General features: G+C 67.8%; 49 protein-coding genes, 2 tRNA genes, 3 rRNA genes and 1 pseudogene (2 of these 55 running past the window's edge). 43 read left to right on the forward strand and 12 right to left on the reverse strand.

Features of this window, described 5'->3' with window-relative positions; translation table 11 throughout:
- The 5 genes from IE066_RS09805 to rrf all read left to right on the forward strand — a co-directional run.
- Positions 1–918 (forward strand): 16S ribosomal RNA (locus IE066_RS09805) (it extends 621 nt beyond the left edge of the window).
- A 96-nt stretch (positions 919–1,014) separates the two neighbouring features.
- Positions 1,015–1,090: transfer RNA gene (locus tag IE066_RS09810), tRNA-Ala, on the forward strand.
- Positions 1,091–1,122: 32 nt separating this feature from the next.
- Positions 1,123–1,199, forward strand: a tRNA-Ile gene (locus tag IE066_RS09815).
- A 240-nt stretch (positions 1,200–1,439) separates the two neighbouring features.
- Positions 1,440–4,304, forward strand: a 23S ribosomal RNA gene (locus tag IE066_RS09820).
- A gap of 156 nt (positions 4,305–4,460) precedes the next feature.
- Positions 4,461–4,574 (forward strand): 5S ribosomal RNA (gene rrf, locus IE066_RS09825).
- Together the 16S, 23S and 5S rRNA genes with 2 tRNA genes alongside form the textbook arrangement of a ribosomal RNA operon.
- 1,002 nt (positions 4,575–5,576) lie before the next feature.
- Here the strand turns inward: rrf and IE066_RS09830 are convergent.
- Together IE066_RS09830 and IE066_RS09835 are read right to left on the reverse strand one after the other, a co-directional pair.
- Positions 5,577–5,834, reverse strand: coding sequence for a hypothetical protein (locus IE066_RS09830; protein ID WP_189449356.1), 258 nt, complete (start codon positions 5,832–5,834; stop codon positions 5,577–5,579).
- A 182-nt stretch (positions 5,835–6,016) separates the two neighbouring features.
- On the reverse strand, positions 6,017–6,412 hold the full coding sequence (locus IE066_RS09835; protein WP_189449358.1) for an MAPEG family protein: 396 nt from the start codon (positions 6,410–6,412) through the stop codon (positions 6,017–6,019).
- A gap of 126 nt (positions 6,413–6,538) precedes the next feature.
- Here IE066_RS09835 and IE066_RS09840 point away from each other — a divergent pair, with 126 nt between their 5' ends.
- Positions 6,539–7,921 carry a M16 family metallopeptidase gene (locus IE066_RS09840; protein WP_189449360.1) on the forward strand — a complete coding sequence of 461 codons (1,383 nt, stop codon included), beginning with the start codon at positions 6,539–6,541 and terminating at the stop codon, positions 7,919–7,921.
- Positions 7,922–7,933: 12 nt separating this feature from the next.
- Positions 7,934–9,349, forward strand: a complete 1,416-nt coding sequence (locus tag IE066_RS09845) for a M16 family metallopeptidase (protein WP_189449362.1) — start codon at positions 7,934–7,936, stop codon at positions 9,347–9,349.
- 128 nt (positions 9,350–9,477) lie between these two features.
- Here IE066_RS09845 and IE066_RS09850 read toward each other — a convergent pair whose 3' ends face one another.
- On the reverse strand, positions 9,478–10,149 hold the full coding sequence (locus tag IE066_RS09850; protein ID WP_189449364.1) for a DUF4097 family beta strand repeat-containing protein: 672 nt from the start codon (positions 10,147–10,149) through the stop codon (positions 9,478–9,480).
- Positions 10,150–10,293: 144 nt separating this feature from the next.
- On the opposite strand from IE066_RS09850, the gene gpmI reads away from it, so the two are divergent.
- From gpmI to IE066_RS09865, 3 genes and pseudogenes are all read left to right on the forward strand, one after another.
- Entirely contained in the window at positions 10,294–11,829 is a 1,536-nt protein-coding gene (gene gpmI, locus IE066_RS09855) for a 2,3-bisphosphoglycerate-independent phosphoglycerate mutase (RefSeq protein WP_189449366.1), read from the forward strand.
- Between the two features lie 3 nt (positions 11,830–11,832).
- Complete coding sequence (locus IE066_RS09860; RefSeq protein ID WP_229790772.1) at positions 11,833–13,098, forward strand: murein hydrolase activator EnvC family protein; 1,266 nt, start codon at positions 11,833–11,835, stop codon at positions 13,096–13,098.
- 89 nt (positions 13,099–13,187) lie between these two features.
- Positions 13,188–14,591: pseudogene (locus IE066_RS09865) on the forward strand (S41 family peptidase); the annotation flags it as partial.
- A gap of 6 nt (positions 14,592–14,597) precedes the next feature.
- On the opposite strand, the gene IE066_RS09870 reads toward IE066_RS09865, so the two are convergent.
- Together IE066_RS09870 and IE066_RS09875 are read right to left on the reverse strand one after the other, a co-directional pair.
- Positions 14,598–14,918: a DUF1820 family protein gene (locus tag IE066_RS09870; protein WP_189449370.1), complete on the reverse strand. Its 321-nt coding sequence runs from the start codon at positions 14,916–14,918 to the stop codon at positions 14,598–14,600.
- 66 nt (positions 14,919–14,984) lie between these two features.
- Positions 14,985–15,677, reverse strand: a complete 693-nt coding sequence (locus IE066_RS09875; protein WP_189449371.1) for a rhomboid family intramembrane serine protease — start codon at positions 15,675–15,677, stop codon at positions 14,985–14,987.
- A gap of 183 nt (positions 15,678–15,860) precedes the next feature.
- On the opposite strand from IE066_RS09875, the gene IE066_RS09880 reads away from it, so the two are divergent.
- Positions 15,861–17,243: an OmpP1/FadL family transporter gene (locus IE066_RS09880; protein ID WP_189449372.1), complete on the forward strand. Its 1,383-nt coding sequence runs from the start codon at positions 15,861–15,863 to the stop codon at positions 17,241–17,243.
- Between the two features lie 138 nt (positions 17,244–17,381).
- On the opposite strand, the gene putA is transcribed toward IE066_RS09880, so the two are convergent.
- A complete protein-coding gene (gene putA, locus IE066_RS09885; protein ID WP_189449373.1) occupies positions 17,382–20,609 on the reverse strand; it encodes a bifunctional proline dehydrogenase/L-glutamate gamma-semialdehyde dehydrogenase PutA in 3,228 nt (1,075 codons plus the stop codon).
- Positions 20,610–20,907: 298 nt separating this feature from the next.
- On the opposite strand from putA, the gene coxB reads away from it, so the two are divergent.
- From coxB to IE066_RS09905, 5 genes are read left to right on the forward strand one after another with little or no spacing between them, the layout of a single operon-like run.
- Complete coding sequence (gene coxB / locus IE066_RS09890) at positions 20,908–21,861, forward strand: cytochrome c oxidase subunit II (protein ID WP_189449374.1); 954 nt, start codon at positions 20,908–20,910, stop codon at positions 21,859–21,861.
- A gap of 27 nt (positions 21,862–21,888) precedes the next feature.
- Complete coding sequence (gene ctaD, locus IE066_RS09895; protein ID WP_189449375.1) at positions 21,889–23,508, forward strand: cytochrome c oxidase subunit I; 1,620 nt, start codon at positions 21,889–21,891, stop codon at positions 23,506–23,508.
- Between the two features lie 19 nt (positions 23,509–23,527).
- Positions 23,528–23,662: a hypothetical protein gene (locus tag IE066_RS14880; RefSeq protein ID WP_268244882.1), complete on the forward strand. Its 135-nt coding sequence runs from the start codon at positions 23,528–23,530 to the stop codon at positions 23,660–23,662.
- Positions 23,659–24,225: a cytochrome c oxidase assembly protein gene (locus IE066_RS09900; protein ID WP_189449376.1), complete on the forward strand. Its 567-nt coding sequence runs from the start codon at positions 23,659–23,661 to the stop codon at positions 24,223–24,225. The genes IE066_RS14880 and IE066_RS09900 overlap by 4 nt, the downstream gene beginning before the upstream one ends.
- 37 nt (positions 24,226–24,262) lie before the next feature.
- Entirely contained in the window at positions 24,263–25,141 is an 879-nt protein-coding gene (locus IE066_RS09905) for a cytochrome c oxidase subunit 3 (protein WP_189449378.1), read from the forward strand.
- Between the two features lie 59 nt (positions 25,142–25,200).
- Here IE066_RS09905 and IE066_RS09910 read toward each other — a convergent pair whose 3' ends face one another.
- Positions 25,201–25,431 carry a twin transmembrane helix small protein gene (locus IE066_RS09910; protein ID WP_189449380.1) on the reverse strand — a complete coding sequence of 77 codons (231 nt, stop codon included), beginning with the start codon at positions 25,429–25,431 and terminating at the stop codon, positions 25,201–25,203.
- Between the two features lie 66 nt (positions 25,432–25,497).
- Here IE066_RS09910 and IE066_RS09915 point away from each other — a divergent pair, with 66 nt between their 5' ends.
- The 5 genes from IE066_RS09915 (at position 25,498) to IE066_RS09935 (ending at position 30,204) form a co-directional block, all read left to right on the forward strand.
- Positions 25,498–26,214, forward strand: coding sequence for an SURF1 family protein (locus tag IE066_RS09915; RefSeq protein ID WP_189449381.1), 717 nt, complete (start codon positions 25,498–25,500; stop codon positions 26,212–26,214).
- The gene (locus tag IE066_RS09920; protein ID WP_189449382.1) at positions 26,211–26,792 is read left to right on the forward strand and encodes a hypothetical protein; all 582 of its coding nucleotides are present in this window, start codon (positions 26,211–26,213) and stop codon (positions 26,790–26,792) included. Before IE066_RS09915 ends, IE066_RS09920 begins: the two co-directional genes overlap by 4 nt.
- A 5-nt stretch (positions 26,793–26,797) precedes the next feature.
- Positions 26,798–27,961, forward strand: coding sequence for a COX15/CtaA family protein (locus IE066_RS09925; RefSeq protein WP_189449383.1), 1,164 nt, complete (start codon positions 26,798–26,800; stop codon positions 27,959–27,961).
- A 4-nt stretch (positions 27,962–27,965) separates the two neighbouring features.
- Entirely contained in the window at positions 27,966–28,898 is a 933-nt protein-coding gene (locus IE066_RS09930) for a heme o synthase (protein ID WP_189449384.1), read from the forward strand.
- Between the two features lie 172 nt (positions 28,899–29,070).
- Positions 29,071–30,204 carry a GGDEF domain-containing protein gene (locus IE066_RS09935; protein WP_189449385.1) on the forward strand — a complete coding sequence of 378 codons (1,134 nt, stop codon included), beginning with the start codon at positions 29,071–29,073 and terminating at the stop codon, positions 30,202–30,204.
- 9 nt (positions 30,205–30,213) lie between these two features.
- Here the strand turns inward: IE066_RS09935 and dnaG are convergent, their stop codons facing one another.
- From dnaG to IE066_RS09955, 4 genes are all read right to left on the reverse strand, one after another.
- Positions 30,214–31,959: a DNA primase gene (gene dnaG / locus IE066_RS09940; protein WP_189449387.1), complete on the reverse strand. Its 1,746-nt coding sequence runs from the start codon at positions 31,957–31,959 to the stop codon at positions 30,214–30,216.
- Between the two features lie 210 nt (positions 31,960–32,169).
- Positions 32,170–33,132 carry a YihY/virulence factor BrkB family protein gene (locus IE066_RS09945; protein ID WP_189449389.1) on the reverse strand — a complete coding sequence of 321 codons (963 nt, stop codon included), beginning with the start codon at positions 33,130–33,132 and terminating at the stop codon, positions 32,170–32,172.
- A 63-nt stretch (positions 33,133–33,195) separates the two neighbouring features.
- The gene (locus tag IE066_RS09950) at positions 33,196–33,639 is read right to left on the reverse strand and encodes a GatB/YqeY domain-containing protein (protein ID WP_189449391.1); all 444 of its coding nucleotides are present in this window, start codon (positions 33,637–33,639) and stop codon (positions 33,196–33,198) included.
- A 30-nt stretch (positions 33,640–33,669) separates the two neighbouring features.
- Entirely contained in the window at positions 33,670–35,817 is a 2,148-nt protein-coding gene (locus IE066_RS09955; protein WP_189449392.1) for a hybrid sensor histidine kinase/response regulator, read from the reverse strand.
- Positions 35,818–35,966: 149 nt separating this feature from the next.
- Between IE066_RS09955 and IE066_RS09960 the strand changes: the two genes are divergently transcribed.
- The 22 genes from IE066_RS09960 (at position 35,967) to IE066_RS10065 (ending at position 57,180) form a co-directional block, all read left to right on the forward strand.
- Complete coding sequence (locus IE066_RS09960) at positions 35,967–36,176, forward strand: hypothetical protein (protein WP_189449394.1); 210 nt, start codon at positions 35,967–35,969, stop codon at positions 36,174–36,176.
- 7 nt (positions 36,177–36,183) lie between these two features.
- Positions 36,184–37,896 (forward strand): type IV secretory system conjugative DNA transfer family protein, encoded by a 1,713-nt coding sequence (locus IE066_RS09965; protein ID WP_189449396.1) that lies wholly within the window; start codon positions 36,184–36,186, stop codon positions 37,894–37,896.
- A gap of 223 nt (positions 37,897–38,119) precedes the next feature.
- The gene (locus IE066_RS09970; RefSeq protein ID WP_189449397.1) at positions 38,120–38,548 is read left to right on the forward strand and encodes a hypothetical protein; all 429 of its coding nucleotides are present in this window, start codon (positions 38,120–38,122) and stop codon (positions 38,546–38,548) included.
- A gap of 11 nt (positions 38,549–38,559) precedes the next feature.
- Positions 38,560–39,474 (forward strand): VirB8 family type IV secretion system protein, encoded by a 915-nt coding sequence (locus IE066_RS09975; protein ID WP_189449399.1) that lies wholly within the window; start codon positions 38,560–38,562, stop codon positions 39,472–39,474.
- On the forward strand, positions 39,471–40,238 hold the full coding sequence (locus tag IE066_RS09980) for a TrbG/VirB9 family P-type conjugative transfer protein (protein WP_189449400.1): 768 nt from the start codon (positions 39,471–39,473) through the stop codon (positions 40,236–40,238). Before IE066_RS09975 ends, IE066_RS09980 begins: the two co-directional genes overlap by 4 nt.
- On the forward strand, positions 40,235–41,476 hold the full coding sequence (locus tag IE066_RS09985; protein WP_229790773.1) for a TrbI/VirB10 family protein: 1,242 nt from the start codon (positions 40,235–40,237) through the stop codon (positions 41,474–41,476). Before IE066_RS09980 ends, IE066_RS09985 begins: the two co-directional genes overlap by 4 nt.
- 9 nt (positions 41,477–41,485) lie before the next feature.
- Positions 41,486–42,520: a P-type DNA transfer ATPase VirB11 gene (gene virB11, locus IE066_RS09990; protein WP_189449402.1), complete on the forward strand. Its 1,035-nt coding sequence runs from the start codon at positions 41,486–41,488 to the stop codon at positions 42,518–42,520.
- 179 nt (positions 42,521–42,699) lie between these two features.
- Positions 42,700–43,467, forward strand: coding sequence for a lytic transglycosylase domain-containing protein (locus IE066_RS14945; protein WP_189449714.1), 768 nt, complete (start codon positions 42,700–42,702; stop codon positions 43,465–43,467).
- 56 nt (positions 43,468–43,523) lie between these two features.
- Positions 43,524–43,847 (forward strand): TrbC/VirB2 family protein, encoded by a 324-nt coding sequence (locus IE066_RS10000; RefSeq protein WP_189449404.1) that lies wholly within the window; start codon positions 43,524–43,526, stop codon positions 43,845–43,847.
- A gap of 18 nt (positions 43,848–43,865) precedes the next feature.
- Entirely contained in the window at positions 43,866–44,180 is a 315-nt protein-coding gene (locus tag IE066_RS10005; RefSeq protein WP_189449406.1) for a VirB3 family type IV secretion system protein, read from the forward strand.
- Positions 44,181–44,263: 83 nt separating this feature from the next.
- Positions 44,264–46,750, forward strand: coding sequence for a VirB4 family type IV secretion/conjugal transfer ATPase (locus IE066_RS10010; protein ID WP_189449409.1), 2,487 nt, complete (start codon positions 44,264–44,266; stop codon positions 46,748–46,750).
- A gap of 14 nt (positions 46,751–46,764) precedes the next feature.
- Positions 46,765–47,550: a hypothetical protein gene (locus tag IE066_RS10015; protein ID WP_189449410.1), complete on the forward strand. Its 786-nt coding sequence runs from the start codon at positions 46,765–46,767 to the stop codon at positions 47,548–47,550.
- 51 nt (positions 47,551–47,601) lie between these two features.
- Entirely contained in the window at positions 47,602–48,720 is a 1,119-nt protein-coding gene (locus IE066_RS10020) for a TrbL/VirB6 family protein (RefSeq protein WP_189449411.1), read from the forward strand.
- Positions 48,717–49,241 carry a DUF4189 domain-containing protein gene (locus tag IE066_RS10025; protein WP_189449412.1) on the forward strand — a complete coding sequence of 175 codons (525 nt, stop codon included), beginning with the start codon at positions 48,717–48,719 and terminating at the stop codon, positions 49,239–49,241. The genes IE066_RS10020 and IE066_RS10025 overlap by 4 nt, the downstream gene beginning before the upstream one ends.
- 127 nt (positions 49,242–49,368) lie before the next feature.
- Positions 49,369–50,394 carry a tRNA dihydrouridine(20/20a) synthase DusA gene (gene dusA, locus IE066_RS10030; protein WP_268244883.1) on the forward strand — a complete coding sequence of 342 codons (1,026 nt, stop codon included), beginning with the start codon at positions 49,369–49,371 and terminating at the stop codon, positions 50,392–50,394.
- A complete protein-coding gene (locus IE066_RS10035; RefSeq protein ID WP_189449414.1) occupies positions 50,391–51,314 on the forward strand; it encodes an arginine deiminase-related protein in 924 nt (307 codons plus the stop codon). The genes dusA and IE066_RS10035 overlap by 4 nt, the downstream gene beginning before the upstream one ends.
- Before the next feature lie 112 nt (positions 51,315–51,426).
- Positions 51,427–51,738: a hypothetical protein gene (locus IE066_RS10040; protein WP_229790774.1), complete on the forward strand. Its 312-nt coding sequence runs from the start codon at positions 51,427–51,429 to the stop codon at positions 51,736–51,738.
- Positions 51,739–51,856: 118 nt separating this feature from the next.
- Positions 51,857–52,540, forward strand: coding sequence for a response regulator transcription factor (locus IE066_RS10045; RefSeq protein ID WP_189449415.1), 684 nt, complete (start codon positions 51,857–51,859; stop codon positions 52,538–52,540).
- Between the two features lie 150 nt (positions 52,541–52,690).
- Positions 52,691–54,094 (forward strand): ATP-binding protein, encoded by a 1,404-nt coding sequence (locus IE066_RS10050; protein WP_189449416.1) that lies wholly within the window; start codon positions 52,691–52,693, stop codon positions 54,092–54,094.
- 34 nt (positions 54,095–54,128) lie between these two features.
- A complete protein-coding gene (locus IE066_RS10055) occupies positions 54,129–54,839 on the forward strand; it encodes an HAD family hydrolase (RefSeq protein ID WP_189449417.1) in 711 nt (236 codons plus the stop codon).
- Entirely contained in the window at positions 54,836–56,215 is a 1,380-nt protein-coding gene (locus tag IE066_RS10060) for a leucyl aminopeptidase family protein (protein ID WP_189449418.1), read from the forward strand. The genes IE066_RS10055 and IE066_RS10060 overlap by 4 nt, the downstream gene beginning before the upstream one ends.
- 29 nt (positions 56,216–56,244) lie before the next feature.
- Positions 56,245–57,180: a DUF1570 domain-containing protein gene (locus IE066_RS10065; RefSeq protein ID WP_189449420.1), complete on the forward strand. Its 936-nt coding sequence runs from the start codon at positions 56,245–56,247 to the stop codon at positions 57,178–57,180.
- A gap of 4 nt (positions 57,181–57,184) precedes the next feature.
- On the opposite strand, the gene IE066_RS10070 is transcribed toward IE066_RS10065, so the two are convergent.
- Positions 57,185–57,671 carry the 3' portion of a response regulator transcription factor gene (locus tag IE066_RS10070; protein ID WP_189449423.1) on the reverse strand. 116 nt of this gene lie beyond the right edge of the window, so 487 of the gene's 603 nt are visible here — the last part of the coding sequence; its start codon lies beyond the right edge, outside the window; it ends in the stop codon at positions 57,185–57,187.

Below are 57,671 nucleotides of genomic sequence, written 5' to 3' on the forward strand. Positions count from 1 at the left end.
GAACTGCATTGGATACTGGCGATCTGGAGTGCGGTAGAGGGTGGCGGAATTCCCGGTGTAGCAGTGAAATGCGTAGATATCGGGAGGAACATCCGTGGCGAAGGCGGCCACCTGGACCAGCACTGACACTGAGGCACGAAAGCGTGGGGAGCAAACAGGATTAGATACCCTGGTAGTCCACGCCCTAAACGATGCGAACTGGATGTTGGGTGCAACTTGGCACTCAGTATCGAAGCTAACGCGTTAAGTTCGCCGCCTGGGAAGTACGGTCGCAAGACTGAAACTCAAAGGAATTGACGGGGGCCCGCACAAGCGGTGGAGTATGTGGTTTAATTCGATGCAACGCGAAGAACCTTACCTGGCCTTGACATGTCTGGAATCCTGCAGAGATGCGGGAGTGCCTTCGGGAACCAGAACACAGGTGCTGCATGGCTGTCGTCAGCTCGTGTCGTGAGATGTTGGGTTAAGTCCCGCAACGAGCGCAACCCTTGTCCTTAGTTGCCAGCACGTAATGGTGGGAACTCTAAGGAGACCGCCGGTGACAAACCGGAGGAAGGTGGGGATGACGTCAAGTCATCATGGCCCTTACGGCCAGGGCTACACACGTACTACAATGGTGGGGACAGAGGGCTGCAAGCCGGCGACGGTGAGCCAATCCCAGAAACCCCATCCCAGTCCGGATTGGAGTCTGCAACTCGACTCCATGAAGTCGGAATCGCTAGTAATCGCAGATCAGCATTGCTGCGGTGAATACGTTCCCGGGCCTTGTACACACCGCCCGTCACACCATGGGAGTCTGTTGCACCAGAAGCAGGTAGCTTAACCTTCGGGAGGGCGCTTGCCACGGTGTGGCCGATGACTGGGGTGAAGTCGTAACAAGGTAGCCGTATCGGAAGGTGCGGCTGGATCACCTCCTTTAGAGACCGGCAGCACTGCTGCCAGGCGCCCGCACAAGACACCTGCATTCGAAGTTCCAGAATCCCACGGGGGATTCTGGGGAGCGTCCCGCATCACGGGGCTTTAGCTCAGCTGGGAGAGCACCTGCTTTGCAAGCAGGGGGTCGTCGGTTCGATCCCGACAAGCTCCACCATCTCGCTGGCCTGCGCTGCGGACAGCAACATCGGGTCTGTAGCTCAGGTGGTTAGAGCGCACCCCTGATAAGGGTGAGGTCGGTGGTTCGAGTCCTCCCAGACCCACCATTTGCTCCGAATACTTCGAATGTTTGCACACACAAGATTAGAACCGCACGGGCGCTGAGGCCGGTGAGGTGTTCTTTGAAAATCAGGATGTAGCGAGCGTTTTAGACGTGAATGTCTACAGACGTGTCGTGAGGCTAAGGCGGGGATCCTCGAGATCCCTAAAAATTGAGTCGTTGAATTCGCGTCCGGGCTTTGTACCCCTGGACACAAATACGACCCCGAGGCGACTTGGGGTTATATGGTCAAGCGAATAAGCGCACACGGTGGATGCCTTGGCGGTCAGAGGCGATGAAGGACGTGACAGCCTGCGAAAAGCGCGGGGGAGCTGGCAATAAGCATTGATCCCGCGATGTCCGAATGGGGAAACCCACTGCGCAAGCAGTATCCTGCAGTGAATACATAGCTGCTGGAAGCGAACCCGGAGAACTGAAATATCTAAGTACCCGGAGGAAAAGAAATCAACCGAGATTCCCTGAGTAGTGACGAGCGAACGGGGACCAGCCCTTAAGCTGGATTAGTTTTAGCGGAACAACCTGGAAAGGTTGGCCATAGACGGTGATAGCCCGGTACGCGAAAAGGCTTTTCCAGTGAAATCGAGTAAGGCGGGGCACGTGAAACCCTGTCTGAACATGGGGGGACCATCCTCCAAGGCTAAATACTACTGACCGACCGATAGTGAACCAGTACCGTGAGGGAAAGGCGAAAAGAACCCCGGAGAGGGGAGTGAAATAGACCCTGAAACCGTGTGCGTACAAGCAGTCGGAGCCCGCAAGGGTGACGGCGTACCTTTTGTATAATGGGTCAGCGACTTACTGTTCGTGGCGAGCTTAACCGTATAGGGGAGGCGAAGGGAAACCGAGTCTGAAAAGGGCGCATAGTCGCGGGCAGTAGACCCGAAACCGGGTGATCTAGTCATGCCCAGGGTGAAGGTCCGGTAACACGGACTGGAGGCCCGAACCCACTCCCGTTGCAAAGGTAGGGGATGAGGTGTGATTAGGAGTGAAAAGCTAATCGAACCCGGAGATAGCTGGTTCTCCTCGAAAGCTATTTAGGTAGCGCCTCATATGTATCCTCTCGGGGGTAGAGCACTGTTATGGCTAGGGGGTCATTGCGACTTACCAAACCATTGCAAACTCCGAATACCGAGACGGACTGTATGGGAGACACACGGCGGGTGCTAACGTCCGTCGTGAAAAGGGAAACAACCCAGACCCACAGCTAAGGTCCCAAATTCATCGCTAAGTGGAAAACGATGTGGAAAGGCACAGACAGCCAGGAGGTTGGCTTAGAAGCAGCCACCCTTTAAAGAAAGCGTAATAGCTCACTGGTCGAGTCGGTCTGCGCGGAAGATTTAACGGGGCTAAGCGATGAACCGAAGCTTGGGGTGCACAACTTGTTGTGCGCGGTAGAGGAGCGTTCCGTAAGCCGTTGAAGGTGACTTGAGAAGGTTGCTGGAGGTATCGGAAGTGCGAATGCTGACATGAGTAACGATAATGCGGGTGAAAACCCCGCACGCCGAAAGCCCAAGGTTTCCTTGCGCAACGTCAATCGGCGCAGGGTGAGTCGGCCCCTAAGGCGAGGCTGAAAAGCGTAGTCGATGGGAAGCTGGTTAATATTCCAGCACCTCGCGTAAGTGCGATGGAGGGACGGAGAAGGTTAGGCAGGCCCGGCGTTGGTTGTCCGGGTGAGAGAGTTGAGGCGGTCCCCTTAGGCAAATCCGGGGGGGCAACGTTGAGACTAAGGACGAGTCCTTTAGGACGAAGCTGCTGATATCACGCTTCCAGGAAAAGCTCCTAAGCTTCAGCTTACGCAGACCGTACCGTAAACCGACACAGGTGGGCAGGATGAGAATTCTAAGGCGCTTGAGAGAACTCGGGTGAAGGAACTAGGCAAAATAGCACCGTAACTTCGGGAGAAGGTGCGCCCTTTTTGGTTCATAGCTGAGAAGGGCCGCAGTGACCAGGCCGCTGCGACTGTTTATCAAAAACACAGCACTCTGCAAACACGAAAGTGGACGTATAGGGTGTGACGCCTGCCCGGTGCTGGAAGGTTAAGTGATGGGGTTAGCCGCAAGGCGAAGCTCTTGATCGAAGCCCCAGTAAACGGCGGCCGTAACTATAACGGTCCTAAGGTAGCGAAATTCCTTGTCGGGTAAGTTCCGACCTGCACGAATGGCGTAACGACAGCGGCGCTGTCTCCACCCGAGACTCAGTGAAATTGAAATCGCTGTGAAGATGCAGCGTTCCCGCGGCAAGACGGAAAGACCCCGTGAACCTTTACTATAGCTTTACACTGAACGTTGAGTTCGTCTGTGTAGGATAGGTGGGAGGCTGTGAAACCGAGGCGCCAGCTTCGGTGGAGCCATCCTTGAAATACCACCCTGATGTGCTTGACGTTCTAACCTGGCGCCGTTATCCGGCGCGGGGACCGTGTATGGTGGGTAGTTTGACTGGGGCGGTCTCCTCCCAAAGAGTAACGGAGGAGCACGAAGGTACGCTCAGCGCGGTCGGACATCGCGCACTGTGTGCAAAGGCATAAGCGTGCTTGACTGCAAGATCGACGGATCAAGCAGGTACGAAAGTAGGTCTTAGTGATCCGGTGGTTCTGTATGGAAGGGCCATCGCTCAACGGATAAAAGGTACTCCGGGGATAACAGGCTGATACCGCCCAAGAGTTCATATCGACGGCGGTGTTTGGCACCTCGATGTCGGCTCATCACATCCTGGGGCTGTAGTCGGTCCCAAGGGTATGGCTGTTCGCCATTTAAAGTGGTACGCGAGCTGGGTTCAGAACGTCGTGAGACAGTTCGGTCCCTATCTGTCGTGGGCGTTGGAGATTTGAGAGGGGCTGCTCCTAGTACGAGAGGACCGGAGTGGACGAACCTCTGGTGTTCCGGTTGTCACGCCAGTGGCACTGCCGGGTAGCTATGTTCGGAAGCGATAACCGCTGAAAGCATCTAAGCGGGAAGCGCGCCTCAAGATGAGATCTCCCGGGAGCTTGACTCCCCTGAAGGAACCATCAAGACCAGGTGGTTGATAGGCTGGGTGTGTAAGTGCAGCAATGCATTGAGCTAACCAGTACTAATGATCCGTGCGGCTTGACCATATAACCTCAAGACGCTTTGGGCAGCCAAAGCACCTTACCCTCGCGATACGTCGCGACATTCACTGCTCGCTACATCCCCCCCTTTTCCGCTCGAACCCACGGGTTCGTCGGTAACCAACGAGAGCGCGGCGCCGTGAGGCGACCCTCCACCCTCTCCCTGGTGACCATAGCGGTGTGGAACCACCCGATCCCATTCCGAACTCGGACGTGAAACGCACCCGCGCCGATGGTAGTGTGGCTTTGCCATGCGAGAGTAGGTCATCGCCAGGGTCTTTATCCCGCAACCCCCCAGCCGTCCCAACGGCTGGGGGGTTGTCTTTTGGGCGGTGGGAAATTGCGGCGGAGAGTCACGCGGTGGAGGTAAACCATCGCTGCTGCAATCCGCGCGCTCTGCTGCCGTGCGCTCTCTATCCCGAGCGTCCGACGTGTCTTCGCGTGAGCGCAGCGCTGGAAGCGTCGCGCCTGAGGTCGGAATAGCCGCTATGAGGGACGGGGCGAGGCTCGCCCTCGAGTAATTAGTCCGTGAACTCGACGAAGCTCAAGGTCGCGATAAGCCCGGCCCCGGGCTCCGCATCCGAGGCAATGACACCGGCACGCAGCGCCTACGAGGCGCATCGGCGGCGGCCATCAGGCGCGACTGGGAGATGCACGATGGCGTTATGGCGATTGCGTCGGGACGGGCAGTAACTCGCTGCGGCTGGACACATCGCTTTTCACGGCCATCGCTCTTGTCCGCTCAAGTCAAAGCTTGAGCGCGTGCAGCCAGGCCGCAGCGTCCGCGAAGGATCAGCGACAGGACAGTGGCCTTACCGCAGCGCGGGCTGCGGCAGTCACGGCATCGGGTTTGGCGAACTGCAGGGCATCCCGTCGTTGCCGACGCCCGATACCGCTGTCCTTGGAGAACAGCCGGCACCGAAGTAGATGTCTCAACAACCTGAGGCCAGTGGTTCGAGGTCAGCCGGTACCGGTTCGTGACCGTCGCAGGGAGATGGGCGTTCGAACGCGTCGCGAACCGGAAGCTCGTCGTCGCCACATAGCCGGCTATGAAGGCAGGTATGACCATCGCAGTCCGGGCGACTCGAGGCGCCGGCGGGGCCGACTCGTCCATCTCGCGCGACGTATCTTCTTATCCATCTCCGCCACGTCTCTCCGAGCGGCGCTTCTAAAGCGGCCCAGGCAGGCTAGGCCGTTGCTGCGAGGCGGCGTCGACTCGGTGGTCGCACCACGGTCAACCTGCGGCGGCGGCGGATACGACGCTCCGCGGGAAAGTGGCTAGAGCCAGACCCGGACCAGACAGCGCGCACTCGCCATCCGGGCAAGGACGGCGCGCTTCGCGCCAACTGCCGGCCGCGGGCGCACGATCGGCCCGGCGCTTGCCACCGCCACCAGCCAAAGGCTCGGGTCGTAGCCAAGCACCGCTCGGTCGAGCACCTTCGGATCGGCACTGATGCCCTGAAGCACTTCGCAGAACTGCTCGACGACAGGCCGGCGAATGAAAGCCGGCAGTGCCGACGGCAAGACACCGAACACGACGAGCCATGTGAATGCAGGCGATCGCCGGCGTTCGCGAGCCGCGCGACAGGCGGCTGGTAAACGCGTTCATGCGCTTATCTCGCTGGGGCGGCGTCGACAGCTAGCGGCAAATGCTCAGCTGTCGCGATGCCGAGGTTCGATAACCGCGCTGTCGCCGCGACGCGCGAAGCGCGCGGCCCTCAGCGGATCGCCATCGCCGCCTGCGCGAGCAATGCCGCCGCACAGATAAACCCGACCAGCCAGCTGAGGCTGCGCGCCACGGGCACGCCGCCGACGTAGAACACGCCATGCAGCATCCGCGCGACGACGAACACGACCGCGAGCAGCGCGATGCGCGCTTCGTGCACGCCGGCGATGTCCGCCAGCACCACGCCGGCCGCGAACGCGGGGAACGCTTCGAAGGCGTTGAGCTGCGCGGCGTTCGCGCGCGACACGCGCGGATCGCTCTGTCGGGCCAGCCAGCCGCGCGGGTCGCGGTTGTCGTAGCGCTCGCCGCGGGCCTTGGCCAGCACGGTCCAGACGTAGGGCAGGACGGCGGCAACGAACACGCACCAGTACGCGACGGCGATGGTCATGGCAGGGCTCCCGGAGACTCGTCGCAGCCTAGCGCAGACAAGCGGCGGGCGGCCATGACTTCCGGCCGCGTGACGGCCGTCGCGAACGCGCTAGGCTCGGGGCTTCCGAACGGAAGGGGAAATCCGATGCGACGTCGTCTACTGCCCGCGCTGCTCGGCGGGCTGCTCATCACCGCCTCCGCGCATGGCGCGACGCCCGACCGCTGGCAGGTGCCGGTGTCGGTCAAGAAGCTCGACAACGGCCTGACGGTCGTGGTGTCCGAGGACCACAGCTCGCCGACGGTGGGCGTGTCGATGGTCTATCACGTGGGCATGCGGCTGGAGCCGCAGGACCGCACCGGCTTCGCGCACCTGTTCGAGCACCTGATGTTCGAGGGCACGCCGAACGCGAAGGAAGGCGTGTTCGACAAGGTGATCACCGGCGGCGGCGGCCGCAACAACGGCTCCACGCGCCCGGACTTCACCAACTACATCGAGATGGCGCCGGTATCGGCGCTCGAGCCGATCCTGTGGCTCGAGGCCGATCGCATGAAGACGCTCGACTTCAATCCGACCACTCTCAAGAACCAGCAGGACGTGGTGAAGGAGGAGATCCGCGTCAACGTGAAGAACCAGCCGTACGGCGGCTTCATGTGGATCGACATCGGCCAGCAGGCCTTCCAGAAGTGGGAGAACAACCACGACGGCTACGGCAGCTTCGAGGATCTCGAAGGCGCGAGCCTGGAGGATGTGGCCGGCTTCCATCGCGACTACTACGGCCCGAACAACGCGGTGCTCGGCATCGCCGGCGACGTGACGCCCGAACAGGCGTTCGCGCTGGCCGAGAAGTACTTCGGCACGATCCCCGCACGCGCGACGCCGAAGGCGCCCGATTTCCGCGAAGGCCTCAACACGCAAGAAAAGCGCATCCAGCAGACCGATGCGCTGGCGCAGGTGCCGGCGATCGCGGCGGCCTGGAAGATGCCGGACCGCGGCAGCAAGGATCAGGCGGCGATGGCGGTGCTGGGCGACGTGCTCGCCGGCGGCGATGCCTCGCGCTTCTACCAGGGCATCGTCAAGGGCCGCGAGCTCGCGCTCAACGTCGAATCGCTGTACGGCCTGACCAGCCCGTGGGAATACGACGGCCCGACGCTGTTCACCGTGTTCGCGCTGTACAAGCCCAACACCAGTGCCGACGCGGTGCTCGCGGCGATGGACGAGGAGATCGCGAAGGTCGCCAAGAACGGGATCACCGATACCGAGTTGCAGCGGGTCAAGACCAAGATGCTGGCCGACTGGTACAACGGCCTCGAGGCCTTCATCAGCCGCGCCGACACGGTCGCCAAGCTGCAGACGCTGTGGGGCGACGCCAACGTGGTCAACAAGATCCCCGGCTGGATCGAGGGCGTGACCAGCGCCGACATCCAGCGCGCGGCCAAGACCTATCTCGTGCGCAGCAACCGCACCGTCATCGACCGCGTGCCGACCGCGATGGCCAAGCCCGCGGCGCCCGCCGCCGGCGCGAAGTAAGGAGACGACGTCATGAAGAACCTCAACCTGCTCGCCGCCGCGCTGACGATCGCGCTGGCCGGCAATGCCGTCGCCGGCCCGAAGGCCGAGCTGCCGAAGGAGCTGCCGCCGTACGCGCCGGAGCGTCCGCTGCCGGTGCCGCAGATCGACAAGGCGACGCTCGCCAACGGCCTGGAAGTCTGGATCGTGCCGCGCTCGGGCCTGCCGCGCGTCGATGCCGTGCTGGCCGTGCGCAACGCCGGCCTCGCCGCCGACGATGCGCAGCATCCTGGCTTCGCCACGCTGCTCGCCGGGCTGCTGGCCGAAGGCACCGCCAAGCGCGATTCGCGCGCCATTGCCGAAACCGCGCAGGGCCTCGGCGGCGGCATCGGCGCGATGGCGAATGCCGACGGCATCCTGCTGTCGGGCAATGCGCTGGTCTCGCATGCGCCGGACATGATCGCGCTGCTCGGCGAGGTCGCGCGCACGCCGTCCTTCCCCGAGAACGAGGTGCGCCTCGCGCAGGCCAACGCACTGCAGGGCCTGAAGGCCGCCGAGGCGCAGCCGGGCTTCAAGGCCGAGCGCGCGCTCGGACAGGTCATCTACGGCGACCATCCCTACGCACGCACGCAGCCGACCGAAGCCGCGATCACGTCGGTGACGCCGCAGATGCTGCGTGCCGCGCATGCGCAGCGCTTCCGCCCGGACCGCGCCCTGCTGGTGCTGACCGGCCCGATCTCCCGCGCCGACGCGATGCGCGCGGTCGAGGCCGCGTTCGGCAGCTGGAGCGCAATCGGCGAGCCGCTGCCCGACACGCCGCCCGCCGTGCGCAACGCCAAGCCCCAGCGCGTGCTGGTGCAGCGCGACGGCAGCGTGCAGTCGGCGATCCGCATCGGCCGTCCCGGGATCGCGGCGACCGATGCCGACTGGGCGCCGCTGCAGCTGGCGGGCACGGTGCTGGGCGGCGGCTTCAGCTCGCGCCTGATGCAGAACCTGCGCGAGGAGAAGGGCTATACCTACGGCGCGCGCGGCGGTATCGGCCCGCTGCGGCAGGGCGGTCGGATCAGCGCGTCGGCCGACGTGCGCAACGAGGTGACGGGCGCGGCGATCAAGGAGTTCATGGCCGAGTACGCGCGCCTGGGCAGCGAGCCGGTGCCCGCGCAGGAGCTCGAGGACACCAAGCGCTACGTCGCCGGCGGCTACCTGCTCAACAACCAGATGCAGGCGGCCGTGGCCAGCACGCTCGCCGGCAACTGGCTGGTCGGCGTGCCCGCGGAGTTCCTCGGCGAGTACGTGCCGAAGGTGCGCGCGGTGGATGCGGCGCAAGTGCAGGCGATGGCGCGCAAGTACCTCGATCCGAAGGACCAGTCGATCGTCGTGGTCGGCGATTCCAAGGCCATCGCCGAGCAGCTCGCACCGTACGGCACGTTCGACGTACGCGCGAAGTAAGGTCGAATCGCGTGGATCGCGGGGCCGCCTTCGGGCGGCCCCGTTTCGTTTGACGGCCGGATATCGCAATACGCATGAAAAAGGCCGCCCGGAGGCGGCCTTTTCCGCGTTCCCGACAGCGGAGCTGCTTACGGCGCCGCAGGCGGCGTCGGCGTGCTGAAGCGCTGCGCCGTGGCGCCCGTAATCGAGCCGACCTTCGCGGTGTCGTGCACGTACAGCACCACCGGGCGCTTGAACACCAGCGGACCGTCGACCTGCGCGTTCGGGCCGATGACGATGCGCGGGTCGCGCTTGCGCATGTTGAGGAACTGCACGTTCGGCTTCTCGACGAGGATGCCGCCGCGCACGTGGCTGCCGACGCCGACGGTCACGTCGCCGTTGACCGTCTCGATGCCGCGGCCGACGTCGGTGTCGACCAGGCCGATCGCGCCGTTGACCGTCTCCACGCCGCCGCTCACCGCGCCGCCGCGGTCGACGAAGATGCCGCCGTTGACGGTCTCGATGTCGCCATCGATGCGCACGCGCTGGCCGGTATGGATGCTGCCGTTGACGGTCTCGAGGTCGCCGACCTGCGCGCCGTCGCCGACGCGGATGCTGCCGTTGACCGTCTCCGCCGAGCGGGCCTGCACGTCGGCATCGATGCGGATGCTGCCGTTGACGGTTTCGAGGCTGCCGTAGGTCTTGCCGGCCTCGGCGTGGATGCTGCCGTTGACCTTGTCGATGCTGACCCGGTCCTGCGCGAAGGCGGGCGTGGCCGCGAGGGCAAGGGCGAGGGGCAGGAGCATCAGGGCGTTTCGCATGGTCGGTTCCTCGACGGTTGATACGGCTTGGATGCGGCTGCCGGCCGTAGGGTTTAAGTAGCGGCACGGGACGTTACGGCACCGCCGCTACAATCGCGCTTCCCGTCCCCGCTGGGCAACTGCCCGAAGTCACAGGTCCGCATCGTGTCCCACACCGCCGCCGTGAAGCCCGTCGTCCTGCTCATCCTCGATGGCTGGGGCCATCGCGAGGATCCCACCGACAACGCGCTGGCGCAGGCGAACCTGCCGAACTGGAACGCGCTGGTGGCGGGCTGCCCGAACACGCTGATCCACACCGAAGGCCGCCACGTCGGCCTGCCGGAGGGGCAGATGGGCAACTCCGAGGTCGGCCACATGAACCTCGGCGCGGGGCGCATCGTCTATCAGGACCTCACCCGCATCGACGCGGCGATCGAGGACGGCACGTTCTTCGACAACGCCGAACTGCGCGCGGCCTGCGAGGGTGCCAAGGCATCAGGCGGCGTGCTGCACGTGATGGGGCTGCTGTCGCCGGGTGGCGTGCACAGCCATGAGCGCCATGTGCTGGCGATGCTGGAGATGGCGCATCGCCTCGACGTGCCGCGCGTGGCGGTGCATGCCTTCCTCGACGGCCGCGACACGCCGCCGCGCTCGGCCGATCCGAGCCTGCAGTTGCTGATGCAGGAATGCGCGCGGCTGGGCAATGCGCACGTCGCTACCGTGAGCGGCCGCTATTTCGCCATGGATCGCGACAAGCGCTGGGATCGCGTGCGGCGCGCATGGGATGCGATGGTCGACGGCCGCGCCGAACACGTCGCCACCGACGCGCTGGCCGCGCTCGAGGCCGCGTACGCGCGCGGCGAGAACGACGAGTTCGTGGTGCCCACGGTGATCGAGGGCTACGCGGGCATGCACGACGGCGATGCGGTCGTCTTCATGAACTTCCGCGCCGACCGCGCGCGCCAGCTCACCGCGGCGTTCGTATCGCCGACGTTCGACGGCTTCGACGCGCGCCGCCCGCAGCTGTCGCGCTTCGTCTGCCTCACCGAATACGACGCCAAGCTGCCGGCGCCGGTCGCATTCGGGCCCGACGACCTGCGCAACACGCTGGGCGAGGTGCTGGCCGACAACGGCCTGCGTCAGCTGCGCATCGCCGAGACCGAGAAGTACGCGCACGTCACCTTCTTCTTCAGCGGCGGGCGCGAGGACGAATACCCGGGCGAGACGCGCATCCTGGTGCCGAGCCCGCAGGTCGCCACCTACGACCTGCAGCCGGAGATGAGCTGTCCCGAGGTCACCGAGAAGCTGTGCGCGGCGATCCGTTCGGGCATGGTCGACGTCGCGATCTGCAACATCGCCAATCCCGACATGGTCGGCCACACCGGCGTGATCAGCGCGGCGATCAAGGCCGCCGAGGCCGTGGACACCGCGCTCGGCGCGATCCGCGCCGCAGTGGCCGACGTCGGCGGCGCGCTGCTGATCACCGCCGACCACGGCAACCTCGAGATGATGCGCGACGCCAGCACCGGCCAGCCGCATACCGCGCATACCGTCGGCCCGGTGCCGTTCGTGTACTGCGGGCCGCGCGCGGCCACGCTGCGATCGGGCGGCGCGCTGCGCGACGTCGCGCCGACCGTCCTCGACCTGCTGCAGGTCGCCAAGCCCGTCGAGATGACCGGCACGAGCCTGCTCGTCGGCTGACCGATGCGTCTTCGCGCCGCGCTGCTCGCGCTGATGCTGTCGCTGCCCGTGCTCGCGGGCGCGGCGCAGGACACGCGCACCACCGAGCGCAAGCTGCAGGCGCTCAAGCGCGAGCTGCAGGGCGTCGCCGCCGAGCGTCGCAAGCTGGAGACGCAGCGCGGCAGCGCGAGCCAGCAGTTGCGCCAGGCCGACGAGCAGGTCGGCCAGACCGACCGCGAACTGCGCAGCGTGCAGGAACGCATCGCCAGCGAGCGCGCCGGCCTCGTGCAGCTGCGCGCGCGGCAGGCGCGCATGCGCGAGACGCTCAAGGGCGCGCGCGAGGAACTGGCCACGCTGCTGCGCGCGGCCGATCGCCAGGGCCGCGCCGGTGCGCTGAAGACGCTGCTCTCGCGCGACCAGGTCGAGGACGCGCAGCGCCTGCTCACCTACCACGGCTACCTGCAGCAGGCGCGCGCCAGGCGCATCCGCGAGCTCACCGCGCAGCTGGCCGAGCTCGATCGCGTGGAAGCGGAGATCGCGCGCCGCACCGGCGAGCTCACCGCCGCGCAGAAGGCGCAGGCCGAGCAGTTGCAGAAGCTGCAACGCGAACGCGAGCAGCGCGCGGTGCTCGTCGCGCAGCTCGACGCGAAGTACAAGGACCGCGCCGACCGCGAGAAGGCTCTGGGCCGCGACGCCAAGGCGCTCGAACAACTGCTTGCCAAGCTGCGCGCCGCCGCGGCGAAGGCGCGCGCCGAGCAGAAACGCCTCGCCGAGCAGCGCGCGCGCGAGGCCGCTGCCGCGGCGAAGGCCGATGCGGCAGCCGCCAAGGCCGCGCGCGAAAAGGGCCTGCCGCCGCCGCCCAAGCGCGCGACGCGCCCGCCGGTGCAGGTCGCGAGCGCGCCGCCGCCGCAGGTCGGCGGCCTGGGCTGGCCGCTGTCGGGCGCGCTGCTCGCTGGCTACGGCGGCCGGATGCCCGACGGCCGCCGCAGCGACGGCCTGCTGATCGCCGCCGGCGCGGGCACGCCGGTGCGCGCGGTCGCCGACGGCACCGTGGTCTATTCGGAATGGATGACCGGCTACGGCCTGCTGCTGATCGTCGACCACGGCAACGGCTACATGAGCCTCTACGCGCACAACGACGCGCTGCTCAAGAGTGCCGGCGCGACGGTCAAGCGCGGCGATCCGCTGGCCACCGTCGGCAGTTCGGGCGGGCAGGGGCGGCCGTCGCTGTATTTCGAGCTGCGCCGCGGCGGCACGCCGGTCGATCCGGGCGTGTGGCTGCGACGCTAGCGTCCACACGTCTTTCCGCAGCGGCGGCTAACGTGCTGAACTCGCCGTCATCGCGACGGTCCGACCGTCGTACCGCTTCCGGAGTCGCCATGCGCCGTCGTCTGCTCGCCCTCGCCCTGCTCACCGCCGCGCTTCCACTCGCGGCGCAACAGGCGCCCGCGCCGACGCCGCCGAAGGATGCGCCGTCCACGCCCGCGCCTGCCGCCGATCCTCAGGCGCCCGCCAGCGGCACGCCCACCGAGGGCGCGCCGGCCGACGGCGCGCGCACCGCGGCAGCAGCGAAGGCCGGTGCCGCGGACGATCTCGACAAGGTGCCGCTCGACGAGATCCGACGCTTCGTGATGGTCTACAACGCGGTCAAGCAGGCCTACGTCGAGCCCGTCAGCGACCGCAAGCTGATGAACGCCGCGGTGCACGGCCTGCTGCTCGACCTCGACCCGCACAGCACCTATTTCGACCGCGAGGACGCCGCGAGCTTCGACGAGAACGCCCGCGGCGCCTACGAGGGCATCGGCGTCGAACTGCAGCGCCAGGAGGACGGCACGCTCAAGGTGATCGCCGCGATCGACGACACCCCGGCGGCGAAGGCGGGCCTCAAGGCCGGCGACATCATCATCGCGATGGACGGCAAGCCGTTCCGTCCCGACGAAGGCGACACCTCGGCGCCGTTGCGCGGCCCGGCCGGCAGCAAGATCGTGCTGACCGTCGCGCGCAAGGGCGCCACCAAGCCGATCGACATCACCGTGGTGCGCGAAACCATCCGCATCGCCTCGGTGCGCTCGCGCATGCTCGAGCCGGGCTTCGGCTACGTGCGCGTCGCCGCGTTCCAGGCCGACACCGCGGCCGACTTCGAGAAGGCGCTGGACAAGCTCAAGGCCGCCGGCACGCTGCGCGGCCTCGTCATCGACCTGCGCAGCAACCCCGGCGGCCTGCTCACCAGTGCCGTGCAGATGGCCGACGACCTGCTCGAGAAGGGCGGCATCGTCAGCACGCGCGGACGCCTTGCGATCACCGACGCGCAATTCTCGGCGACGCCCGGCGACCGCCTCGACGGCGCACCGGTGGTGGTGTTGGTGGACGGCGGCTCGGCGAGCGCGTCCGAAGTGCTCGCCGGTGCGCTCAAGGACAACGGCCGCGCGCGCATCGTCGGCAGCCGCACGTTCGGCAAGGGCTCGGTGCAGACCGTGCTTCCGCTCGACAACGGCGACTCGGTCAAGCTGACCACTGCCCGCTACTTCACTCCGAGCGGCAAGTCGATCCAGGCGCTGGGCATCGTGCCCGACGTCGCCTTCGAGGCCCCGAAGAGCGACGAAGCGCGCCGCGCGCTGTCGGAAGCCAGCCTTCCGGGCCATCTGCGCGGCGATGCCGACGACGCCACCGCCGCGGGCGACATCCTCGAGGGCGAGGGCTACATCACCCAGGCGCTGGCCGAGCTCAAGCGCCTCGCCGGCGTGCCGGCCGCAGCGCCGGCGAAGGCAACGGCGGCGAAGAAGTAGGCCTCAGCGCGGCTTGCCGGGCATCGGGAAGGGCGTCACCACGCGCTCGCCGGTGGCGGCGTCGCGGATCGCCGACTGCGCCTTGCGCTCGACTTCCTCGATGCGCACGATCGAATGCATCGGCAGGTGCAGCACGCGCGTGTTGCCGAACTCGTCGCGCAGGCGCTCCTCGGTCGGATCGACGACGAGGCCCTCGTTGACGTCGAACACCAGTTCCCCGACCTCCGTGAAGCCCCAGAGCGCGCCGGAGGCGACGTGTCGGGCGTACAGCTCGTACACCTTGCCGGCGTTGAGGAAGGTCACCTTGTAGAGCGGCTTGGGCATGGCGGTCGGTCGGCGTGGTGTCCCGCGAACATGGGGCGCGATCGCCGCCGTTCAATGGCGATCGACTCAGAAGCCGTGCACGCGCTTCATGCGTCGATGGATCGCCGCCCGCGACACCAGCCCGAACGCGCCCCCAACGGCGAACCCGGCCAGATGCGCCGACCAGGCCACCGCGCCGAACGCCGGCCCCACGAAGGTGTAGACCAGCTGCAGGCCCGCCCACACGCCGATCAGTACCGCGGCCGGCATGCGCACGAACTGCAGGAACAGCCCCAGCGGCAGCACCAGGCCGAGGCGGGCGGTCGGGAACAGCGCGAGATAGGCGCCGATCAGCGCCGATACCGCGCCGCTGGCGCCGATGATCAACCGGTCCGGCGTGCCGATGGCCAGCACCGCGGCGAGGTTGGCCGCCGCGCCGCCCAGCAGGAACAGCGCGAGGAAGCGCCACGGCCCCATGGCCCGCTCCGCCGGCGCGCCGAAGATCAGCAGGAACAGCAGGTTGCCGACCAGGTGCGCCCAGTCGGCATGCAGGAACAGCGCGGCGACAAGCCGCGCCAGGTGGCCGTCGCGCAGCGAGGCCAGGAGCTCGGGCAGCGAGCGCAGGTCGCCCGACAGCGCGCCCCATTCCAGCAGCAGCCGGCGCTGCTCGCCCGGCGGCAGCAGGCTCGCGGCCACGAAGCAGCCCCACAGCAGCAGGAACAGCACCGGGGTGGCCCAGCGCCGGATCGGCCTTTCGCGAGGGGGGATGGGGATGAACACGCGGGGCTTCCCGTTCAGCCCCCGCATGATGCGCGAGCCGTCCGCGCCTGCCCAGCCGCATGCCGGCCGCCCCTGTTGTTAGCTTGCGGTTAAAGGCTATATTCGGTGCCGCATGGTCGCGGATACCGGCCAGCCCAGAAAGCCGGTTCGACCGGCGGTGCAATCCCCTTTTCGGAGAGAGACATGCAGAACGGCTTCATGCGCGTCACCGCGCTCGCGCTCGGTATCGCCGGCGCGCTCACGCTGGGCAATGCCCACGCGTCCGGCTTCCAGATCCGCGAGAACAGCGTCAAGAACCTCGGCCGCGCCAACTCCGGCACCGCCGTCGCGCGCGGCGACGCTTCGGTCGTTTCCAACAACCCGGCGGCCATGGTCAACATCGACCGCGCCACGGTGCAGACCGACGTCAGCCTGATCGACCTCGATGCGGAGTTCACCGGCGGCGGCAACACCGCGCTGCCGACCCCGCCGGCCGCACCGCTCAACGGCAACAACGGCGGCGACCCGGGCGACCTGACGGCGGTGCCGGCGCTGGCAGCCGTGTTCCCGCTGTCGGGCGGTCTCGACAAGGTCACCGTCGGCGTCAGCGTCGACGCGCCGTTCGGCCTCGCCACCGAATACGACCCGAACTGGGTCGGCCGCTACCACGCGATCGAATCCGACGTGAAGGCCGTCAACCTGAACCTGTCGGCCGCCATCGCGATCACCGACCGCTTCTCGGTCGGCCTCGGCGCGATCATCCAGCGCACCGAGGTCACGCTCTCCAACGCGATCGACTTCGGCACCGCGGTCTGCACGCGCTCGGCGGCCACGCCGGCGGCGAGCGTCGCCAACTGCCTCAACCCGGCCTATCCGTTCCGCCCGCAGGCCAACGACGGCAGCGTCTCGGTGACCGGCGACGACACCTCGTTCGGCTGGCGCGTGGGCATGCAGTGGCGCCCGACCGACCGCCTGACCATCGGTGCCGCGCACCGCTCCGAGATCGACCACGAGCTCAGCGGCGAAGCCGACTTCACCGTCCCGGGCAACGTCGCCGCGATCCCGACCATCGCCGCCGGTTACGGCGACACGCCGGTCAACGCGCCGTTCACCACGCCCAGCGTCACCACGGTGAGCGTGCAGTACGACTTCAGCGACAGCTTCCGCATGATGGCCGACTGGCAGGGCACCGACTGGCATTCGCTGCAGGCCGTGCAGATCTTCCGCGACGCCGGCGGCATCCTCGGCAACGAGCCCTTCCAGTGGAAGGACACCAACTACTACGCCGTCGGCGCCGAGTGGGACTTCAGCCCGGCCTTCACGCTGCGTGCCGGTGTTGCCCGCGACGAGTCGCCGACCAACGACACGTACCGCACGCCGCGCCTGCCGGACAACGAGCGCATGCTCTACTCGATCGGCGCGACGTGGAACGTGTCGGAGGCGCTCACCGTCGATGCCGCCTACACGCGCATCAGCATCGATTCGCCGACGATCAACAACATCCACTCGTCCAGCAACTCGACGCTGTCGGGCCGCTTCGAGGGCCACGCGGACCTGATCGGTATCGCGGCGCAGTACCGCTTCTGATCCACGCCTGACGCAGCACGGAAAAGCCCCGCTCCGGCGGGGCTTTTTCTTTGCCGGGTCGCCGTGAAGCGACGGGATTCGCGCATGAAAAAAGCCCCGCTGGAGCGGGGCTTTTCTCGTTTCCGTGATGCGCGGTGATCAGTCGCCGAGCGTCAGCAGAGAGGCGTTGCCGCCCGCGGCCGTGGTGTTGACGGTGATCGTCTTCTCGGTGGCGAAGCGCGGCAGGTAGTGCGGGCCGCCGGCCTTCGGGCCGGTGCCCGACAGGCCTTGGCCGCCGAAGGGCTGCACGCCGACCACCGCGCCGATCTGGTTGCGGTTGACGTAGCAGTTGCCGACCTTGATGCGCGAGGCGATCTTCTCGATCGTCGCATCGATGCGCGAATGGACGCCGAGCGTGAGGCCGTAGCCGGTCGCATTGATCGCATCGATCACCGCATCGAGCTGGTCGGCCTTCCAGCGGATCACGTGCAGCACCGGGCCGAACACCTCGCGGTGCAGCTGGTCGAGCGAGTGCAGCTCGTAGGCGCGCGGCGCGAAGAAGCTGCCGTTCGCGGCGGCCTCGCCGAGCGCGACTTCGGCGATCTTCGCCTTCGCCTCGCGGTCCATCCGCGCGGCATGGTCCTGCAGCACGCGCAACGCGTCGGCGTCGATCACCGGGCCGACGTCGGTCGACAGCACGCCCGGGTCGCCCACGACGAGCTCGGCCATCGCGCCGGCGAGCATCGTGGTCACCTTGTCGGCGATGTCGTCCTGCACGAACAGCACGCGCGCGGCCGAGCAACGCTGGCCGGCCGAGGTGAACGCCGAGCCGATCGCATCCTTCACCACCTGCTCGGGCAGCGAGGACGAATCGGCGATGAGCGCGTTCTGTCCGCCGGTCTCGGCGATCAGCACGCCGATCGGCGCGTGCTCGCGCGCGGCCAGCGCACGGTTGATCGCACGCGCGGTCTCGGTCGAGCCGGTGAAGGCGACACCCGCGATGCGCTCGTCGCGCGTGAGGGCGGCGCCCACGGTGGCGCCGTCGCCCGGCAGGAACTGCAGCACGGCCTCGGGGACGCCGGCCTCGTGCAGAAGCTTCACCGCGGCGTAGCCGACCAGGTTCGTCTGCTCGGCGGGCTTGGCGATCACGCAGTTGCCGGCGGCCAGCGCGGCGCAGACCTGGCCCATGAAGATGGCCAGCGGGAAGTTCCACGGACTGATGCAGACGAACGTGCCGCGCCCCGAAAGCTGCAGCGTGTTCGACTCGCCGGTCGGGCCGGGCAGCGCCTCGGGCTTGAACATCGAGCGCGCCTGCTCGGCGTAGTAGCGCAGGAAGTCCACCGCCTCGCGCACTTCGGCGACGCCGTCGGGAATCGTCTTGCCGGCTTCCTTCGCGCACATCGCGATGAACAGCGGCATGCGCTGCTCGAGCAGGTTGGCGGCGTGCTCGAGGATGGCGGCGCGGCTCGCGGCCGGCGTGGTGTTCCAGCCGTCGTGCGCGGCGGTCGCATTGGCGAGCGCGCGCTCGACGAGCTGTGCATCGGCGGCGATCCAGTGGCCCACCACCTCGCGGCGATCGGCCGGGTTCGTCACCGCGATGCGCTCGCCCGAGGCGCGCGCGCCGGCGACGATCGGCTCGGCCGTCCACGCCTGCCGCGTGGCTGCATTGACCTGGTCGGCGAGCGCGCGCAGCGCGTCGTCGTTGGCGAGGTTCACGCCCATGGAGTTGCTCCTGGAAATGCCGTAGCTGCGGTACAGGTCAACCGGCAGCGGAATGCGGGGATGCGGGATCGACTCGAAGGCCGACACGGCCTCGACCGGATCGCGGATCAGCTCGTCGATCGCGATCGACTCGTCGGTGATGCGGTTGACGAAGCTCGAGTTCGCGCCGTTCTCCAGCAGGCGGCGCACGAGGTAGGGCAGCAGGTCCTCGTGCGAGCCCACCGGCGCGTACACGCGGCAGGGCACGTTGAGGCGATCGGTGGGGATGACCTCGGCGTAGAGGTCGTCGCCCATGCCGTGCAGCTTCTGGAACTCGAACGGCCGGCCCGCGGCCATGCGGTGCACGTGCGCGATGGTGTGCGCGTTGTGCGTGGCGAACATCGGATAGATCGCGTCCGACGCGTCGAGCATGCGGCGCGCGTTGGCGAGGTAGCTGACGTCGGTGTTCTGCTTGCGCGTGAACACCGGATAGCCCGGCATGCCGTCCACCTGCGCGCGCTTGACCTCGGCGTCCCAGTACGCGCCCTTGACCAGGCGCACCGGGATGCGCCGGCCGGTGCGGCGCGCGAGGTCGGCGATGAAGTCGATGACCTCCGGCGCGCGCTTCGAATACGCCTGGATGGCGAGGCCGAAGCCTTCCCAGCCGGCGAGCGAGGCGTGCGAATAGGCGGCGGCGATGACGTCGAGCGAGAGCTCGAGGCGGTCGGCCTCCTCGGCGTCCACGGTGAAGCCGATCGCGTACGAGCGCGCCAGCTGCGCGAGCTCCAGAACCCGCGGCACCAGCTCGGCCAGCACGCGCGCGCGCTTGGCGTGCTCGTAGCGCGGATGCAGCGCGGAGAGCTTCACCGAGATCGACGGCGCGCCGAACACCGCGGCCGCGCTCGCCGCATCGACCGTGCCTTCGGCGGCGGCGTGGCGACCGATCGCATGGATCGCCTTGCGGTAGGCCTCGAGGTAGCGCGCGGCGTCGGCGGCGGTGAGCGCGGCCTCGCCCAGCATGTCGAACGAATAGCGGTAGGACGCGTTGTCGCCCTTGCGCGAGCGGGCCAGCGCCTCGTCGATGGTCCGGCCCATCACGAACTGGTGCCCCATGATCCGCATGGCCTGGCGCACCGCGAGGCGGATCACCGGCTCGCCGACGCGGCCCAGGAGCCGCTTGAAGGCGCCATGGACGTCGCGCTTGGTCTCGTCGCCGAGATCCACGAGGTGCCCGGTCAGCATCAGCCCCCAGGTCGAGGCATTGACCAGCACCGACGGCGACTGGCCGACGTGGCGCTTCCAGTCGGCCTCGCCGAGCTTGTCGCGGATCAGGCGGTCGGCGGTCTCGGCGTCCGGGATGCGCAGCAGCGCCTCGGCCACGCACATCAGCAGCACGCCTTCCTCGGAGCCGAGGTCGTACTGCCGCATGAAGGCCTCGATCGCGCCCTGGTCCTTGGCGCGGCGGCGGACCCGGGTGACCAGGTCGGCGGCCGTGGCCTGGACGGCGGTGCGGTCGGCGTCGGGCAGGCGGGCCTGGTCGAGCAGGCGCCGGACGTGGGCGGCCTCGTCGCGCACCCAGCCGGCGGTGATCGCGGCGCGCGGGCCGGGCGGCGGAGGCGCCAGTTCGGGCGCGATCAGGGCGCGCTGCGGCGACGGGCCGGGCGCGGCGGGAGTGGGGGTGGACATCGGATCCCAGCGAATGCGACGGAAGACGCGTAGTCTAGCGATCGCGCCGACGGCGGTCGCGGGCCACGGAATGGTTCGTCGGATACCGTTTACGCGACGCGCTCGGCTTGCCCGCGCCATCGCGCGGGGCTAACATTTCTCGGTTTCCGTAAGCCTCTGGCCCATCCAGAAAAACGCGGCGCCTCCGGCCCGCGGGCGGCTTTCCTTTCCATCGTCGATCGCGCTCCGCGCGCGGCGCGGAACGGCAGCCTGCGGAAAATCCATTCCACGTATTTCGCCGATTCTGGGGCTCGATCTGATGAAAGCCGGTCGTATCAAGCAGTGGGCAGCGGGCCTGACCGCCCTCGCCCTGCCGGTCCTCGCCTTTGCGCAGCAGCACGCGGGCGATCCCACGAGCCCGCACCCGTGGCAGCTCAACATGCGCCGCGGCGTGACGCAGATCTCGCACAACGCCTACGACGCGCACATGATCGCGCTGTGGATCTGCGTGGGCATCGGCATCCTGGTGTTCGGCGCCATGGCGATCGCCATGTTCAAGTTCCGCAAGTCGCGCGGCGCGGTGCCGGACGTGGACTTCACCCACAGCACCAAGCTCGAGGTGCTGTGGACGGTGATCCCGATCGTCCTGCTGGTGGCCATGGCCTTCCCGGCCACCCACAAGCTGATCAACAACTACGACGTCCGCAATTCCGAGATGACCGTGAAGGTCACCGGCTACCAGTGGATGTGGAAGTACGACTACCTCGGCGAAGGGGTGTCGATGACCAGCCGCCTCAAGCGCGAGGACGATGACCTGCGCCAGAGCGGCCGCGTGCCGACGCTCGAGGCCGACCCGCACTACCTGCTGCAGGTCGACAACGAGCTGGTGGTGCCGATCGACACCAAGATCCGCTTCGTCATCACCGCCGACGACGTGATCCACGCGTGGTGGGTGCCGTCGCTGGGCTGGAAGCAGGACGCCATTCCGGGCCTGATCAACGAAGCCTGGGCCCGCATCGAGCAGCCGGGCATCTACCGCGGCCAGTGCGCCGAGCTGTGCGGCAAGGACCACGCGTTCATGCCGATCGTCGTGCGCGCCCTGCCCAAGGCCGAGTATCAGCAGTGGCTCGCTGCGCAGAAGGCGCAGCCGGCCGCCGCGCCCGCCCCGGCGAGCCCCGCCGGTGTCAATCCGACCGCCCCGGCCGCCAACGCGGAACCGGCGACGGCCGCGGCCCCGAATTCCGACGCCACGACCGCTCCGGTCGCCGGCTGATCGCACCGCATCACGCAGAGGTAGTCCATGGCTGTCACGCATCCCGCCGCCGACCATCACACCGATGAGCACGGCCACGAGCAGGGCTTCATCGAGCGCTGGTTCTTCTCGACGAACCACAAGGACATCGGAACGCTGTACCTGATCTTCAGCTTCCTGATGTTCATCGTCGGCGCGTTCCTGTCGGTGCTGATCCGTCTCGAGCTGACCAAACCGGGCCTGCAGTACTTCGACCCGATGCTGTTCAACTCGTTCACCACCATGCACGCGCTGGTGATGATCTTCGGCGGCGTCATGCCGGCCTTCGTCGGCCTCGGCAACTGGATGATCCCGCTGCAGATCGGCGCGCCCGACATGGCGCTGCCGCGTATGAACAACTGGTCCTTCTGGATCATGCCGTTCGCGTTCACCCTGCTGCTGATGACCTACTTCCTGCCGGGCGGCGCGCCCGCGGGCGGCTGGACGCTGTACCCGCCGCTGTCGCTGCAGGGCGGCTACAACGTCGCGTTCGCGATCTTCGCGATCCACCTGATGGGCATCAGCTCGATCATGGGCGCGATCAACATCATCGCGACCATCCTCAACATGCGCGCCCCGGGCGTGGACCTGCTGAAGATGCCGATCTTCTGCTGGACGTGGCTGATCACCGCGTTCCTGCTGATCGCCGTCATGCCGGTGCTCGCCGGCGCGGTGACCATGCTGCTGACCGACAAGTACTTCCATACCAGCTTCTTCAACGTGGCTGGCGGCGGCGACCCGGTGATGTACCAGCACATCTTCTGGTTCTTCGGGCACCCCGAGGTCTACATCATGATCCTGCCGGCGTTCGGCATCGTGTCGGAGATCATCCCGGCCTTCAGCCGCAAGCCGCTGTTCGGCTACCAGGCCATGGTGTACGCGACCGCCGCGATCGCCTTCCTCTCGTTCATCGTGTGGGCGCACCACATGTTCACCGTCGGCATGCCGCTCGGTGGCGAGATCTACTTCATGTTCGCGACGATGCTCATCTCGATCCCGACGGGCGTGAAGGTGTTCAACTGGGTCACCACGATGTGGCGCGGCTCGCTGACCTTCGAAGCGCCGATGAAGTGGGCGATCGCGTTCGTGATCCTGTTCACCATCGGCGGTTTCTCGGGCCTGATGCTCGCGATCGTGCCGGCCGACTTCCAGTACCACGACACCTACTTCGTGGTGGCGCACTTCCACTACGTGCTGGTGACCGGCGCGCTGTTCTCGATCATCGCGGCCGTCTACTACTGGTGGCCGAAGTGGACCGGCCGCATGTACAGCCAGAAGCTCGCGAGCTTCCACTTCTGGTGGTCGATCGTGTTCGTCAACCTGCTGTTCTTCCCGCAGCACTTCCTGGGCCTGGCCGGCATGCCGCGCCGCATCCCGGACTACAACGTCGTGTTCGCGGACTGGAACCTGATCAGCTCGATCGGCGCGTTCGGCATGTTCGCCACGCCATTCATCATGCTGTTCGTGCTGTGGCATTCGAAGAAGTACGGCGCGCCGGCGACGGACCGCGTGTGGGAAGGCGCGAAGGGCCTGGAGTGGACCGTGCCGAGCCCGGCGCCGCACCACACCTTCACGGTGCCGCCGGTGATCCGCGACGGCGACCTCGCCCACGGCGACATCACGCACTGACGGCACGAGCGGCGATCGCATGACCGGCCCGAATGCCCCGCGCACGCCCGACGACGCCCGCATCGCGCGGGCGCGCCGCACCGCGCTGTGGCTGGGCCTGCTCGCGGTCGCCGTGTTCTTGGGCTTCATCGCGATGGCGGCGATGAACCGATGAGCACGCCGCGCAACAATGCCGGCTGGGGCAAGCTGGTGGCCGTGTCGCTGCTGGCGTTCGGCTTCACCTTCAGCCTGGTGCCGCTCTACCGCATCGCCTGCGAGAAGGTCTTCGGCATCCGCCTCGCGCAGGGGCCGCAGAGCGCCGGCGGCTCGGGCGCGACCGGCAGCCGCTGGGTGACGGTGCAGTTCGACGGCAGCGTCAACTCCAAGCTCGACTGGCAGTTCCATCCGCAGCAGCTGTCGATGAAGGTGCAGGTCGGCAAGCCGTACGAGACCACCTACTTCGCGAAGAACGACTCGCCGCGCGCCATCGTCGGCAGCGCGGCGCCGTCGGTCGCCCCGGCCCGCGCCTCGCAGTACTTCATCAAGACCGAGTGCTTCTGCTTCACCGCGCAGACGCTGGCGGCCGGCGAATCGCGCGACATGCCGGTGCGCTTCGTCGTCGACCCCGGCCTGCCGGCCGACGTTTCCACGATCACGCTGTCCTATACCTTCTTCCGCAACGATACGCTGACCGCGCGCCTGGGCCCGACGCCCGCCGGCCGTGGCGCGGCGCCGTAACCGCGGCTTTTTGAATCAAGACCTACGGAACGCCGACATGGCCCAAGCCCATCCGACCGATCGCAACATCTACTTCGTGCCGCACAGCAGCAAGTGGCCGTTCTTCGGCTCGATCGCGCTGTTCGTCACCATGATCGGCTTTGCCAGCTGGCTCAACGAGATCACCTGGGGCCGTCCGGTGTTCTTCGTCGGCATGCTGATGACGCTGGCCGTGCTGTTCATGTGGTTCGGCGACGTGATCCGCGAATCGGTCGGCGGCAACTACAACAAGCAGGTGGACGTCTCGTTCCGCATGGGGATGGTGTGGTTCATCTTCTCGGAAGTGATGTTCTTCGCCGCCTTCTTCGGCGCGCTGTTCTACACCCGCACCTTCGCGTTGCCGTGGATCAGCGGCGAAGGCGACGGCGCGGCGACGCATGCGCTGCTGTGGGAAGGCTTCAGCTCGGGCTGGCCGAACAACGGCCCGGCCGCCGTGGGTGGCCAGTTCCAGACCATCCCGGCCTGGGGCCTGCCGCTGCTGAACACGCTGATCCTGCTCACCTCGGGTAGCACCGTGACCGCCGCGCACCACGCGCTCAAGGCTGGCCACCGCAAGGCGCTGCTGGTGTGGCTGGGCCTCACCGTCGTGCTCGGCTGCGTGTTCCTGTTCTTCCAGGCCGAGGAATACATCCACGCCTACAGCGCGCTCAACCTGACGCTGGGCTCGGGCATCTACGGCTCGACCTTCTTCATGCTGACCGGCTTCCACGGCCTGCACGTGTTCCTCGGCACGCTGATGCTGGCGATCATCTGGCTGCGTTGCCTGCGCGGCCACTTCGATCGCGACAACCACTTCGCCTTCGAAGCCGTCGCCTGGTACTGGCACTTCGTCGACGTGGTGTGGCTGATGCTCTTCCTGTTCGTCTACGTGCTGTAAGCGCCACGACGCAGGAAGCGACGACGGGCCGGCACTCGCCGGCCCGTTGCGTCTGGGGATCAGCGGCCCGGGTTCGACCCCACGCCGTGGAAGTCGATCCAGCCCATCCAGGCGGCGAACACGATGGCCAGGATCAGCGCGACCGACAGCACGATGCGACGCGTCAGCGCATTGACCGTGCGCTTGCTGCCGCCCTTGTCGACCAGCATGTAATACAGCCCCGCGCCGAGGTTCCAGATGATCGCGATCAGGAACGCGATGACGAGCAGCGTTTTCAGCGATTGGTTCACGCGGGTCTCCTGCGGGCGGTCGTTGTCATGTCGGCGCGCATTATCGCGCCCGGCCGGTGCGGCGTCGTGAGCCGTCGCGGCACGCTGCTGATCGGATGGACGCTCGCGCTGCTGGCGGCGGCGGGCTTCGCCTCGCTCGGGCGTTGGCAGGCGGGCCGTGCGGTCGAGAAGGAAGGCATGCTGGCCGCGGCCGACGCCGTGCTCGCGCAGCGCCGCCCGGTGCCGCTGGCGGCCGCGGACGACGCGAGCCGTGCGAGTCGTTACGACTGGGCGGCGGGCACGGGGCACTTCCTTGCCACGCGCCCGATCCTGCTCGACAACCAGCAGCACGACGGCCGCGTCGGCATGCGTGCCTATGCCGCGTTCCGGCCCGACGGCGGCGCGCCGCTGCTGGTCGACCTCGGTTGGCAGGCGGTCGGCGGCGACCGCGCGCCGCCGAAGGTCGACCTGCCGACGGGCGCGCGCGAACTGCGCGGACTGCTGTCGGCGCCGCCGTCGCCCGGCATCCGCATGGGCGAGGCGCTGGCCGCACAGGGCGATATCGTGCTGGCCGTTCGGCTGGAGCCCGCCGAGGCCGCGAATGCGCTCGGCCTGCCGCACCTCGCGCCGCGCGTGCTGCGCCTCGATCCCGCGCTGCCGATCGGTTACACACGCGACCTGCAGCTGTTCGCCAACACCCTGACGCCCGACCGGCACCGCGGCTATGCGGTGCAGTGGTACGGGCTCGCCGTGACGACGCTGGTGATCGCGCTCGTCCTCACCTTCCGCCGGAGCCGCCGATGAACGATGCCGCCCCCGATGCGCAGCGTCGCCGCAACCGTCTGACCCTGCTCGCCATCCTCGTGCTGTTCTTCGGCTCGATGCTGGTCGCCGGTGTGATGCGCTTCGCCGACATCCATCCCGCCGCGAGCCGCCAGAAGGGCGAGTTGCTCGATCCCTACACCGATCTGCGCGAGGCGCGCCTGCGCACCACGGCCGGAGAGCCCTACGAGTGGTCGCCGATCCACCGCGTCTGGCGCATCGTGGTGCCGGCGCCGGCCGAGTGCGGCGAGGCCTGCCGCCGACGTGCCAAGGACGTCGGCGTGGTCTGGGAGATGTTCAACAAGGACGTCTCGCGCGTGGACGTGCTGTGGTGGTGCGCGAGCGCGGGCTGCGACTGGCCGCAGGGCCTGCCGGCGCCGACCACGCTGCGCGTGATCGCGCCGGACCCGGCGCGCGCGCAGCTGCCGCGGGTGGACGCGGCGGGCGGCCTGCCGGTATACGTCGTCGATCCCAACGGCTTTGTCGTGCTGCGCTACGCGCCCGATGCCGACCTCGCGGGCCTGCGCGAGGACCTCAACCGCCTGCTCAAGCTGAAGTGACCTTGATGGCCAGCCCGACTCCGCGCGCCGCTTCGGTCCGCACGCCCTACCGTCATTTCCACCGCATCGCCTGGCTCGCCGTCGCGCTCGCGCTCGGCGTGATCGTGTTCGGCGCCTTCGTGCGCCTGTCGAACGCGGGCCTGAGCTGCCCCGATTGGCCGACCTGCTACGGCCGCGCGGCATGGCCGACGCATGCCTCGCAGGCCGTCGATCACGCCGCGACCGCGATCCGTGCCGTCGAGCCGCACAAGGCCTGGCGCGAACAGCTGCATCGCCACCTTGCGGCCACGCTCGGCGGGCTGGTGTTCCTGCTCGCGCTGCTGGCCGCGCGCCGTCGCCGCTTCGGCATCGCGCAGGTGCTGGCCGCCGGGCTGCTGGTCGGTGCGTCGATCCCGCTCTACATGCGCGCCGACTACACCACCGCCGCCGTGCTCGCGGTGGCCGGCGAACTGATCCTGCTGGCCGCGGCGATCCGCTGGAGCAATATGGATCTTTCGCGCATCAGCGCGCTGACGCTGATGGTCATCGTGTTCCAGGCCCTGCTGGGCATGTGGACGGTCACCTGGCTGCTCAAGCCGATCGTGGTGATGGGGCATCTGCTCGGCGGCCTGACCATCTTCGCGATGCTGCTGTGGATGGCCTGGCGCGCCACCGACCTGCCGATCCGCCTGGCCGACGCGCGCCGGCTCAAGCGCCTCGTCATCGCCGCCATCGTGCTGCTGGGCCTGCAGATCGCGCTTGGCGGCTGGGTCAGCTCGAACTACGCGGCGCTGGCCTGCGGCAACGATTTCCCGACGTGCGTGGGCCGCTGGTGGCCGCCCGCGAACTTCCAGGAAGGCTTCGTGCTCTGGCGCGGCATCGGCGTCGATTACGAAGGCGGCATCCTCGACGGCGCTTCGCGCATCGCGATCCAGATGGCGCACCGGATCATGGCGGTGGTCGTGTTCGTCTACCTCATGTGGCTGGCGCTGCGCTTCCTGCGCATGCCGGGCATGCGCGGCTGGGGCACGGTGCTGGCGGTGCTGACGCTCGCGCAGGTCGCGCTGGGCATCGCCAACGTGCACCTCGGGCTGCCGCTGCACGTGGCGGTGGCGCACAACGCCGGCGCCGCGCTGCTGCTGGCCGCGCTGGTGACGCTGCTCGCGCGCTTCCGCGAGCCGAAGGTCTGATGCGATGAGCACCGCGACGCGCCCGACGCTGCGCCAGTACTGGGCCCTGACCAAGCCGCGCGTGGTCGCGCTGATCGTTTTCACCGCGGCGGTCGGCATGTTCCTCGCCGTGCCGGGGCTGCCGCCGCTGAAGGAGTCGGTGATCGGCTTCGTCGGCATCTGGCTCGCGGCCGCGTCGGCGGCGGCGATCAACCAGCTGCTCGACTCGCGCATCGACGCCAAGATGGCACGCACCTCGTGGCGGCCGATCGTGGTCGGGCAGATCACGCCGGCGCGCGCGCTCGCGTTCGCGCTGCTGCTGGGCGCCGTGTCGATGGCGCTGCTGGTGGTGTTCGTCAACACGATCACCGCGCTGCTGACCTTCGCCTCGCTGATCGGCTACGCGGTGGTCTACACCGTGTTCCTCAAGCGCGCGACGCCGCAGAACATCGTGATCGGGGGCATCGCCGGCGCAGCTCCGCCCTTGCTGGGCTGGTCCGCGGTGACCGGCATGCAGGGCGAATGGGACTGGGCGCACGCGCTGCTGCTGGTGCTGATCATCTTCGTATGGACGCCGCCGCATTTCTGGGCGCTCGCGATCTTCCGCCGCGACGACTACGCACGCGCGCTGGTGCCGATGCTGCCGGTGACGCACGGCGTCGAATACACGCGCTGGCAGATCCTCATCTACACCGTGCTGCTCGTGGCCGTCACCGTGCTGCCGTGGGCGTCGGGCATGAGCGGGCTGTTCTATCTCGGCGGCGCGCTGGTGCTGGGCGCGGTGTTCCTGATGCACGCCTGGCGCCTGATGGATCCGCCGGACGAGCTCTACGCGATGAAGGTCTTCAACTATTCGGTCGTCTACCTGATGGCGCTGTTCGCCTTCCTGCTGGTCGACCACTGGTTGTTGCCGTGGCTGACGCCTGCGTCCGGGGTCGCCTTCGAGCGTGTGGGCTGAGCGGCTTTCGAATATTTCGTATCGGCGTCCCGCGGATGCCGGCACAACAACGTGCCTTCCATGATGGAAGGCCAGGGGTGGTGAAGGGCGTTCGCTGAAGTCGATGCGCGCCACATGGTGTGTCGGCCCATTCGCTGGGCCGCTGCGGAACCTCTCGGGTAACCGTCCACGAATGGCATTCGACCGCCTCCTCAGCCGCGACCACACCACGCGCCTGCGCCTCACGCGCCAGCTCATGGGCGTGGCGAGCTACGCCATGTTCCTGCTGCCCGGCTCGCTGGCGGTGCGCTGGGGCTGGGCACGTTTCGACTACGTCGGCCTCGTGGCGCTCGTCGCGACCGCGCTGGCCTTCAACGTGGCCTTCTTCCTCGCCATCCGTACCGGTTTCAGCCGGCGCTTCCGCGATCCAACGCTGCTGCTGCCGCAGATACTCGTCGCCTTCGCGCTGTCGCTGGTGACGTTGCACTACATGCGGGGCGAGGCGCGCAGCGTGATGCTGATGCTGTACGTCGCCTCGTTCTTCTTCGGGCTGTTCACCCTCGGCACGTGGCAATTGCTGCAGCTCGCCGGCGTGGCGGTGGCCGGCTACGTCGGCCTGATGGCGTTCGAGTTCCACGGTCGGCCGCTCGACACGCCGGAGTTCCAGCTGGAACTGCTGCGCCTGGCGGTGCTGGCGATGATCACGTCCTGGCTGTCGCTGGTGGGTGGCTACCTCGCCGGCCTGCGCACCAAGCTGGGCGAGCGCCGCAGCGCGTTGCAGGAAGCGCTCGCGCGCGTGCAGGAGCTCTCCGAGCGCGACGAACTCACCGGTGCGCGCAACCGTCGTTACCTGATGCAGGCGCTGGAGAAGGAGCGCGCGCGTGCCGAGCGCTTCGCGCAGCCCTTCTGCGTGGCGATCATCGACCTCGACCATTTCAAGCGCATCAACGACCGCCACGGCCATGCCGTCGGCGACGAGATCCTGCGCGGCCTCTGCGACCACGTGCGCCGGCAGGCGCGCGATCTCGACCTGCTCGCGCGGCAGGACATCGACACTGCGTTCGGCCGCTACGGCGGCGAGGAATTCCTGCTGGTGATGCCGCATACCACGCTCGACGGCGGGCTGGCCTGTCTCGCGCGCATGCATGCCGCGACCGGTGCGCAGCGCTTTTCGACGCAGGCGGGCGAACTCTCGCTCACGTTCTCCGCCGGCCTCGCGCAGTATCGGGCTGGCGAGCCGGTGTCGACGCTGCTGGCGCGCGCGGATGCCGCGCTGTACCGCGCCAAGAGCCTCGGTCGGAATCGGGTCGAAACGGCAGGGCCCTGAGGCCACGCCTCAAGTCGAGGAGGCGCCGGGGCGCTGGGCAAGTAGATCGCGCAGTTCGACCTTCTCGTCGTCGCTTAGGCGTCCGCTCTCCATGAGCTTCTGCCGAAGCTCAACCGTACGCTGTTCGGCGGCGGCCTTGTCGAGGTTGGCGACGTTGTCGAGCAGTTCCGCGCGCCAGGTCGAATCGCCGCCGGGCAGCGTCTGCACCGCGAGCTTCTGCAGCGGCTCGTGTTCCTCGCGGCCGACGAAATGCTCGACCAGCGCGGCGACGCCAATGTCGGGGCGCGCATGCACCAGACGGATCAGCTCGACCAGCAGCGGCACGCCGGGCTGGCGCAGGCCGGCGAACGCGGGATCGGCCGAGACTTCCAGCGCGAGCGCCGGCGCGTGCAGCAGGTAGAGGATCGCGCTGCGCACCAGGCTGCGCTTGGGCGGCGGCGCATTGCGGCCCGGCGTGCGCGCACGTTGCGCAGGCACGTGGGTTTCGGGCTGCGCGGCGCGCACGCCCACGCCGGTCAGTTCGGTCAGGCGCTGGCGCATCAGGTCGGCGAAGGCGCCGTCGGGAATCTGCGCGAGCAGCGGCTTGGCGCGTTCGGCGAGCCGGCCCTTGCCCTCCAGCGTGGCAAGGTTCACGCCGTCCGCCAGCGAATCGAACAGGAACTGCGACAGCGGCGTCGCACCCTGCAGGCGCGCCTCGAAGCCATCGCGGCCTTCGTTGCGCACGATCGAATCCGGATCCTCGCCCTCGGGCAGAAAGAGGAAGAACGCCTGGCGCCCGTCCTTCATGCGCGGCAGCACCGATTCCACCGCCTTCCAGGCCGCGCCGCGGCCGGCGCGGTCGCCGTCGAAGCAGAAGTAGACGTCGGGCGCGTTGCGGAACAGCAACTCCGCGTGTTCGGACGTGGTCGCGGTGCCGAGCGTGGCGACGGCCTGCGTCACGCCGTGCTGGAACAGCGCGATCACGTCCATGTAGCCCTCGACGACGATCAGCCGCTCGATCTTCGAGTTCGCGCCGCGCACCTGCCACAGGCCGTACAGCTCGCGGCCCTTGTGGAACAGGCGCGTCTCCGGCGAATTGAGGTACTTGGGCCCGTCTTCCTTGTCGATGACGCGGCCGCCGAAGGCGATCGGCCGGCCGCGGCGGTCGTGGATCGGGAACATCACGCGGTCGCGGAACTTGTCGTAGACGCGGCCGGCGTCGTTCTTCGAGAACAGGCCCGCGCGCTCGAGCATCGCGAGGCGCTGCGGATTCGTGCCGAGCGCATTCTTCAGCGCCTCGAAGCCGTCCGGCGCGTAGCCGAGCTGGAACTTCTCGCGGATCGACTCGTCGACGCCGCGCGCATCGAAGTACGCGCGCGCCTTGGCGCTCGCCGTCAGTTGCTGGCGGTAGAACGTCGTCGCCGATTCGAGCACCGCGTACAGCTCGACGAGCTGCGGGTCGGCAGTGCGCTGCTGGGTGTCCTTGGGCACTTCCATGCCCACGCGCTTGGCCAGCTCGTCGACCGCATCGAGGAATTCGAGCCGGTCGTACTGCATGACGAAGCTGATCGCGGTGCCGTGCGCGCCGCAGCCGAAGCAGTGATAGAACTGCTTGACCGGCGACACCGTGAAGCTCGGCGAGCGCTCGTCATGGAACGGGCAGCGCGCCGAGAACTCCTTGCCCTGGCGCTTGAGCGGCACGCGCGAACCCACCACCTCGACGATGTCGGTGCGGGCGAGGAGGTCGTCGATGAAGGCGTCGGGGATGCGGGCCATCGGCAGTAAAAAAGCGTCTTCAGCGATAGCGGCGTGCGGGTTCGCCATCGTCGCACGTGCGGCCCGGCCTGGCGGCCATCGGCATCACGCGGTCGGGGATGGACGAGGGCGGGGGCGGGCCCGGCCGTCGTCGGCAAGTGTGGACGCTGCGGCGGGATCGGGCCAGCGTAGAGGCTGACAGTCCGCCGGGTCAGGCGCTGCGACGGAGCGTCATGCCTTGACGGGCGCCGGCCCGAGGCGTTCGTCGATGGTGGCGGTCACCACGGCGCCGCCGAACAGGATCATTGCGGCGTAGTAGACCCACAGCATGGTCAGCACCAGCGCGCCCATCGCACCGTAGGCCGAGGCCGTGCTCTGGTGCTCCAGGTACCAGGCGATGCCCGCGCGCCCCGCCATGAACAGCACCGAGGTCAGCGAGCCGCCTGCGAGCGCCAGCCGCCAGCGCACGCGGCGGTCGGGCAGGAAGTGGTACATCAGCGCGAAGGTGAACGCATAGACGATCAGTGCGGCCAGCGTGGCGGCCACCGTCTCGCCCTGCGCGTAGCGCCCGATGGTGACGTCCAGCAGCGTGGTCAGCGTCATCGAGATCACCAGCAGGAACACCACCGACAGCACCAGCCCGAAGGAGAGCAGGCGCTTCTTCACCCAGTTCCACAGGCCGGGCAGGGCGGTGGCATCGGTGCGGAAGATGCGGTTGAGCGCGTCCTGCAGCTGCGCGAACACCGCGCTCGCGCCCACCAGCAGCAGCGCGATGCTCCACCAGCCGGCGATCGAGCCGGTGTCGGGCGTCGACGCGGCACCCGCAAGCACGGTACGCGCGACCGACTGCGCCTCCGGCCCGACCAGCAGGCCGACCTGCTGGATGACCGCGGCCTGCGCGGCCTGGCTGGAGGCCGTCAACCACAGCAGCAGGAGCATCAGCGGCGCCAGCGACAGCGCGGCGTAAAAGGCCACCGCGGCGGCCTGCGTGATCACGTCCGAATCGAGGAAGCGCCGCAGCAGCGCCATCGGCAGCGAGCCGATGGTGGCCTTGCGCACCACCTTCCTGACGTCGGCCGGCGGTGGCGCGCCGTCGACCTGCGTGATCGACGCCTTCTCGGTCGGATCCAGCGTCTTGGCCACCGGCGCGTCCGGGGCGGCGGCGGGGCTGTCGGGACGGGTCGGATCGCTCATTCCGACAGCCTGCCGCAGCGGCCGTCATCGCTCCGCGAGCGCGACGGTCCGCGGGGTCGTGCCTCAGCCCAGGCGGGCCTTCACGCGCTTGGAGACGAGGCCCATGTCGGCCTGGCCGGCGAGCTTGGGCTTCAGCAGGCCCATCAGCTTGCCCATGTCGGCTGCGCCGGCAGCGCCGGTCTCGGCGATGGCCGCCTCGATCGCCGCGTCGATCTCGGCTTCTCCCATCTTCGCGGGCAGGTAGCGCTCGATCACCACGATCTCGTCGCGCTCGGCCTGCGCCAGATCGTCGCGGCCGGCGCCCTCGTACTGCGACACCGAGTCGCGGCGCTGCTTGACCATCTTGTCGAGCACGGCCACCACGGCCGCATCGTCGAGCTCGACGCGCTCGTCGACTTCCTTCTGCTTGATCGCGGCATTGATCAGGCGGATGACCGCAAGGCTGCTCTTGTCGCCGCCCTTCATGGCGGCCTTCATGTCGTCGGTGAGTCGCTGCTTGAGGCTCATGGCGCGCTCCATGGGTGCGAAAAAGGGCGCCTAGGGTAGCGCCTGGTCCGCCGCCGGCGCGCGCCAGCCGTGCAGCGTGCGCACGATCGCGACCAGTTCCGAGGGCTGCACCGGCTTGGCGACGTGCATCTGGAAGCCGTGCGCGAGCGCGCGCGTGCGGTCCTCGCTGCGCGCGTAGGCGGTGAGCGCGACGGCGGGCACTGCATCGCGGCCGCTCGCGCGTTCCCATTCGCGCAGCGCCCGGACGAAGGCGTAGCCGTCCATGCGCGGCATGCCGATGTCACTCACCACGATGTCGGCATCGATGCGCCCTATCGCCTGCAGCGCGTCCTCGGCGCCGGCGCAGGCGGTGACCGACGCGCCATGCGCCTCCAGCACCGCGCCGAGCATCGCGCGCGAATCGGCGTCGTCCTCGACCAGCAGCACGCGGCAGCCGGCAAGGGCGTCCTCGCCGGGTGCAGGCGGTGGCGCGCTGGTGACGTCGTGCGCGTGCTCCTCGCGGCGCTCGGCGGGCTCGTCGGTGCTGGTCGAGAACGGCAGGCGCACGGTGAATTCCGCGCCGTGGCCGATGCCGGCGCTCGCCGCGCGCACCGTGCCGCCGTGCATCTCCACCAGATGGCGCACGATCGACAGCCCGAGGCCGAGGCCCCCGTGCTCGCGCGTTGACGATGCATCGACCTGGCTGAAGCGGTCGAACAGCCGCGGCAGGAACTCGGGAGCGATGCCGCGGCCGGTGTCGCGCACGCGGATCTCCACGAAGCCGTCGCCGCGCTGCATCGCCACGTCGACGCGGCCGCCGCGCCCGGTGAACTTCACCGCATTGGCGACGAGATTCCACACCACCTGCTGCAGGCGATCGGGATCGGCGCGCACGCGGCCGACGTCCGGCGCGGCCTCCAGGTGCAGCTCGACGTCGCGCGCCAACGCCGCGGGGCGCACCGCCTCGACCGCAGCCTCGACCGGCTGCGCCACGTCCATCTCGCGCACGTCCAGCCGCAGCTTGCCGCTGACGATGCGCGAAATGTCGAGCAGGTCCTCGATGATCTGCGCCTGCGCGCGCGCATTGCGATCGATGGTGCCGACCGCGCGCTCGACCATCGCCGGCGCGAGCCGCCCGGAGGCCAGCATCTCGCTCCAGCCGAGGATCGACGTGAGCGGCGTGCGCAGCTCGTGCGAGATGGTGGCGAGGAACTCGTCCTTCATGCGGTTCGCGCGCACCGCTTCCTGGTACAGGCGTTCCTTGTCGCGCGCCTCGCCTTCGAGCCTGCGGAACAGGTAGAGGCGGCTCATCCCCACCGACGCGAGCGCGGCGATGGCTTCGACCGCGCGCACCTGTCGCCCGCTGAACACGCCGGTGCGTTCGTGGCCGAAGAACAGCCCGCCGAGCACCTCGCCGGTGTCGGACTTCACCGGCACCGCGAGATAGCTGCGCACCGGCAGATGGCCCGGCGGCATGCCGTGGTGCGGCCCCCACTGGCCGTAGCGCGGATCGGTGGTGACGTCCTCGATGCAGATCGTGCCTTCGCCGCGGAACGTCGGGCCGAACAGCGGCGTCGCGCGCGGATGCGGGAACTTCGAGAAATGCTCGGCCGACACGCCCGACAGCGTGTACAGCATGTAGCGGCCGACGTCCGCATCCTCGGCGTTGTAGAAGAACGCGCCGAACTGCGCGCCGGTGAGCCGCGTGGCCACGTCCGTCACGCCCTGCACCATGCGCGGCAGGTCGAGCTCGTTGAGCATCAGCTCCGACAGCTGCCGCAGCGCGATGTCCTCCTGCTCGCGCAGCTTCTCGCGGCTGATGTCGCGCACTTCCAGCACAGTGCCGACCACGCGGCCGTCCTGCAGCACCGGGCTTGCGGTGAACGCCACCGGATAGAAGCGCCCGTCGCGATGCACGAACACGTCCTCGCCCTGCGCCTGCATGCGCGCAGGCGCGGCGCGGTCGATCGGGCATTCCTCGATCGGGAACGCGCTGCCGTCGGGGCGCGTGTGGTGGATGACGTCGTGCAGCGGCCGGCCGCGCAGCTCGTCCAGCGAGAAGCCGGTCAGCGCCTCCGCCGCGCCGTTGAGGTAGACGCACTCACGCTTCTCGTCCATGACGAACAGCGCGACGGTGGCGTTCTCGCAGGCCGCGCGCAGCTGCGACAGCGGGGAGAGCAGGTCGGAAAACGCGGTCATGCGTGCAGGATGCGCCAGCGGCCGTCGAGAGCCCGCATGCTAACCGGCCCCTGCTTGCAGCGCCGGACGCATGCGCTACGCTAGGCCGGCCGCGAGTGGCGGCACCGGCGTCCAGGACAGGACGCGACCGGCGGAAAGGGAGGTTCCGCATGCTCTCCAGTCCCGTTCTGTATGCACGCGGCCCGTATCGCGTGATCGCCAACGATCCCGATGCCGACGGCCGCCTGTACGTGGTGGTCGACACGGCCGGCGCCTGGCTGCGCGAGGAGCCGAGCTTCGAGACCGCGCGCGCCTGGGTCGACCATCGCAGCCTCGATCCGGGTGCCCCGGGGCGCCGCCCGGCCGGTCCGTCGCGCTGAGGTCGCCATGAACCGCAAGCACTTCGTCGCGCTCGTCGCCCTCGTCCTCGTGCCGCTCGCCGGCCTCTATCTCGCCGGCCAGCTCGCGTTGCTGTTCCTCGGCATCGACGCGCCGGCGCCGCGCTGGTACGTCTATCTCGACTACCTCCGCACGCTCGACCTGCCGCAGGTGCGCCCGCATGCTGGGAAGATCCGCGCCGCCGGATACGTCGGCTTCGGCCTGCCGGTGCTCGGGTGCATCGGCATCGCCGCGCTCGCGATGCGACGCCCCGCGAAAGCCCTGCACGGCGACGCCCGCTTCGCGCGCAGCGGCGATCTCGCGAAACATTGTCTGTTCGACGACGGCCCGACCAGCCTCGTCATCGGCCGCTACGACGGCCGCCTGCTGCGCCTGCCGGGCCAGCAGTTCGCGATCCTCGCCGCGCCCACGCGCTCGGGCAAGGGCGTGGGCATCGTCATCCCGAACCTGCTCGAGTACCAGGATTCGGTGGTCGTGCTGGACATCAAGCAGGAGAACTTCGAGCTGACTTCGGGCTGGCGACGCTCGCAGGGCCACGAGGTGTTCCTGTTCAACCCGTTCGCCGAGGATCGCCGCACGCACCGCTGGAACCCGCTCGGCTACGTGTCCGACGACCCGGCGTTCCGCGTGTCGGACGTGATGGCCATCGGCGCCATGCTGTATCCCGACGGCGCCGACGAGCAGAAGTTCTGGGTCAGCCAGGGCCGCAACGCCTTCCTCGCGTTCGCGCTATATCTCTTCGACAAGTACGAGCACGAACGTGCCTGCGGCTTCCCCTGCGCGACGCCGCCCACGCTCGGCGCGGTCTACCGGCTTTCGTCCGGCACCGGCCAGGAGCTGCGCGCTTACCTCCAGTCGCTCTCGCAGCAGAAGTTCCTGTCCGATGCCGCGCGCATGGCGTTCGCGACGCTGCTGTCGCAGGCCGACGAGACCTTTGCCTCCATCATCGGCACGTTCAAGGAGCCGCTGAACGCCTGGGTGAACCCGGTACTCGACGCCGCCACCGGCGCCAACGATTTCCTGCTCACCGACGTGCGCAAGAAGCGCATGACGATCTACGTCGGCATCCAGCCCAACAAGCTCGCCGAGAGCCGGCTGATCCTCAACCTGTTCTTCAGCCAGCTCATCAACCTCAACACGCGCGAGCTGCCGCAGAACAATCCCGCGCTCAGGCACCAGTGCCTGCTGTTGATGGACGAGTTCACCTCGATCGGCCGCATCGACATCATCGCCACCGCCGTCGCCTACATGGCCGGCTACAACCTGCGCCTGCTGCCGATCATCCAGAGCATGGCGCAGCTGGACGCCGTCTACGGTCGCGAGCTCGCGCGCACGCTGGTCACCAACCATGCGCTGCAGATCCTCTACGCGCCGCGCGAGCAGCAGGACGCCAACGACTACTCCGAGATGCTCGGCTACACCACCGTGCGGCGGCAGAACGTCACGCGCGGGCGCGACGTGTCGCGCAGCGAGTCCGTCGAGCGCCGCGCGCTGATGCTCCCGCAGGAGCTCAAGGCGATGGGCCCGGATCGCGAGGTGGTGATGTACGAGGGCATCGCGCATCCGGTGATGTGCGAGAAGATCCGTTACTACAAGGACAAACGCTATACCGCCCGTCTGCTGCCCAAGGCGCAGGTGCCGACGATCGCGGTCGCCGCGCAGAAGACGGTTGACGCGCGCGAAATCGTTTCGATACCGTAGACGGCAAGGCGCAATGCCTGCCGATGCAGAGTCGTCGGCGCTCGGGGAGGAGCACGGTCGCCACGCGCACCGGTCAAGGAGCAGACGCACAGGGGAGTCGTACAGGGATTGGTTTCAGGCCGGCAGGATGCCGCAACTCGCGCACCTGTCATTTCAATGGACCCGCCATCGCAGGACGCGCATCCGCGCGCGTTGCGCGATGCGCTCACGCCTACGGTGAGCCGTGAAAGCGCTTTCGCACGTCGTTAGACCCGCCATCTTCCTGTTGATCGGAGGCCTCGCCGCCTGCGCGACGCCGCCGCCCGCGCAGGTGCGCGGCCGCTGGAAGCCCGTCAACCAGTTCGGCGAACAGCCGCAGGCCATTCCGCTGAAGCCGGCCTACGTCTACTACGCCGCGCCGGTGGATCGCACGCTCAAGTCGCTGCTCGAGCGCTGGGCACGCGACAGCCACATGACACTGGATTACCGGCACGACTCGGACTTCACGCTCTACCGGCCCGTCGCCGACGTGCGCGGCAACGACTTGCAGGCCGCACTCGGCCAGCTCGGCGCGCTGTACGCACCGCAGCAGGTCGCGATCGGCATCGAGGCCGATCGCATCGTCGTGCGCCGCGCCGATGCGGCGGCGCCCATCTCCACGACCACGCCCTGACGGAGCCGTCCATGAAATCGCGTTCGGGTAACGACGGCAGCCGCGTGGAGCACGCGATCGGCCGTGCGGTGAACTACGAGCTGACGCTGGCCGACCAGGCCCGTCGCAGCGAGCGGCGCGCTTGGTGGGTAGCGGGCACGTCCTGCGCCATCTCGCTGATCCTCGCGGGCGGCTATTTCTATTTCCTGCCGCTGAAGGAGAAGGTGCCGTACCTGGTGATGGCGGATGCCTATACCGGCACGGCCACCGTCGGCCGGCTCAACGGCGACTGGAGCCGCAACGACATCACGCTGAGCGAGGCAGTCAACAAGAGCAACGTCGCGCACTTCGTGCTGGCGCGCGAGTCATACGACATCGCGTTGATGCGCCTGCGCGACTGGACGACTGTGTACACGATGGCGTCGCCCAGCGTCGCCGCCGGCTATACGGCGCTGCATGGTCGCGACAATGCCAACCGCCCGTACAACACCTACGGCGACAAGGCGGCGATACGCGTCAAGATCCTCAGCATCACGCTGATCAACGACGGCGACGGCCGCCCGAACGGCGCGACGGTGCGTTTCCAGCGCACGCTCTACGACAAGGCGACCGGCCGCACTGCGCCGCTCGACAGCAAGATCGCCACGCTCGGCTTCACCTACAAGGCGAACCTGGCGATGGACGAGAAATACCGCATCGAGAACCCGCTCGGCTTCCAGGTCACCACCTACCGCGTCGACAACGACTATGCCGAGGCGCCGCCGGTGACATCCGAACTGCCGGCATTGCCGCTGCCGGACGCGGGCGCGGCCAGCGCCGCGCTGCCCCCCACGGACGCCATGCCCGCCACGATGCCGGCGGAGCCTGTCGCGATGCCCGCTGCAGCCACTACGCGGCCCGATGCCGCCACCGCTACCCGTCCGGGCCCCGGAGCCGCTCCCCGATGAACCGTACCCATGCGCAGATCCTCACCGGCGTGCTGGCCGTGCTGCTCGGGCTTGCGCCCGGCGCCACGCAGGCCGCCGCGGTGCAGGACTACGACTACGTCGAGAACCGCATCTATCCGATCCGCACCGGCCTCGGCATCACCACGCAGATCGAGCTCTCGCCCAGCGAGAACGTCATCGACTACAGCACCGGCTTCTCCAGCGGCTGGGACATCAGTCGGCGCGACAACGTCTTCTACGTAAAGCCCAAGAACGTCGACGTCGACACCAACCTGCTGATCCGCACCGAAACGCATTCCTACATCCTTGAGCTGCGCGTGGTCGCCACGGACTGGCGCGCGCTCGACCAGGCCAAGGACGCGGGTGTGCAGTACAAGGTCGTCTTCCACTATCCGGAGGACGCGCGCTTCAAGGCCGCGCCGGACAAGGCAGTCGAGCCGTCGCCGGAGCTCAGCGTCGCGCTCGACAGCTCGCGGGCCTACAACTTCGACTACGAGTACAGCACGCGCACGAAGCTCAAGGCGCTGGTGCCGGCGAACGTCTACGACGATGGCCGTTTCACCTATATCCAGCTGCCCGAGACCACCGCGTTCCCGACCGGCTCGTTCCCGGCGGTCTTCGCCAGCGAGAAGGAAAACGGCGACGAGTTCGTGGTCAATACGACGGTGCAGGGCAATACGATCGTCGTCCACGGCACCTACCGCTATCTCGTGATCCGCCACGGCCGCAACGTCGTCGGCCTCCGAAGGAATCCGCGCCCGTGAGCCAGAACACCAGCAACCCCTACGAGCAGGCCTACGCGGCCGCGCCGGCGGACGCGGCGGCGAATCCCTACATGAACATGCAGCACGCGGCGCCACCGCCCGACCTCGATGCCGCTGCGCCCTCGCTTCGCAACGAAGAGCAGCAGCGCGTGAACCGCAAGGCGCTGGTGTTCCTGGCGGGGATCGTCGGGCTGCTGGCGCTCATGGCCGTCGTCGTCTTCAAGAACGCGACCGGCAAGGACGCGCCCGAGAAGCCGATGGAGGAGCAGGTCAGCATCCCGACGCTCAGCGACGCCAATACGCCGCCCCTGCCGCCGACGTCGCGCGCACCGATCCAGCCGATCGACGTGCAACCCATGGCGCAGGAACCACTGCCGCCGCTACCGCCACAAGCGGCCTATGACGCGTCCGCCATGCCGCCTCCGGCGCCGGGCATGCCGATGACGCAGGCGGGCGCGCGTCCGCCGACGCTCATGGAGCGCCGCATGGGAGTCGACCCGCAGGCCGGCATGGGCGCCGCCGGGCAGCCCAACAATGCGTATGCGCAGGCCGTGGCGATGACGCAGGCGGCAATGGGCGGCCAAGCCGCGAAGCCCGCTGAAGCTTCCACCGACGAGAACCGCCGCAAGTCGACCAGTGCGCGCTTTCTCCGCAACCCCGACGCACTGCTGATGCGCGGCACCACGCTGCGCTGCGTGCTCTCGGCCCGGATTATCAGCGAGGCCGACGGTTTCACGTCCTGCGCCCTCACCGAGCCCGTGTATTCGACGAACGGCCGCAGCCTGCTGCTTCCGCGCGGTTCCAAGATCTACGGCAGTTACCAGGCGCGTCCCAAGGGGGACCGTATCGAGGTCGTCTGGGATCGAATCGTGACGCCCGGCAACGTGGACGTGAACATGTCGAGCCCCGGCGTCGACGGTCTCGGCAGCGCCGGCGTGCCCGGCCATCTCGACTCGCACTGGGCCTCCCGGCTCACGTCGGCGGTGATGGTCAGCCTGCTCAGCGACGCGTTTAAATACGCCGCCGCGGAAAACGGCCCGGCCAGCGCGACGATCTCCCAGGGGGTCGTGGTGGTGTCGCCCTTCGAGAGCAATACTGCACGCACGCTCGACCGCATCGCCAACCAGGCCGCGGAGCAGGCGATGTCGCGGCCGCCGACGGTGACCATCAACCAAGGCACGGTGCTGAACGTCTACGTCGCGCGCGACGTAGATTTCTCCGAGGTGCTCGGCCGCTGAGCCGCAGACATGGATGGCGACGCCCCTCTCGCACGCGTTTCGGACGACTTCCTCTCGTACCAGTACGAGGTGCTCGGCATCCTCGAGCACATGGCGTCGCCGGACGTCACCGAGATCTGCATCAATCGCCCCGGCGAACTCTGGATCGAGACGCGCCAGGGCTGGCAGTGCCTGGACGTGCCGAGCCTTACCTTCGAGCGCGCGCGGCAGTTCTGCACCGCGGTCGTCAACGAGAGCAACACGGGCCAGCGCATCACCGACACCGATCCGGTCGTGTCGCTCACGTTCCCGACGGGGCAGCGCGCGCAGTTCGTGATCCCGCCGGCCTGCGACGCCGGCAAGGTGTCGATCACCATCCGTCTGCCGTCGCGCCATACCAAGACGCTGGCCGAATACCAGCGGGATGGCTTCTTCGAGCAGATCCTCGAGCAGGGTGCCGGCCTCGCCGAGCACGACCGCGAGCTGCTGGAGCTGCGCAGCCAACGCAATTACGGCGAGTTCTTCCGCAAGGCGGTGCACTACAAGAAGAACGTGGTCGTGTCGGGTGCCACCGGCAGCGGCAAGACCACCTTCATGAAGTCGCTTGTCAACCACATTCCCGACGACGAGCGTCTGGTGACGATCGAGGACGCCCGGGAGCTCTTCATCGCGCAGCCCAACGTCGTCCATCTGCTGTACTCGAAAGGCGGGCAGAGCACCAGCAACGTCACCGCCAAGAGCTGCATGGAGGCCTGCCTGCGCATGAAGCCCGACCGCATCATCCTGGCCGAGCTGCGCGGCGACGAGGCCTTCTACTTCATCCGCAACTGCGCCTCGGGCCATCCCGGCTCGATCACCAGTTGCCATGCGGGAAGCACGTCGCAGACCTGGGACCAGCTCGCGCTCATGGTCAAGGCATCGGCCGAGGGCGCTGGGCTGGAGTTCGCGGTCATCAAGCGGCTCCTGATGATGACGATCGACATCGTCGTGCACATCAAGGCGCATGCCGGGCGCCGCTACATCACCGGCATCGACTTCGATCCGCAGCGTTCAGTGGCGGGCTGACGGGCGGCATCGGCTGGGGATTTGAAGGCGTTGACAATGCGTCGCCACGCATGAGTCAATCATCGGGACTTCGTCGGCAGGATCGCGGCGAAGGTGCAAGGACGATGCACGCGAATGGATTCGCCGCGGCGACCCCATTGCGTGCAGGCAATGAGACAGGGGGTCACGTGTTGCCTGGCATGGAGCTGATGGGCTGTCAGAATCTGGCGGTCCCCGCGGACGTGATGCATCACGTCGTTCGCGTCGAATCCTCGTTCAATCCGTACGCCATCGGCGTCGTCGGCGGCCGCCTCGCGCGCCAGCCCGCCAATCTCGCCGAAGCGCTCGCCACCGTGCGGATGCTCGAGAGCCGCGGCTACAACTTCTCGCTGGGGCTGGCGCAGGTCAACCGCCATAACCTTGCGAAGTACGGCCTGGCGTCCTACGAGCAGGCGTTCCAGGCCTGCCCGAACCTGCAGGCCGGCTCGCGGATCCTTGCCGAATGCCATGGTCGTTCGAAGGGCGACTGGGGCAAGTCCTTCAGCTGTTACTACTCCGGCAACTTCACGACGGGCTTCCGCGAGGGCTACGTCCAGAAGATCTACGCGTCTATGCGCACGGCGCCGCCCGCCGATGCCGGTGCGATCGCCGTGTATGGCGCGCCCCGTCGGCGCATGACTACGGCTACCCGCTATCCGCTCAGGGCGACGGATCCGCCCGCCGTGCAGGGAAGGGCTGTCGCGGCCGTCTCGCGGGTCGAGCCGGTGGTGCCGACGATTGCCGCGCAGCCCAAAGCCGTCCCGTCTGTGCGATCCGGTGCATCCGATGCAACCGGCGATCTCGTTGTGCTGCAGCCCGATGGCGCCGCGCCGCGCGTCGCGGTCAACAGCGCATCCGAAGGCGGCGGCGTGGCCGGCGCTCCACCCCCCGCGTCCGACGCCATCCGCGACAGCGCATTCGTGTTCTGAACCCCAATCCCATCACGCGGCGTCGTGCCGCTTCCCGCAAGACCAGGAGTCGACCCATGAAGTCAATGAAGACGATCAAGAACGCCGTGTCCTCGGCCCTCATCGGCGCCACGCTGCTGCCGGCGATGGCGTATGCGCAGGCCACGGGCGGCGGTGGTGATTTCACCGAGACCGGTGCGACCACCAAGAAGTTCTTCGACAACGTCAACGGCCTGCTCAACGTGGCGTCGATCTCGGTGGTCACGATCGCCGTGATCTTCGCCGGCTACCAGATCGCATTCGCGCACAAGCGCATCGCCGACGTCGCGCCGATCCTGATCGGCGGCTTCCTGATCGGCGCAGCGGCTCAGGTCGCCAAGATGCTGATCGGCGGGACCTGAGAGCGGCAGCCGGTCGCCATGCAGAAGAACGTCCTGTTCCGAGGCTGCACGCGCCCGCCCATGTTCATGGGCGTGCCGTACGTGCCCTTCTTCATCGGCGCCGGCAGCGTGATCCTGCTGTCGTTCTACACCAACATGTTCTTCCTGGTGCTGCTGCCGGTGGTGATCTTCATCATGCGGCAGATGGCGCGACGCGACGAAATGATCTTTCGCCTGCTCGGGCTCAAGCTCCAGGTGCGCATGAAGGTGCGCAATCTCGACCGACACGACGGCATGTGGGTGTTCTCGCCCAACACCTACCGGGATTCACGCAAGAAGTATCCGGATCGCTGAGCGCCTCCGCGATCCCTCCGCCGACGGCCCGCGAGGTGCCGTCGGCGCCCGTTTCGACACCGCAGCACGGCATCGAGTGCCCCATGACGTTCACGCCCGATACCTCGATCAGCGAATTCATCCCGCTGTCCACGCACGTCTCGCCGACGGTGCTGAAGACCACGGGCGGCGACTTCCTGATGACCTGGCACCTCGAGGGGCTGCCCTTCGTGGGCCGCGAGGAGTGGGAGCTCGAGCACCGCCACAACACCTTCAACCGCATGCTGCAGACGTTGCGGGCGCCGGATTTCGTGAACGTCGCGTTCTGGGTGCACGACGTGCGTCGGCGGCGGCGCGTGAAACAGCAGGGCCGCTTCGCGCAGCGGTTCAACCAGGAACTGTCCGACGGCTATTTCGAGTCGCTGTCGTCACAGAAGATCATGGCCAACGAGCTGTACCTCACCATACTCTACCGACCGGTCGTCACCGGTAAGAAGTTCGTCGAGAAGTCCGCCGACGTGCGCCAGCTGCAGGCCGAGCAGGACCAGGCGATCGCCAAGATCCAAGAGCTCGCCGGTAACCTCGAGGCGGTGCTCAAGGACTACGCGCCCTATCGCCTCGGCATGTACGAAGCCAGGAACGGCGTCGTCTTCTCGGAGACGCTCGAATTCTTCGGCTATCTGCTCAACCGCATCGACGAGCCCGTGCCGGTGCTGGACGCACCCGTACACTCGTACCTGCCGGTCAGCCGCCACATGTTCTCGGCGAAGACGGGCGATTTCGTGATCACCACGCCGAACGGCGCCAACCACTTCGGCGCGCTGCTCAACGTCAAGGAATACACCGACGCGACCTACCCCGGGATCCTGAACCGGCTCAAGTACCTCGACTTCGAGTACGTCATCACGCATTCCTTCAGCCCGATGGGCCGGCAGGACGCCCTCAAGGTGCTCGATCGCACGAAGGGCATGATGATTTCGTCGGGCGACAAGGCGGTCAGCCAGATCGTCGAGCTCGACCACGCCATGGACCAGCTCGCCTCCGGCAACTTCGTGCTGGGCGAATACCATTTCACCATGGCGCTGTTCGCCGAGTCGCAGGAGAAGCTGTCGCAGAACATCGCGACCGGCCGCGCCGAGCTGTCCAACGCCGGGTTCGTGTCGGCCAAGGAGGACCTCGCCGTCGTCGCGTCCTTCTATTCGCAGTTGCCGGCGAATTGGAAGTACCGCACGCGCATCGCGAATGTCAGCTCGCTGAACTTCCTCGGCCTGTCGCCGCTGCACAACTTCGCTTCGGGCAAAAAGGAGAACAACCCCTGGGGCGAGTGCGTCACCACGCTTCAGACCACCAACGGCCAGCCGTATTACTTCAATTTCCACGCCACGCATCCCGGCGAGAACTCGTTCGGCGAAAAGGCCATCGGCAACACCATGGTCATCGGCAAGTCGGGCACGGGCAAGACGGCGCTGATCAACTTCCTGCTCAGCCAGGTACAGAAGTTGCAGCCTTGTCCGACGATCTTCTTCTTCGACAAGGACCGTGGCGCCGAGATCTTCGTGCGTGCCTGCGGCGGCAACTACCTCGCGCTGGAGAACGGCCGGCCGACGGGCTTCAATCCGTTCCACTGCGAACGCAGCGAGTCGAACGTGCAGTTCCTCGCCGACCTGGTGAAGGTGCTGGCCGGCAAGGCGATGTACACCTCGCGGGAGGAGGAGGACATCTTCCGCGCGGTCGAGAACATCCTCGATACGCCGATGCGCCTGCGCACCATGACCAACTTCCAGAAGAGCCTGCCCAACATGGGCGACGACGGTTTGTTCGCGCGGATGCGCAAGTGGACCGCCGGCAATTCATTGGGCTGGGTCTTCGACAACCCCGAGGACACGATTGACCTCGAGAAGGCCGCGATCATCGGCTTCGATTACACCGACATCATCGACAACCCCGAAGTGCGGGTGCCGGTGATCAACTACCTGCTGCACCGGCTGGAGGCACTGATCGACGGCCGCCCACTGATCTACGTCATGGACGAGTTCTGGAAGATCCTCGACGGCAAGGGCGGCCTGAAGGAATTCGCCAAGAATAAGCAGAAGACGATCCGCAAGCAGAACGGACTCGGCATCTTCGCCACACAGAGCCCCGAGGACGCGCTCGCGAGCGACATCGCCGCCTCGCTGATCGAGCAGACTGCGACCATGGTGCTGCTGCCCAACCCGAATGCGAGCCGCGAGGACTACATCGACGGCCTCAAGCTCACCGAGGCCGAGTACGAGGTCGTGGTCAGCCTCGACGAGCGCTCGCGTTGCTTCCTCGTGAAGCAGGGGCACGCGTCCAATGTCTGCCAGCTCAACCTGCGAGGCATGGACGACGCCCTTGCGGTGATCTCGGCCTCGACCGACAACATCGAGATCATGCACGGGGTCCTCGCGCGGGAAGCCGAGCGTCATGGGGTGATGGTCGACATGCTCCGGCCCGAGCAGTGGCTCGATGCCTTCTACGAGAACCGCAAGGGCTCGGGCAAAGCACAGAAGAGAGCTCCGACAGCGCAAGGCGCGGCGGGGCGCACGAAACCCTCCATCCAGACGGCGTGAACAAGGAGTTCCCCATGGCATCGATCAGGACCATTGCACTGCACCCGGTGGCCAAGGGCGCGTGTATGGCCATCTTCTTGGCGGCCTTGGCCCCCTCTCCGGCGGCTCGAGCCCAAGTCGTTGTGGCGGAGGCAGGCCCTTCGGCGGTGCAGCACCTGTTGAACCAGATCAATACGCTGACCCAACAGATCCAGGACTACGCCGCCTACGGCGAGCAGGCGATGCGCTGGAAGGCGACCTGGGACCACTACTACCAGCAGGTGGCACGATTCATGAGCGTGGTGCGCAACCCCACGCTCTCCAACAAGCTTTCGTTCAACGAAGTCCCGCTCGACTATGGCGTCGCCGAGAAGTGCGGGGCAGGCGCCGCGCTCGACGTGACGAGCATCGCCTCGGGCTTCATTCCGGATTTCGGTGGCGACGTCATCAAGAACCAGCAACGGCTCTGTGGGCACATCCAGATGCTGGAGAACCAGAAATACAACGCCACCGTCCGCTACATGAAGGACGTGGCGCCCGTCCTGCAGCAGGACCTGGCGAAGATCCAGAGCCAGCGCGCCGCCAACAACGAGCAGGGCACGCTGCAGGCGATCAACGAAGCGTCGGCGCGGCTCGCCGCCAAGCAGAATGAGAGCTGGCAGGAACTGCGCGCGCAGGTCGAATCGTGCGACCAGCTGATTGCCGGGCTGTCATCGATGCAGAAAAGCCTGGCCCGACAGGCGCTCAAGGGCAAGTCCGAGCCGATCATCGGTACGCTGGTGAAGACCGCCACGCTCGAGGCGGCGCTCAAGGCGAAGTAAGGCAGCACGTATCGGGACGCGCTCGCAAAGGACTGACGAGGACTACAGGCAATGATCGTTTCAGGGTGGCTCGCCCCCAAGGTGCAGTCTGCAGGGGATTTCCTCTTCTTCCGGCTGATCCTCTCGTACCTGCGCGACGAGATTCACGAGTTCGGCATCGAACTGCTCGGCCGGATGATGGCCTGGATAGGCATGGCCGCGCTCACGATGCTGACACTTTGGATTCTGTTGCAGGGCTTTCGGATCGTGACCGGACAGTCGCGCGACTCGATGATGGCCCTGGTGATGAATTCGCTGAAGGCGACGCTGATCCTTTCGATCGCGACGTCCATGGCGATGTTCGGCACGGGACTGCACACGTTCCTGACCGAAGATGTGAAGAAGGAGATCAATTACGTCGTCACCGGCGATCACGAGGGGCCGGAAGCCGCCATCGACGAGAACCTGGCATGGATGCAGGTGGCGATGTCGAGCATCGACGTGCTCGACGTGGCCGGCGACGAGTCGCTGGACAACCAGAAGACCCGCGCGCTCTACATGGTCGGCTTCGGCACCGGCGGCCCCGCGATCGTGGGCGGTACGATGCTTCTACTCAACGAGATCGCATTGGCGCTGTTCATCGGCTTCGGGCCGTTGTTCATCCTGTGCCTGCTGTTCGACCAGACCAAGGCGCTTTTCGGCAGATGGCTGTACTACGGCATCGGAACGATGTTCTCGATGGCGGTGCTCAGCGCGATGGTGTCGATCGCACTGGAGATGGTGGTCAGGGTAGCGGCATCCTTCTGGGGCGCCGCACTGGCCGGCGTACTGCTGAAGATGAATTTCACCGACGGTATGACCAGCCAAGCCATGCAACAGGGCGGCCTCGGCCTGATCCTGACCACCCTGATCATCACCGCACCACCGATGGCGGCCGCGTTCTTCCAGGGGACGATGGGTCACTTCAACTACGCGAGTGCATTCCAGGGTGGAAGCAGACACAGTGCCAATGGCTTGGCGCCGGGAATGCCTGGATATTTTCCGGCGCCGGTGCAAGGTGCAAGTGTCCGGCAAGGTGGGGCACCTGGGCGGGTGGATGTGATGCCGCCGCTTGGCATGAGGCCTGTACTGCAGAGCGATAGCACCATGTCCTCCGGAGCATTGGGTGCCGCGCGAAGGGAGGCGACATGAAGACCACCAGGTGTCGGGCGCTAGGCGGCCTCGCGCTGTTGCTCTGCTTCAGCGGCATGTCATATGCGCAGAACTGCGCGAACGGCATTCCCCAAGGTGGAAATCCGAGTTGCATACCGCCGGATGTCCCGGGTTCGCCCTATTACCGTGGCGATGATGACTCGCCGTCCGAGCCGGCGCCCGTGGGGCGCTGGATAAGCACTTGGGGTGCCATTGCCAGCGATGTGGAACGTGCCAGGGTAGGCGCGACGATCGGCAAGTTCTCGGAGCGGCAGGCCAAGGCCTTCGCCAAGCAGTACTGTGAAAACCAAGGGGGCGTGAACTGTCGGATCCTGATGAGCTTCGAGAACCAGTGCGGAGCTCTGGTCTGGCCAATGCAGGGCGGCCGCGTGGCGACCTCTGGCGGAGCTTCAGCGGAAGCGGCCTCGCAAGCGGCCATGGACGTGTGCCAAGAAGTAGGGGGCAAAGGCTGCGAAGTCTTCTATTCCGAGTGCTCACGTCCGATCTTTCAAAGGTATTGAGCCATTTCCGGTCGGGGAATGCTGGCAACTCTCGCATTAGGGCGCGCGGCCTACGGGCGACGCCGGCACGTAGTGACCGTAAGCCCTAAAATGGCGCGCCCCAGGCTTGGCAGCGTAAGTGACCGCTTTGGATCTCACAGCTCGGCGCGCCAGTGCTTGCGGCACGCCTCTCTCCGTCGCCCCGATGATGGACTGGACCGACACCTACTGTCGGGCGTTCCATCGCGTGCTGGCCCCGTCGGCGTTGCTGTACACCGAGATGGTGCATGCCAACGCGGTGATCCATGGCGATCGCTCGAAGCTGTTGGCCATGGATCCGAGCGAGCATCCGGTAGCGCTTCAGCTGGGCGGCAGTGATCCCGACCTGCTCGCGCAGGCGTCGCGCATCTCGGCGGAATGGGGGTTCGACGAGATCAACCTCAACTGCGGCTGTCCGTCCGACCGCGTGCAGGCCGGGCGCTTCGGCGCCTGCCTGATGCGCGAGCCGGCGCTGGTCGCGGACTGCGTGGCGGCCATGAAACAGGCCGTCGGATCGAGCGCGCGGCCGGACGTGCCGGTGACGGTGAAGTGCCGCTTGGGCGTGGACGACGACGACGACTTCGAGCAATTCCTCGGCTTCATCGACAGCGTCGCGGAAGCCGGTTGCGGGACGTTCGTCGTGCATGCGCGCAACGCCTGGCTGAAGGGCCTGTCGCCGAAGGAGAACCGCGAGGTGCCGCCGTTGCGATACGACTGGGCCTACCGGCTGAAATCACTGCGGCCACAACTCGCGATCCTCGTCAACGGCGGCATCGCGGCGGTGGGTGCCGCGGTGGATCATCTCGTGCACGTCGACGGCGTGATGCTCGGGCGTGCGGCCTACCATGACCCCTACGTGCTGCATCGCCTGGATGCGCGCCTGACCGGCACGCCCGAGCGCCCGCGCGAGGCGCTGCTGCGCGATTACCTGCCGTACGTGCGCGCCCAGCTGGAGCGCGGCGTGCCGCTCAAGCACATCACCCGGCACATCCTCGGCCTGTTCCTCGGCGAGCGCGGCGGGCGCGCATTCCGGCAGGTGCTCAGCGAAGGCGCGCACCGGCCCGGCGCGGGCCTCGATCTGATCGAGGCGGCGCTGGGCTGCACGCGCGCCGACGCGCTGAGGCGATCGGCATGATCACGCGTGACGTCGCGCGCTTTCTCGAAGCCGCCCGCGAACTCATGCCCGACGCCGGTGCCGCCACCGCGCGCGCCGCGTTCCTGGTGATGCCCGAAGGCTTCGCGCGTGCCGAGCAGTCGGCGAGCGACAACCGCTACATGGCCGACGCCGACGCTTTCGATGCGGGCGGCGCGCTCGCCGAGCACCGCGCGCTGCAGGCGGCATTGTCGATATCGGTGCCCATCGTCGCGTTCCCCGGCGACCCCCACACGCCCGATGCGACGTTTCCGAACAACGTCTTCGCCACTGCGCGCGTGGACGACGTGCCACGCGCGATCGTCGGCCGCATGCGGCATCCCGTGCGCCAGCGCGAGTCGCAGCGGGCCGACATCCGCGCGTTCCTCACCGACGTGCTCGCTTATCCGCTCGTCGATCTGTCGACGCAGCCGCACGCCTGCGAACTCACCGGTGCGCTGGTGATCGATCGCGCGCGCGGGATCGGTTTCGCCGGCTTGTCCGAGCGTTGCGACGAAGAGGGCGCGCGGCTGATGCACGAGGCCTTCGGCCTGGGTGCCACGCTGCTGTTCGATCTCGCACCCGGCGAGTACCACACCAATGTCGTCCTGGCGGTGCTCGCCGGCCGCGCCGCACTCGTCGTGCCGAACGGTTTCGCGGATCCGGCCGTGGCCGACGCGATCGTCGCGCTGTATGCGCCGCACGGCATCGTGCTGTCTGCGGACGAGGGCACGGCGTTCGCGGCGAACGCGATCGCGCTCGATGCCACGCGCGTGTGGATGAGCGCGCGTGCCGAAGCGGCATTGGCGCCCCCGACGCGCGCGGCACTCGCCGATGCGGGCTTTTCGGTGCACAGTGTGCCGCTCGATGCGATCGAGGCGGCCGGTGGTTCGTTGCGCTGCTGCGTCGCGGAGATATTCTGAGGGACTGAACGGAGCAGGCATGCGTGACGGAAAAGTTCAGAGCCGATTCACTGCTCGGCGCCAAGAATTCGCTCGCAACACGGTCCTGCCGCACCGTGGTATGAGCTCCGCCATGTCCCACGGTCGTCTCGTTCTCTTCGTCTCGCTCGCCCTCATCGCCGGGACCGCACTCGCGGGTCCGCCGGGCGGCCGTCGCGACCGGCAGGACGAACCGCGCATCGTGGTCGCCCATGAGACCCGCCCCAACGAGCGCTCTCTGGCGGATGACGTGCGCCGCGTGAAGCGCGAAACCGGCGGGCAGATCCTCAGTGCCGAGCGCGTGCCGTTCGACGGCCGCGACATGACCCGGATCAAGGTGCTGGACGAGACCGGCCGCGTGCGCGTGATCACCGAGGCCCCGAAGGGCCCGCGCCCGCCGCGCTGAACGGCCGCTTGTCGGTCCGGCCCGTACACGCCGCAACGACGGCAGCAGCGACTAAGCTACCTGAACAGGCGACGGCCGAGCCCGTATCCTGCGCGAATGGCTGCCTAGGAGCTTGGAAATGCGAATCCTGCTGGTCGAAGACGAAGCCCCCCTGCGCGAGACGCTCGCCGCGCGCCTGAGGCGCGAGGGCTTTGCGGTCGACGCCGCCCAGGACGGCGAGGAAGGCCTCTACATGGGTCGCGAGGTGCCGTTCGACGTCGGCATCATCGACCTCGGCCTGCCGAAGATGTCGGGCATGGAGCTGATCCGCGCGTTGCGCGAGGAAGGCAAGAAGTTTCCCGTTCTGATCCTCACCGCCCGCTCGAGCTGGCAGGACAAGGTCGAGGGCCTGAAGCAGGGCGCCGACGACTACTTGGTCAAGCCGTTCCATGTCGAGGAACTGCTGGCGCGCATCAACGCGCTGGTGCGCCGCGCTGCCGGCTGGAGCAAGCCGCAGCTCGAGTGCGGGCCGGTGGTGCTCGACCTGGCCGCGCAGACGGTCACCGTCAACGGCAGCAACGTCGACCTGACCAGCTACGAGTACAAGGTGCTCGAGTACCTGATGATGCACGCGGGCGAGCTCGTCTCGAAGGCCGACCTCACCGAGCACATCTACCAGCAGGACTTCGATCGCGATTCGAACGTGCTGGAAGTGTTCATCGGCCGGCTGCGCAAGAAGCTCGATCCCGATGGCGCGCTCAAGCCCATCGAGACGGTGCGCGGCCGCGGTTACCGTTTCGCGATTCCGCGCAGCGGCGAGTAACGCCGTCGACGCACCGCCGCCTGCACGCCGCGCCGCCACTGCGCGCGCGGCGTGCCGCCGCCTCCACGTGACCTTCGCCTGCCGCAATTGGCGCTGTACGCAGCGCGCCATGCAGTGGCCGCTTGGTGGTCGTTCGCGCATGATCGTTGCATGAGGATCGAACAGCCGCGCTCGTTGCAGGCCCGCCAGTTGCTGGCGGCGAGCCTGTTCCTGGTCGCGTTCCTCGCGCTCGCCGGCTATGCGCTGGACCGCGCCTTCATCAAGACCGCGCGCGACCGCCTGAACGAGCGGCTGCAGAGCTATGCGTTGTCGCTCGCGCGTGAAACCGACTTCGCGCGCGACGGTTCCTTCGTCGATCCCTTCAACCTGCCCGATGCGCGCTTCAGCCGCCCGGGCAGCGGCCTGTACGCGGAAGTGGTGTTCCCGAATGGGCATTGGGATTCGGAATCCGCACAGGGCCCGCAGTTGCCGGCCGCCGCGCTGCTGCCACGCGGAACCAGCCGTTTCGAAGGCCCGCTGCCGATGCGCGAGATCGACGGCAGCACCGGCGAGGTCTATCGCTACGGGCTCGGGCTGGTCTGGTCGAGCGACGAGAACAATCCCGAAGCCGAGTTCCTCTACACCATCTACGTCTACGAAAGCACCGACGCGCTGAGCGCGCAGGTGCAGGTGTTCCGTTCCGCGCTGTGGCGTTACCTTGGCGGCGCCGGTCTGGTGCTGTTGTTGCTGCAGGGCACGATCCTGCGCTGGAGCCTGCTGCCGATGCGGCAGGTCATCGACGAGCTCAAGCGCGTGCAGCGCGGCCAGGCCGCGCGCATGAGCGAGCGCCATCCGCGCGAGCTCGAGCCGCTCACCGATTCGATCAACGCCTTCATCGAGAGCGAGCGCGAGAACCTCGACCGCCAGCGCAACACGCTGGCCGACCTCGCGCACTCGTTGAAGACGCCGCTCGCCGTGATCCGCTCGCGCCTCGACGATCCCACCGCGGACGGCGAACTGCTGCGCGACGAAGTGCGCATGCAGGTGCAGCGCATGAACGACATCGTGTCCTACCAGCTCGCGCGAGCCGCGAGCCGCGGCCATGCGCTGTTCGCGCAGCCCATTGCGATCCAGCCGCATGCCGAGCAGATCGTCACTAGCCTGGAAAAGGTCTACGCCGACAAGGGCGTGATCTGCGAATTCGAGCTCGACGAGGGCATGCAGTTCTACGGCGAGCCGGGCGACCTGCAGGAGCTGCTCGGCAACCTGCTCGAGAACGCGTTCAAGTGGGCGAAGTCGCGCGTGCTGCTGACGGTGAAGCCGGTGCCCTGCGACGACGGGCGCCGGCCGGGCTCGCTGATCGCGGTCGACGACGACGGCCCCGGCATTCCGCCCGAGAAGGTCGCGCTGATCCTGCAGCGCGGCGTGCGGGGCGACGAGCGCGTGCAGGGCCACGGCATCGGCCTGGCGATCGTGCAGGACTTGGTGCGTGCGTATCGCGGCGAAATGGAGGTCAAGGCGTCCGAGGAGCTCGGCGGTGCCCGCTTCGAGGTGCGCCTGCCGCCGGGACTGTGACGGGGGTCCGCCGGCGCCCCGGTAGAATCGCCGGATGCGGATCCGCGCCATCACGCTCGACCTCGACGACACGCTGTGGCCGATCGCGCCGGCGATCGACCGGGCCGAGGCGGCGCTGGATGCCTGGCTGCAGGCGCATGCACCGAAGGCCGCCGCGCGCTGGCCGCTGCATGTGCGTCGCGAGCTGCGCCTGCGCGTGGACGCCGAGCGCCCGGAACTCGCGCACGACATGACCGCGCAGCGGCAGTGGATGATCGAGCGCATGCTCGTCGACGCGGGCGAGGATGCGTCGTGCGTCGATGATGCCTACGAGGCCTATTTCGCCGCGCGCTGCGAGGTCGAGCACTATCCCGACACCGTGGACGCGCTCGAGCGGCTGGCCGCGCGCGCGCCGCTCGCCTCGCTCACCAACGGCAACGCCTGCCTGGTGCGCATCGGCCTGATGCCGCTGTTCCGCTTTCAGCTGGGTGCGCGCGAGCACGGCGCGGCCAAGCCCGATCCCGGCATCTACCTCGCCGCCTGCGAGCGCTTCGGCGTCGAGCCGCAGCACGTACTGCACGTCGGCGACGACATCGAGCTCGACGTGGTCGGCGCCGCGCGCGCGGGCCTTCGCACCTGCTGGATCGACCGCCGCGGCGAGGCCTGGCCGCGCGAGGACATCCGCCCCGACCTGCATTTCCCCGACCTCGCCGCGCTGGCCGACTGGCTGGACGCGCACCCGCCCACGGACCCCGCACCCGCATGACTCTGCCCATCGGTTTCGCCGCTGTTTCCGGATCGGCCCGGCCGCTCCACGTCGTCGATCGCATGCGCAACACCGGCTGGCGCGACGCGCTGCCCGAGGCGGCACGCCGCTGGGTCGAGCTGCAGGGCTTCGACGCGACGCCTGCCACGGCGATCGTGGTGCCCGGCGACGACGGCACGCCGGCGATGGCGCTGCTCGCGGTCGGCGATGCGCTCGATCCGTTCGCCTATGCGCATGGCCCGCAGTTGCTGCCGGTCGCCGACTGGGCGCCGGCGCACGACCTGCCCGACGCGGAGCGCGATGCGCTGCTGCTCGGCTGGGGCTTGGGCAGCTATCGCTTCAGCCGCTATCGCAAGCCGCTGCGCGAGGCCGCGCGACTGCAGGCGGAGCTGCCCGACGAGGTCCGCGACCTGCTCGCCGCCTGCATCCGTGTGCGGGACCTGGTCAATACGCCCACGCAGCACATGGGCCCGGACGAACTCGAGCGCACGGTCTGCGAGATCGCCGAAGCGCATGGCGCGCGCATCCACGTAGTGAGCGGCGAGGACCTGATCGACGCCAATTTCCCGGCCATCCACGCGGTGGGCCGCGCCTCGCATCGCGCGCCGCGGCTGATCCGCCTCGACTGGGGCGACGCCGCGCATCCGCACGTGGCCATCGTCGGCAAGGGTGTGTGCTTCGACACCGGCGGCCTGAACATCAAGGCCGGCGAAGGCATGCGCAACATGAAGAAGGACATGGGCGGCGCCGCGCATGCCATCGCGCTCGCCGAGCTGCTGATGGCACGCCGCGTGCCGCTGCGCATCACGTTGATCGTGCCGGCGGTGGAGAACGCGATCGGCCCCGATGCGCTGCGGCCGGGCGAGGTGATCGCCACGCGTTCGGGCCTGCATGTCGAGATCGACAATACCGACGCCGAAGGCCGCCTGATCCTCGGCGACGCGCTCGTGCACGCGGCGGAGGACGCGCCCGCGCTGCTGCTCGACTTCGCCACGCTCACCGGCGCCGCACGCATCGCGCTGGGCCCGGACCTGCCCGCGCTGTACGCCAACGACGAAGCGCACGCGGCGCAGTTGCTCGACGCCGCCGCGCAGGTGCGCGACCCGCTGTGGCGTATGCCGCTGTGGCGCCCGTACTGGCGCTACCTGTCCAGCGGCATCGCGGACTTCGCCAATAGCGGGCCCTCGCGCATGGCCGGCAGCATCACCGCCGCGCTCTACCTCGAACGCTTCGTGCCCGAGGCGCAGCCCTGGCTGCACATGGACACGTATGCGTGGAACGACGCCGACCGCCCGGGACGCCCGGCCGGCGGCGAAGCGCAGGGGCTGCGGGCGGTGTACGCGATGTTGCGGGCGTTCGCGCAGGTCGGCCGCTAGCGCCAGTCCCCGTCCAGGTGCGACCGGTCATGCCGGCCCGATGGCGCTACCCGCGACTCGCGCTTGTCGTCGGGGGCCTCGCGCTGTTGCTGGCACTCGGGAGGGCGTGGACGCGGCACGATTCGCCAGCTGAAGCCGGGAAGACGCAAGCCGGGCGCGAAACGCAGGCGAGCGGGCTTCCGCCGGGTGCGCGATTCGTTGATACCGCGCACTACCGGATCGCGTCGACCGCCGATCCCCGGCTCACGCAGCGCGTGGGCGAGGCCGTCGAAACCCTGCGGCAGGCCTACGTGACGTTGCTGCCGCTGGACGAGGCGCGCGGTGCGCGCATGAACCTCGTGCTGTATCGAAGCCGCGAGGAGTTCCGGCGTTTCAGTGCCGCGCCCTCATGGGCGGAAGCGCTCTACCGTCGGCCGGACTGCCATGCCTATCCGGGCGAAGGCGCCAATCCGCATCACTGGATGCTGCACGAGGCGGTGCATCAGTTGCTCGTCGAGGGGTCCGGCTATCGGCCCGCGCGTTGGGCGAACGAGGGTTTCGCCGCCTATCTGGGCGCCAGCCGGATCGTTGACGGTCGCCTGCAACCGGGCACGGTCAGCGAGGCCGCCTATCCGATCTGGTGGCTCGAGCAGTACCGGCTGTCGGGCCTGTTCGATGCCGACGTGGACGCCGGGCAAGTGCTTCCATTGGGCGAGGTGATCGACAGCGACGCCGCGGATGTCGCCGGCGCAGTCAACCTGCATTACGTGCACTACTGGAGCCTCGTGCATTTCCTGATGCACGGTGAGCATGGGCGGTATCGCGACGGCTTCCTGCGTCTGCTCGCCACCGCCGGCACACGCAGCGACTTCGAACGGTTGATCGGCCCGCTGCCGGCGATCCAGGTGCAGTGGTACCGCCACTTGCAGGCTCTGGTCGACGCCGCGCGTCAGCAGCGGCTGGATGCGATCCCGGAGGATCGCTGATGGCCTACAACCACCCCTTCTGCCGCGCCGTTCGATAGGCCTCGACGCGATTGGCGGCGCCGAGCTTGCCGATGGCTTCGGAGAGGTAGTTGCGCACGGTGCCGGCGGAGAGGTGCAGCTGGGCGGCGATATCGCCCGCGGTGAGGCCTTCGCCGGCGAGGCGCAGCACCTGGCGCTCGCGGTCGTTGAGCGGGTCGGCTTCGGACCATGCATCGACGGCGAGCTGCGGATCGATCGCGCGGCCGCCGCGGTGCACCTGGCGGATCGCGTCGGCGAGCTGCTCAGCGGGCGCGTCCTTCAGCACGTAGCCTCCGACGCCCGCATCGAGCGCGCGGCGCAGGAAGCCGGCGCGCGCGAAGGTGGTGGCGATGACCACGCGCACCGGCAACTCGTGGCGGCGGATGCGCTGCGCGAGTTCGAGGCCGGTGAGGCCGGGCATCTCGATGTCGGTGACCAGCACGTCGGGCTTCAGGCGCTCGACTTCGCGCCAG

The organism is Cognatilysobacter xinjiangensis (genome assembly GCF_014651995.1).
GTDB lineage: Bacteria > Pseudomonadota > Gammaproteobacteria > Xanthomonadales > Xanthomonadaceae > Cognatilysobacter > Cognatilysobacter xinjiangensis.

Coding starts and splice junctions, on each gene's coding strand:
- IE066_RS09835 (WP_189449358.1), bottom strand. CDS start 6,412: ATGACCATCGCCGTCGCGTACTGGTGCGTGTTCGTTGCCGCCGTCCTG.
- IE066_RS09840 (WP_189449360.1), top strand. CDS start 6,539: ATGCGACGTCGTCTACTGCCCGCGCTGCTCGGCGGGCTGCTCATCACC.
- IE066_RS09845 (WP_189449362.1), top strand. CDS start 7,934: ATGAAGAACCTCAACCTGCTCGCCGCCGCGCTGACGATCGCGCTGGCC.
- IE066_RS09850 (WP_189449364.1), bottom strand. CDS start 10,149: ATGCGAAACGCCCTGATGCTCCTGCCCCTCGCCCTTGCCCTCGCGGCC.
- IE066_RS09860 (WP_229790772.1), top strand. CDS start 11,833: ATGCGTCTTCGCGCCGCGCTGCTCGCGCTGATGCTGTCGCTGCCCGTG.
- IE066_RS09870 (WP_189449370.1), bottom strand. CDS start 14,918: ATGCCCAAGCCGCTCTACAAGGTGACCTTCCTCAACGCCGGCAAGGTG.
- IE066_RS09880 (WP_189449372.1), top strand. CDS start 15,861: ATGCAGAACGGCTTCATGCGCGTCACCGCGCTCGCGCTCGGTATCGCC.
- putA (WP_189449373.1), bottom strand. CDS start 20,609: ATGTCCACCCCCACTCCCGCCGCGCCCGGCCCGTCGCCGCAGCGCGCC.
- coxB (WP_189449374.1), top strand. CDS start 20,908: ATGAAAGCCGGTCGTATCAAGCAGTGGGCAGCGGGCCTGACCGCCCTC.
- ctaD (WP_189449375.1), top strand. CDS start 21,889: ATGGCTGTCACGCATCCCGCCGCCGACCATCACACCGATGAGCACGGC.
- IE066_RS14880 (WP_268244882.1), top strand. CDS start 23,528: ATGACCGGCCCGAATGCCCCGCGCACGCCCGACGACGCCCGCATCGCG.
- IE066_RS09900 (WP_189449376.1), top strand. CDS start 23,659: ATGAGCACGCCGCGCAACAATGCCGGCTGGGGCAAGCTGGTGGCCGTG.
- IE066_RS09905 (WP_189449378.1), top strand. CDS start 24,263: ATGGCCCAAGCCCATCCGACCGATCGCAACATCTACTTCGTGCCGCAC.
- IE066_RS09920 (WP_189449382.1), top strand. CDS start 26,211: ATGAACGATGCCGCCCCCGATGCGCAGCGTCGCCGCAACCGTCTGACC.
- IE066_RS09925 (WP_189449383.1), top strand. CDS start 26,798: ATGGCCAGCCCGACTCCGCGCGCCGCTTCGGTCCGCACGCCCTACCGT.
- IE066_RS09930 (WP_189449384.1), top strand. CDS start 27,966: ATGAGCACCGCGACGCGCCCGACGCTGCGCCAGTACTGGGCCCTGACC.
- IE066_RS09935 (WP_189449385.1), top strand. CDS start 29,071: ATGGCATTCGACCGCCTCCTCAGCCGCGACCACACCACGCGCCTGCGC.
- dnaG (WP_189449387.1), bottom strand. CDS start 31,959: ATGGCCCGCATCCCCGACGCCTTCATCGACGACCTCCTCGCCCGCACC.
- IE066_RS09945 (WP_189449389.1), bottom strand. CDS start 33,132: ATGAGCGATCCGACCCGTCCCGACAGCCCCGCCGCCGCCCCGGACGCG.
- IE066_RS09950 (WP_189449391.1), bottom strand. CDS start 33,639: ATGAGCCTCAAGCAGCGACTCACCGACGACATGAAGGCCGCCATGAAG.
- IE066_RS09955 (WP_189449392.1), bottom strand. CDS start 35,817: ATGACCGCGTTTTCCGACCTGCTCTCCCCGCTGTCGCAGCTGCGCGCG.
- IE066_RS09960 (WP_189449394.1), top strand. CDS start 35,967: ATGCTCTCCAGTCCCGTTCTGTATGCACGCGGCCCGTATCGCGTGATC.
- IE066_RS09965 (WP_189449396.1), top strand. CDS start 36,184: ATGAACCGCAAGCACTTCGTCGCGCTCGTCGCCCTCGTCCTCGTGCCG.
- IE066_RS09975 (WP_189449399.1), top strand. CDS start 38,560: ATGAAATCGCGTTCGGGTAACGACGGCAGCCGCGTGGAGCACGCGATC.
- IE066_RS09980 (WP_189449400.1), top strand. CDS start 39,471: ATGAACCGTACCCATGCGCAGATCCTCACCGGCGTGCTGGCCGTGCTG.
- virB11 (WP_189449402.1), top strand. CDS start 41,486: ATGGATGGCGACGCCCCTCTCGCACGCGTTTCGGACGACTTCCTCTCG.
- IE066_RS14945 (WP_189449714.1), top strand. CDS start 42,700: ATGGAGCTGATGGGCTGTCAGAATCTGGCGGTCCCCGCGGACGTGATG.
- IE066_RS10000 (WP_189449404.1), top strand. CDS start 43,524: ATGAAGTCAATGAAGACGATCAAGAACGCCGTGTCCTCGGCCCTCATC.
- IE066_RS10005 (WP_189449406.1), top strand. CDS start 43,866: ATGCAGAAGAACGTCCTGTTCCGAGGCTGCACGCGCCCGCCCATGTTC.
- IE066_RS10010 (WP_189449409.1), top strand. CDS start 44,264: ATGACGTTCACGCCCGATACCTCGATCAGCGAATTCATCCCGCTGTCC.
- IE066_RS10015 (WP_189449410.1), top strand. CDS start 46,765: ATGGCATCGATCAGGACCATTGCACTGCACCCGGTGGCCAAGGGCGCG.
- IE066_RS10020 (WP_189449411.1), top strand. CDS start 47,602: ATGATCGTTTCAGGGTGGCTCGCCCCCAAGGTGCAGTCTGCAGGGGAT.
- IE066_RS10025 (WP_189449412.1), top strand. CDS start 48,717: ATGAAGACCACCAGGTGTCGGGCGCTAGGCGGCCTCGCGCTGTTGCTC.
- IE066_RS10035 (WP_189449414.1), top strand. CDS start 50,391: ATGATCACGCGTGACGTCGCGCGCTTTCTCGAAGCCGCCCGCGAACTC.
- IE066_RS10040 (WP_229790774.1), top strand. CDS start 51,427: ATGTCCCACGGTCGTCTCGTTCTCTTCGTCTCGCTCGCCCTCATCGCC.
- IE066_RS10045 (WP_189449415.1), top strand. CDS start 51,857: ATGCGAATCCTGCTGGTCGAAGACGAAGCCCCCCTGCGCGAGACGCTC.
- IE066_RS10050 (WP_189449416.1), top strand. CDS start 52,691: ATGAGGATCGAACAGCCGCGCTCGTTGCAGGCCCGCCAGTTGCTGGCG.
- IE066_RS10055 (WP_189449417.1), top strand. CDS start 54,129: ATGCGGATCCGCGCCATCACGCTCGACCTCGACGACACGCTGTGGCCG.
- IE066_RS10060 (WP_189449418.1), top strand. CDS start 54,836: ATGACTCTGCCCATCGGTTTCGCCGCTGTTTCCGGATCGGCCCGGCCG.
- IE066_RS10065 (WP_189449420.1), top strand. CDS start 56,245: ATGCCGGCCCGATGGCGCTACCCGCGACTCGCGCTTGTCGTCGGGGGC.